Annotated in this window: 51 protein-coding genes and 6 pseudogenes; 34 read left to right on the forward strand and 23 right to left on the reverse strand. The window is 73.2% G+C overall.

Annotated features, from left to right (window positions below; genetic code table 11):
• Positions 1-404 precede the first annotated feature (404 nt).
• Positions 405-1058, forward strand: a complete 654-nt coding sequence (locus ACFWTC_RS28870) for a hypothetical protein (protein WP_384074778.1) — start codon at positions 405-407, stop codon at positions 1056-1058.
• A 122-nt stretch (positions 1059-1180) separates the two neighbouring features.
• Here ACFWTC_RS28870 and ACFWTC_RS28875 read toward each other — a convergent pair whose 3' ends face one another.
• The gene (locus tag ACFWTC_RS28875; protein WP_383924100.1) at positions 1181-1978 is read right to left on the reverse strand and encodes a CAP domain-containing protein; all 798 of its coding nucleotides are present in this window, start codon (positions 1976-1978) and stop codon (positions 1181-1183) included.
• A gap of 886 nt (positions 1979-2864) precedes the next feature.
• On the opposite strand from ACFWTC_RS28875, the gene ACFWTC_RS28880 reads away from it, so the two are divergent.
• Together ACFWTC_RS28880 and ACFWTC_RS28885 are read left to right on the forward strand one after the other, a co-directional pair.
• A complete protein-coding gene (locus tag ACFWTC_RS28880) occupies positions 2865-3878 on the forward strand; it encodes an alpha/beta hydrolase (RefSeq protein ID WP_384029176.1) in 1014 nt (337 codons plus the stop codon).
• A gap of 472 nt (positions 3879-4350) precedes the next feature.
• Entirely contained in the window at positions 4351-4692 is a 342-nt protein-coding gene (locus tag ACFWTC_RS28885) for a DUF5713 family protein (protein ID WP_383924106.1), read from the forward strand.
• 148 nt (positions 4693-4840) lie between these two features.
• On the opposite strand, the gene ACFWTC_RS28890 is transcribed toward ACFWTC_RS28885, so the two are convergent.
• The 5 genes from ACFWTC_RS28890 to ACFWTC_RS28910 form a co-directional block, all read right to left on the reverse strand.
• Positions 4841-5725 (reverse strand): alpha/beta fold hydrolase, encoded by an 885-nt coding sequence (locus tag ACFWTC_RS28890; protein ID WP_384029174.1) that lies wholly within the window; start codon positions 5723-5725, stop codon positions 4841-4843.
• Positions 5726-6157: 432 nt separating this feature from the next.
• Entirely contained in the window at positions 6158-6334 is a 177-nt protein-coding gene (locus tag ACFWTC_RS28895) for a CsbD family protein (protein WP_383924111.1), read from the reverse strand.
• A gap of 215 nt (positions 6335-6549) precedes the next feature.
• Complete coding sequence (locus ACFWTC_RS28900) at positions 6550-7482, reverse strand: ABC transporter permease subunit (protein WP_383924113.1); 933 nt, start codon at positions 7480-7482, stop codon at positions 6550-6552.
• Positions 7479-8363, reverse strand: coding sequence for an ABC transporter ATP-binding protein (locus tag ACFWTC_RS28905; RefSeq protein WP_383924116.1), 885 nt, complete (start codon positions 8361-8363; stop codon positions 7479-7481). Before ACFWTC_RS28905 ends, ACFWTC_RS28900 begins: the two co-directional genes overlap by 4 nt.
• Positions 8360-8749 (reverse strand): GntR family transcriptional regulator, encoded by a 390-nt coding sequence (locus ACFWTC_RS28910; RefSeq protein ID WP_384029172.1) that lies wholly within the window; start codon positions 8747-8749, stop codon positions 8360-8362. Before ACFWTC_RS28910 ends, ACFWTC_RS28905 begins: the two co-directional genes overlap by 4 nt.
• A 179-nt stretch (positions 8750-8928) precedes the next feature.
• Between ACFWTC_RS28910 and ACFWTC_RS28915 the strand changes: the two genes are divergently transcribed.
• From ACFWTC_RS28915 to ACFWTC_RS28930, 4 genes and pseudogenes are all read left to right on the forward strand, one after another.
• The gene (locus tag ACFWTC_RS28915) at positions 8929-9624 is read left to right on the forward strand and encodes a FadR/GntR family transcriptional regulator (RefSeq protein ID WP_383924122.1); all 696 of its coding nucleotides are present in this window, start codon (positions 8929-8931) and stop codon (positions 9622-9624) included.
• Positions 9621-11009, forward strand: coding sequence for a hypothetical protein (locus tag ACFWTC_RS28920; protein WP_383924124.1), 1389 nt, complete (start codon positions 9621-9623; stop codon positions 11007-11009). Before ACFWTC_RS28915 ends, ACFWTC_RS28920 begins: the two co-directional genes overlap by 4 nt.
• A gap of 515 nt (positions 11010-11524) precedes the next feature.
• Positions 11525-13027 (forward strand): annotated as a pseudogene (locus tag ACFWTC_RS28925) (FAD-dependent oxidoreductase); the annotation flags it as partial.
• 133 nt (positions 13028-13160) lie between these two features.
• Positions 13161-13406, forward strand: a pseudogene (locus ACFWTC_RS28930) (DUF664 domain-containing protein); the annotation flags it as partial.
• Between the two features lie 102 nt (positions 13407-13508).
• Here ACFWTC_RS28930 and ACFWTC_RS28935 read toward each other — a convergent pair.
• Positions 13509-15518: an ABC transporter ATP-binding protein gene (locus tag ACFWTC_RS28935; protein WP_383924127.1), complete on the reverse strand. Its 2010-nt coding sequence runs from the start codon at positions 15516-15518 to the stop codon at positions 13509-13511.
• A gap of 703 nt (positions 15519-16221) precedes the next feature.
• Between ACFWTC_RS28935 and ACFWTC_RS28940 the strand changes: the two genes are divergently transcribed.
• From ACFWTC_RS28940 to ACFWTC_RS28950, 3 genes and pseudogenes are all read left to right on the forward strand, one after another.
• Positions 16222-16764 carry a GNAT family N-acetyltransferase gene (locus tag ACFWTC_RS28940; RefSeq protein WP_383924130.1) on the forward strand — a complete coding sequence of 181 codons (543 nt, stop codon included), beginning with the start codon at positions 16222-16224 and terminating at the stop codon, positions 16762-16764.
• 345 nt (positions 16765-17109) lie between these two features.
• A complete protein-coding gene (locus ACFWTC_RS28945) occupies positions 17110-17484 on the forward strand; it encodes a hypothetical protein (RefSeq protein ID WP_384029170.1) in 375 nt (124 codons plus the stop codon).
• A gap of 190 nt (positions 17485-17674) precedes the next feature.
• Positions 17675-18013: pseudogene (locus ACFWTC_RS28950) on the forward strand (ArsR/SmtB family transcription factor); the annotation flags it as partial.
• Between the two features lie 378 nt (positions 18014-18391).
• Here the strand turns inward: ACFWTC_RS28950 and ACFWTC_RS28955 are convergent.
• From ACFWTC_RS28955 to ACFWTC_RS28970, 4 genes and pseudogenes are all read right to left on the reverse strand, one after another.
• Entirely contained in the window at positions 18392-18535 is a 144-nt protein-coding gene (locus ACFWTC_RS28955; RefSeq protein WP_383924136.1) for a hypothetical protein, read from the reverse strand.
• 51 nt (positions 18536-18586) lie between these two features.
• A pseudogene (locus ACFWTC_RS28960) lies at positions 18587-18773 on the reverse strand (transposase); the annotation flags it as partial.
• Entirely contained in the window at positions 18774-19316 is a 543-nt protein-coding gene (locus ACFWTC_RS28965; protein ID WP_383924138.1) for a GNAT family N-acetyltransferase, read from the reverse strand.
• 133 nt (positions 19317-19449) lie between these two features.
• Complete coding sequence (locus tag ACFWTC_RS28970) at positions 19450-19617, reverse strand: hypothetical protein (RefSeq protein WP_384029168.1); 168 nt, start codon at positions 19615-19617, stop codon at positions 19450-19452.
• A 683-nt stretch (positions 19618-20300) separates the two neighbouring features.
• Here ACFWTC_RS28970 and ACFWTC_RS28975 point away from each other — a divergent pair.
• Positions 20301-21497 carry a hypothetical protein gene (locus ACFWTC_RS28975; RefSeq protein ID WP_384029166.1) on the forward strand — a complete coding sequence of 399 codons (1197 nt, stop codon included), beginning with the start codon at positions 20301-20303 and terminating at the stop codon, positions 21495-21497.
• A 24-nt stretch (positions 21498-21521) separates the two neighbouring features.
• Here ACFWTC_RS28975 and ACFWTC_RS28980 read toward each other — a convergent pair whose 3' ends face one another.
• A complete protein-coding gene (locus ACFWTC_RS28980; RefSeq protein WP_383924146.1) occupies positions 21522-21713 on the reverse strand; it encodes a hypothetical protein in 192 nt (63 codons plus the stop codon).
• A 355-nt stretch (positions 21714-22068) separates the two neighbouring features.
• Here ACFWTC_RS28980 and ACFWTC_RS28985 point away from each other — a divergent pair, with 355 nt between their 5' ends.
• From ACFWTC_RS28985 to ACFWTC_RS29010, 6 genes are all read left to right on the forward strand, one after another.
• Positions 22069-22302, forward strand: a complete 234-nt coding sequence (locus ACFWTC_RS28985; RefSeq protein ID WP_384029164.1) for a hypothetical protein — start codon at positions 22069-22071, stop codon at positions 22300-22302.
• Positions 22303-22558: 256 nt separating this feature from the next.
• A complete protein-coding gene (locus tag ACFWTC_RS28990) occupies positions 22559-23074 on the forward strand; it encodes a hypothetical protein (RefSeq protein ID WP_383924152.1) in 516 nt (171 codons plus the stop codon).
• An 86-nt stretch (positions 23075-23160) separates the two neighbouring features.
• Entirely contained in the window at positions 23161-24006 is an 846-nt protein-coding gene (locus ACFWTC_RS28995; RefSeq protein WP_383924154.1) for a DUF4097 domain-containing protein, read from the forward strand.
• A 121-nt stretch (positions 24007-24127) separates the two neighbouring features.
• Positions 24128-25105, forward strand: a complete 978-nt coding sequence (locus ACFWTC_RS29000; RefSeq protein ID WP_384029162.1) for an ATP-binding cassette domain-containing protein — start codon at positions 24128-24130, stop codon at positions 25103-25105.
• Positions 25102-25893: an ABC transporter permease gene (locus ACFWTC_RS29005; RefSeq protein ID WP_383924158.1), complete on the forward strand. Its 792-nt coding sequence runs from the start codon at positions 25102-25104 to the stop codon at positions 25891-25893. The genes ACFWTC_RS29000 and ACFWTC_RS29005 overlap by 4 nt, the downstream gene beginning before the upstream one ends.
• 173 nt (positions 25894-26066) lie before the next feature.
• Positions 26067-26423 (forward strand): hypothetical protein, encoded by a 357-nt coding sequence (locus ACFWTC_RS29010; protein WP_383924163.1) that lies wholly within the window; start codon positions 26067-26069, stop codon positions 26421-26423.
• On the opposite strand, the gene ACFWTC_RS29015 is transcribed toward ACFWTC_RS29010, so the two are convergent.
• Positions 26417-27466: an aldo/keto reductase gene (locus ACFWTC_RS29015; RefSeq protein ID WP_384029161.1), complete on the reverse strand. Its 1050-nt coding sequence runs from the start codon at positions 27464-27466 to the stop codon at positions 26417-26419. The genes ACFWTC_RS29010 and ACFWTC_RS29015 overlap by 7 nt on opposite strands.
• A gap of 104 nt (positions 27467-27570) precedes the next feature.
• Here ACFWTC_RS29015 and ACFWTC_RS29020 point away from each other — a divergent pair, with 104 nt between their 5' ends.
• Positions 27571-28194 carry a TetR/AcrR family transcriptional regulator gene (locus ACFWTC_RS29020; protein WP_384029158.1) on the forward strand — a complete coding sequence of 208 codons (624 nt, stop codon included), beginning with the start codon at positions 27571-27573 and terminating at the stop codon, positions 28192-28194.
• 206 nt (positions 28195-28400) lie between these two features.
• Here ACFWTC_RS29020 and ACFWTC_RS29025 read toward each other — a convergent pair.
• Positions 28401-29132 (reverse strand): annotated as a pseudogene (locus ACFWTC_RS29025) (alpha/beta fold hydrolase); the annotation flags it as partial.
• Between the two features lie 484 nt (positions 29133-29616).
• Here ACFWTC_RS29025 and ACFWTC_RS29030 point away from each other — a divergent pair.
• Positions 29617-31302, forward strand: coding sequence for a ribonuclease J (locus ACFWTC_RS29030; protein ID WP_383924171.1), 1686 nt, complete (start codon positions 29617-29619; stop codon positions 31300-31302).
• Between the two features lie 129 nt (positions 31303-31431).
• Positions 31432-32214, forward strand: coding sequence for a TetR/AcrR family transcriptional regulator (locus tag ACFWTC_RS29035; protein WP_384029155.1), 783 nt, complete (start codon positions 31432-31434; stop codon positions 32212-32214).
• A gap of 112 nt (positions 32215-32326) precedes the next feature.
• On the opposite strand, the gene ACFWTC_RS29040 is transcribed toward ACFWTC_RS29035, so the two are convergent.
• Entirely contained in the window at positions 32327-32719 is a 393-nt protein-coding gene (locus ACFWTC_RS29040; protein ID WP_384029153.1) for a hypothetical protein, read from the reverse strand.
• 303 nt (positions 32720-33022) lie between these two features.
• On the opposite strand from ACFWTC_RS29040, the gene ACFWTC_RS29045 reads away from it, so the two are divergent.
• From ACFWTC_RS29045 to ACFWTC_RS29080, 8 genes and pseudogenes are all read left to right on the forward strand, one after another.
• Positions 33023-34480 carry a hypothetical protein gene (locus ACFWTC_RS29045; RefSeq protein ID WP_384029151.1) on the forward strand — a complete coding sequence of 486 codons (1458 nt, stop codon included), beginning with the start codon at positions 33023-33025 and terminating at the stop codon, positions 34478-34480.
• 56 nt (positions 34481-34536) lie between these two features.
• Complete coding sequence (locus tag ACFWTC_RS29050; RefSeq protein WP_384029149.1) at positions 34537-35808, forward strand: AAA family ATPase; 1272 nt, start codon at positions 34537-34539, stop codon at positions 35806-35808.
• Positions 35805-37100 carry a VWA-like domain-containing protein gene (locus ACFWTC_RS29055; protein WP_384029147.1) on the forward strand — a complete coding sequence of 432 codons (1296 nt, stop codon included), beginning with the start codon at positions 35805-35807 and terminating at the stop codon, positions 37098-37100. Before ACFWTC_RS29050 ends, ACFWTC_RS29055 begins: the two co-directional genes overlap by 4 nt.
• Before the next feature lie 447 nt (positions 37101-37547).
• Positions 37548-37994, forward strand: a pseudogene (locus tag ACFWTC_RS29060) (SDR family NAD(P)-dependent oxidoreductase); the annotation flags it as partial.
• A 74-nt stretch (positions 37995-38068) separates the two neighbouring features.
• Positions 38069-38380 (forward strand): hypothetical protein, encoded by a 312-nt coding sequence (locus ACFWTC_RS29065; protein WP_384029182.1) that lies wholly within the window; start codon positions 38069-38071, stop codon positions 38378-38380.
• A gap of 73 nt (positions 38381-38453) precedes the next feature.
• A complete protein-coding gene (locus ACFWTC_RS29070) occupies positions 38454-38720 on the forward strand; it encodes a hypothetical protein (protein WP_384029180.1) in 267 nt (88 codons plus the stop codon).
• A gap of 3 nt (positions 38721-38723) precedes the next feature.
• Positions 38724-39095, forward strand: coding sequence for a toxin Doc (locus tag ACFWTC_RS29075; RefSeq protein ID WP_383924193.1), 372 nt, complete (start codon positions 38724-38726; stop codon positions 39093-39095).
• Between the two features lie 120 nt (positions 39096-39215).
• Entirely contained in the window at positions 39216-39716 is a 501-nt protein-coding gene (locus ACFWTC_RS29080) for a hypothetical protein (RefSeq protein ID WP_383924194.1), read from the forward strand.
• A 71-nt stretch (positions 39717-39787) separates the two neighbouring features.
• Here ACFWTC_RS29080 and ACFWTC_RS29085 read toward each other — a convergent pair whose 3' ends face one another.
• Both ACFWTC_RS29085 and ACFWTC_RS29090 read right to left on the reverse strand, forming a co-directional pair.
• Positions 39788-41065, reverse strand: a complete 1278-nt coding sequence (locus ACFWTC_RS29085; RefSeq protein WP_383924197.1) for a pyroglutamyl peptidase — start codon at positions 41063-41065, stop codon at positions 39788-39790.
• Between the two features lie 171 nt (positions 41066-41236).
• On the reverse strand, positions 41237-42205 hold the full coding sequence (locus ACFWTC_RS29090; RefSeq protein ID WP_384029143.1) for a hypothetical protein: 969 nt from the start codon (positions 42203-42205) through the stop codon (positions 41237-41239).
• A 429-nt stretch (positions 42206-42634) separates the two neighbouring features.
• Between ACFWTC_RS29090 and ACFWTC_RS29095 the strand changes: the two genes are divergently transcribed.
• Positions 42635-42871 carry a hypothetical protein gene (locus tag ACFWTC_RS29095; RefSeq protein WP_384029141.1) on the forward strand — a complete coding sequence of 79 codons (237 nt, stop codon included), beginning with the start codon at positions 42635-42637 and terminating at the stop codon, positions 42869-42871.
• Positions 42872-43003: 132 nt separating this feature from the next.
• Here ACFWTC_RS29095 and ACFWTC_RS29100 read toward each other — a convergent pair whose 3' ends face one another.
• The 4 genes from ACFWTC_RS29100 to ACFWTC_RS29115 all read right to left on the reverse strand — a co-directional run bounded on the left by ACFWTC_RS29100 (position 43004) and on the right by ACFWTC_RS29115 (position 48703).
• Positions 43004-43999 carry an FG-GAP repeat domain-containing protein gene (locus ACFWTC_RS29100; RefSeq protein ID WP_384029139.1) on the reverse strand — a complete coding sequence of 332 codons (996 nt, stop codon included), beginning with the start codon at positions 43997-43999 and terminating at the stop codon, positions 43004-43006.
• A gap of 442 nt (positions 44000-44441) precedes the next feature.
• Positions 44442-46154: a glycerol-3-phosphate dehydrogenase/oxidase gene (locus ACFWTC_RS29105; protein ID WP_383924207.1), complete on the reverse strand. Its 1713-nt coding sequence runs from the start codon at positions 46152-46154 to the stop codon at positions 44442-44444.
• Positions 46155-46267: 113 nt separating this feature from the next.
• Positions 46268-47785 (reverse strand): glycerol kinase GlpK, encoded by a 1518-nt coding sequence (gene glpK, locus ACFWTC_RS29110; protein ID WP_384029137.1) that lies wholly within the window; start codon positions 47783-47785, stop codon positions 46268-46270.
• Positions 47786-47854: 69 nt separating this feature from the next.
• On the reverse strand, positions 47855-48703 hold the full coding sequence (locus ACFWTC_RS29115; protein ID WP_383924211.1) for an MIP/aquaporin family protein: 849 nt from the start codon (positions 48701-48703) through the stop codon (positions 47855-47857).
• A 327-nt stretch (positions 48704-49030) separates the two neighbouring features.
• Here ACFWTC_RS29115 and dhaK point away from each other — a divergent pair, with 327 nt between their 5' ends.
• From dhaK to ACFWTC_RS29135, 4 genes are all read left to right on the forward strand, one after another.
• Positions 49031-50035 carry a dihydroxyacetone kinase subunit DhaK gene (gene dhaK, locus ACFWTC_RS29120; RefSeq protein WP_383924214.1) on the forward strand — a complete coding sequence of 335 codons (1005 nt, stop codon included), beginning with the start codon at positions 49031-49033 and terminating at the stop codon, positions 50033-50035.
• Between the two features lie 70 nt (positions 50036-50105).
• Entirely contained in the window at positions 50106-50711 is a 606-nt protein-coding gene (dhaL, locus tag ACFWTC_RS29125; protein ID WP_383924217.1) for a dihydroxyacetone kinase subunit DhaL, read from the forward strand.
• A complete protein-coding gene (locus ACFWTC_RS29130; protein WP_383924220.1) occupies positions 50708-51145 on the forward strand; it encodes a PTS-dependent dihydroxyacetone kinase phosphotransferase subunit DhaM in 438 nt (145 codons plus the stop codon). Before dhaL ends, ACFWTC_RS29130 begins: the two co-directional genes overlap by 4 nt.
• A gap of 100 nt (positions 51146-51245) precedes the next feature.
• Positions 51246-52118, forward strand: coding sequence for a DUF817 domain-containing protein (locus tag ACFWTC_RS29135; protein ID WP_383924223.1), 873 nt, complete (start codon positions 51246-51248; stop codon positions 52116-52118).
• 78 nt (positions 52119-52196) lie between these two features.
• On the opposite strand, the gene ACFWTC_RS29140 is transcribed toward ACFWTC_RS29135, so the two are convergent.
• Both ACFWTC_RS29140 and ACFWTC_RS29145 read right to left on the reverse strand, forming a co-directional pair.
• Positions 52197-52559 carry a DUF4180 domain-containing protein gene (locus tag ACFWTC_RS29140; protein WP_383924226.1) on the reverse strand — a complete coding sequence of 121 codons (363 nt, stop codon included), beginning with the start codon at positions 52557-52559 and terminating at the stop codon, positions 52197-52199.
• Positions 52560-52612: 53 nt separating this feature from the next.
• Positions 52613-53389 (reverse strand): SDR family NAD(P)-dependent oxidoreductase, encoded by a 777-nt coding sequence (locus tag ACFWTC_RS29145; RefSeq protein ID WP_383924229.1) that lies wholly within the window; start codon positions 53387-53389, stop codon positions 52613-52615.
• 22 nt (positions 53390-53411) lie between these two features.
• On the opposite strand from ACFWTC_RS29145, the gene ACFWTC_RS29150 reads away from it, so the two are divergent.
• On the forward strand, positions 53412-54365 hold the full coding sequence (locus tag ACFWTC_RS29150) for an NAD-dependent epimerase/dehydratase family protein (RefSeq protein WP_384029135.1): 954 nt from the start codon (positions 53412-53414) through the stop codon (positions 54363-54365).
• Positions 54366-54733 lie beyond the last annotated feature (368 nt).

A 54733-nucleotide genomic window follows, 5' to 3' on the forward strand; every position in this document is an offset into this window, starting at 1 on the left:
CCAGCAGAAGAACGAGAAGCAGGGGAACCATAGTTATCAACCTCCGAGGCACCGTGTGCCCGGCCCCGCCCCGACCATGCACTCGATCTTATTTGTTTCTTATCCGTGCAGGCGGGCATGTGAGCCGGTCGGCCATCGCGACGCCGGTGGGGCCGACGGACCGGGTGGCCGACGGGTCCCGGACGCGGCGGACGGCCCCGGACGGAGCTGGCCGCCCCGCGCTCCACAGAGCCGTGCGCACCCTGCGCGCGAGGTACCCCGCCAGCCCCTCGCTGTGGGCCGCCCACGTGCACCTCGGCGCGTGAGACCGCCCTGAAGTCTCCGAACGCCGAATGCGATCATGGGGGCCGGAAGCGCCGCCGTGCGGCGGCGCGGGGGAGGGACAGGGCGTGGCGCAGGGGCGGATGACGTACAACGTGCGGTACGGGGCGGCCTCGCCGGTCGTCGTCCGCCGCGACGACGGCACGGGACCCGAGGGGCACCTCGCCGTCGGCACGCTCTGCCGCGTGCCCGACGGCCCCGGAGGCGCCGCGCACCCCTGCGCCCGTACCTTCGACGTCGTCGGTGAGGGCCGGACGGCGATCGCCCGGGTGTCGACGGAGGACACGGGCTCGCGGGCGGGCGGACGTCCCGCCGTGTACCGCGTCGACGACCCGTACGGCGCCCCGCTGGGCCGGATCACCTACCGGGGCGGACGCGCCCTGCGCGGAGCCCGGGCGCGCTGGACCGTCGAGTCGGTGACCGGCCACTCCGTGCGCGGCTTCCGCGGGCGGCTGTTCTGGTGGGCGGTGTGGTGGCCCGTCGGCCTGCCCGTGAGCCTGGTGTGGCTGGTCCTGTCCCTGCTCGGCGAGGGCGACGACGCCTTCGGCAAGCCGCGCCGGGTGATCTGGCGCGACGCCTCACGCCGGGCGCACCTCGTCTTCCGGGGCGTCGCGGACGATTACCGGGTCCTCGACGGGAGCTGGGACCCCCGCCTGGTGGCCGCGCTGCTCGGACTGCACCAGTCGTACGACCCGTCGGAAGGCGGCGGCGAGAACGGCTGGTACGCCGGTCGCTGAGCCGGGGCGCAGCAGGAAGCCCCGCCAGAGCGGCTCTGGCGGGGCCGGGGGAGTTGCCAGGGGCCGCGATTTGCGGCCGGCCCGGTGGCCGGTGCTGCGGGCCGTCCCGGTCTCCGCCAGGGTCAGCGCGCGGCGCCGAAGTCCTGCGTCCAGTAATGGCCCGGCTGCGCGAGGCCGATGCCGATCTCCTTGTAGGAGCAGTCGAGGATGTTCCGCTTGTGGCCCGGGCTGTTCATCCAGCCCTGCATGACCTTCTCGGGGGTGCTGTAGCCGTATGCCACGTTCTCGCCGTAGGTCCGCCACTGGTACCCCGCGCGGGTGATGCGCTGGCCCGGGTCGGAACCGTCGGATCCGGTGTGGGACATGTTGCTGTTCGCGGCCATGTCCGCGCTGTGGTCCTGTGCGGCCTTCGTGAGCTTCGCGTTGAGCGTGAGGACCGGACACCCGACGGCGGTGCGCTCCTTGTTGACGAGCGCGAGGACCTCGGCTTGGGCGCCGGAGGGCGCCGCAGTGTCCTTCGGAGCCGCGGGCTCGGTCGCCTGGCGCGTGGGCTTCACGGGCTTCGCCGGCTTGACGGGCGCCGCCGGCGCGGCGGGCCGCGGCGCGGGCGGGGTGGCCTCGGCGACGGGCTCCGCGGGCGGCTCGGCGGGCGGCTGCCCCGCGGGCTCGGCCGGGGCTGCGCCGGGGCCCGCCGGGGCGCTGTCCGGGACGGGGGTTTGCGCGGGCTGCTGCGCGGCCGGTGCGCCGAAGGGGGCGTCCTGCCAGGGGCGGCTGTCCTGCCGGGCCGCGGTGTTGCGTATCGGGCCGGTGTCCTGGGTGTCCAGGCAGGCCATGGCGGCGCCGGGCACGCCCACAACGGCCAGGGCCCCGACGGCGATGACCATCTTCCGGTGGTGCGTCTTCTTACGGTGCTTCTTCATGCGTGACCTCACTCGGTGATCCCGAAGCTTCCGGCGCCGGACCGCGAGGGCGCCGGAGGAGCCGCCATTCTTAAAAGCGCGGCAGCGGCCTGGCAAGCTCGGCCGGCCGGGCCGCACCGGGCGTCCCGGGCCGGGCTTGAAACGGCCGGAAGGTCGTGCATGCCCTCGTGGCGGAGGTTCGGACGGGACCTGACAGGGCGCTAGAACCGTCTCTCAACAGTCGCGTTGCAAGCGGCACAGCCGGAGCCGCTGATTCCGTTCCTGGCGGAATGAGGCATGTCAGTGTCAAAAAGGTGCAAATAGCGATATGTCGAGTGCGTCGGAGTCCTGTGGGACCCGTCAGGGCGGCGGGGTGCGCCGTGACGCATGTCACGGGTTCCGCGGAGCGGGGAGCGTCCGGTCGAACCTCTGGAGTTCCTCAAGACGCGCTTGGGGTGCGGACCGGCAGGGGCATCTCCCCTGCACACGACAGCAAGGGGGGTGGGACACGTGGAGTTCTTGGTGATCATGGGGATCGGGCTCACCGTGGTGTTCGTCTTGGTGATGTTCGGCGGCGGTAGCGGCGGCGGGTCGTCGCGGGGCCGGTCTCGCGGAGGCGACGGCGGCGGTCACGGCTGTGGCGGCGGGTCGTCCTGCGGTGGGGGCGGATCGTCCTGCGGGGGTGGCGGCGGAGGCGACTGACCCGTGGGTGCCCGCCGCTCCACGGCTGGGGCGGCGGGTGGCGGGTGGCCCTCGGGCCGGGGCGGCGGGCGGCGGGCGGCGGCGGTCCTCGGGCCGGAAGCCGTGGGCGCGGGCCGGATGCTCTTTGCCTTCCGATAAGGAACTGCTTGGCCCTTTTCTGACTCCTATAGGAGGTATACGGCCTTTAAGTGTGTGGAGTTGTTGAATGAAGCGTCAGGGAGTCCTTCTGGTTACGGCCCTCGCTCTGGCCTCGGCCCTGTCCCTGGCCGGATGTTCCGGCGGCTCCGAGGAGGCGACGTTCGACCAGCGCACGCCCGCGGGCTCGGGGAAGAACGGGCAGGGCGCGGAGCCGACGGCCTCCGGTACGCCGGTGCAGATGCCGACGAACGTCCGGAAGTGGAAGCTGCAGCGTGAGCTGAGCGACGGCACGCAGGTGATGTGGACGACGTTGAAGGGGCCGAAGTCGGGGTTCGAGGGCCGGGTGTGGGCCTGGGTGCCGAAGCAGTACACCGAGAAGAAGTACGAGAACAGCGCGTTTCCCGTCCTCACCGCCCTGCCGGGGGCGTCCGGGTACCCGACGAACTACTGGTTCGGCTCCGACTTCAAGCTGCAGGAGCGCATCGCCGAGCAGGTCGACCAGGGCAAGTCGCTGCCGTTCATCGTCATGATGCCGGTTCTGAACGCGAAGCTGGACCAGTACTGGGACGGCAGCGACATCCCGGGCCAGCCCAAGATGGGGACCTGGATGTCGGACGACGTGCCGGACCTGGCGCGCGAGAACTTCCGCACCTACAAGGACCCCAGGGGCTGGGGCTTCTTCGGCTCCTCCGCAGGCGGTTACGTCGGGATGAAGATGGTCCTCCAGTACCCCGACCGCTTCAGCACCGCCATCGCGGGCGGTCCCGACACGGCCCCCGACGCACCCTTCTGGAAGGGCCACGACCAGGAGAAGCGGGCCAACGACCCGAGCTACCTCGCCGAACAGCTCGGCAAGAAGAACGGCCCCGAGGTGCACCTCTCGTTCCTGCTCGGCGACAGGGAACCGGCCGACACGGTCAAGGCCTTCAAAGACAAGATCACCAAGGGCCCGATCGAAACCGACCTCCACGTCATCCCGAACGCCGGCCACGACGGCCACAAGTACGCGGACGGACTCTTCCAGGGCCCCCTCGAATGGATCAGCCAGCGCATGCTCGGCCCCGTTCCGGCCGCTCACTGACCCTGAGCCCGTCACCGCCCCGCAACCGCCGCCCCCCGGCGGGCCGGCCGGACCAGGGGATGGCCGTACTCTTCCCGTCCACCTATCCGCCTCGAAGAAGAACGCGATGCGTTCGTGGCCTCCGTAGACGGAGACGCGGTGCATGACGTGAACGTAGCGCAGGTCGTTCGGGTCGGCGGTGATGCCGACCGCCTCCAGCAGCTCCCGGCAGGTCTCCCGCCGTGCCGGAGCTCCCCTCTCCATGAGCCCTGCGGGCAGCTGAACACCTGGGGAAGGACGGGCTGGTGGCGCCGGCGGCCCATGAGCAGGTGCTCACCGTCGTGAAGCAAGCAGGTGCACGTCGGCGTCGTGCGAGGGGTGGATCCTGGCGGCCTGGGTCGTCCTGCGGACCATGGTTCTCCCCTCGGGCCGGGGTTGTCAGTCGCATGGTGCAGGATCAGCGCGTCAGTTCGCCGAAGGAATGGGAAAACCGATGTCGATCACGAACCAGCAGGTCAACGAGTACGCGTTCCTGCGCGCGCTGTACGCGGACGCGTACTACCCGGATCGCGTCCTCGACAAGGGCCGCGCCGTCCTGCTGGGCCTGTGCGAGCGGATCGAGGCCGAACGGCCGTCGGACCTGGCCGCGTTGTGCCGGCTCACCGAGGTGGCGACGGAGGCGTTCAACGACCTGGAGGCCGAGTTCGAAGCGGCGGGGAGCGAGATCGAGACCTTCGCCCGCGAAGAGATCGCGGAGGACTTCGGCTTCGTGGCGTCGGCCTACGGGTTCGGGGACGCGGACGTGGAGGAGCTGATCGCCGGCCGCGAATGGTGACGGGTGTCCGCGGGCGCCGACCCCGGAGCGGGGGCGAGGCCCCGACGACACGGCGCCGCGGCTGAGGTGGGGGACGCAGCGGGGAGCCGGGCTCCCCGCGTCCCCCACCTCTCGTGGCGCCCCCCCCACGGCGCCGAGGGCGGGCGGATCAGTGTCCGGGCGGCCGCAGTACCTCGCGGAGCGTCTGCGCGAAGGCGTCCGGATCTCCCTGCTGGCCGAACTCGCCGCCGAGGAAGCCGCCGTGGTGGCTGGGGAAGAGGGTCATCCCGGTGCCCAGCCCGTCGGCGATCGCCGACGCGGCGCGGGCCGGGAACTGGTCCCCCGATTCCTTGCCCGCCGCGACGACGATACGGGTCGTGGCCGCGCGCAGGGCGGCGAAGTCGGGCCGGTACCCCGTGCAGCCGCGCATGTTCTGACCCAGCAGCGGGTCGTTGCGCGACCCGTCGTCCTCAGTGGGCAGCCCGAACGCGGCGGGGTCGGGGGCGGGCTCGTCCGCCCAGTCGGCGGGGAACGGGCCCTGCCGTCCGGCCACGGCGATGAACTTCGCCATCGCGGGGCCCATGCCGTCGCGCCGGTACGTCGCGTGGATGTCCGCGCAGACCTCCAGTGCCGCCTCGCGGTCCGGCAGGACCTGCGCCGTCGGCGGCTCGTGCGCGACGAGGGTACGGACGAGTTCCGGATGCCGTGCCACCAGGTCGAGCGCGTTGACGGCGCCGCCGCTGCTGGCGAACACGTCCACGGGACCCGAACCGAGCGCTTCGATGACCCGCCGCAGGTCGTCGGCGTGCTCCTCGGGCATCGACTCGGCCGCGCCGTCCGTACGGATGCTGCGGCCGGTCCCGCGGGGGTCGTAGGTGACGACGGTCCGGTCGGTGAAGTGCGAAGCCAGGGTGAGGAAGCCGCTCGCGTCCATGGGCGAGCCGATCAGGAAGAGGGCGGGGCCGTCTGCGCCGCTGTCCGGGAGTCCGCCGCGGACGTCGTAGCGGACTGTGGCACCGGTGGTGTCCAGGGCGTGGGTCACGAGCTCGGTCATGGTGTCTCCTCGGCATGCGTACGGTCGGAAGGAGAGACTGGCGGTCCCGGCGGAAATCATCGCTCCGACCCGTTCCTCTTCATCACGGTCCGGTCTCGTTGCGGATTGGAGCGAGCGTTCGACCGTTCAGTGGATCAGGTCCTGGAGATCCGCAGCGACACCCACGCCCACCTCGACTCCTACCGCTGGGAGGCCGCCCCCCCCGCACCACCACCGGGCTGCCGCAGGTCGACACCCGCCGCGAAGCGCGCCGGCACTCCATCGGCATCTGGACCGCAGCCGCCCCGTACAGGCCATGCGCGACCTCTGCGCGGACCACGCCGACGGGTCAACGAGATCGCCTCGTACGGTACGGACCACGCACAGGGTGCGGTGGCCCTGATGCGACGGAAGGGCCCGCCTCGTGGAGGCGGGCCCGAGCCGAGAGCTGGTTCAGCGGTGGTCGCGCTTGTCCCGCAGGGACTCCTTGGTGTCGGAGACGGCTTCCTTCGCCTTGCCCTTCGCCTGGTCCATCTTTCCCTCGGCCTTCATCCGGTCGCTGCCCGTGGCCTTGCCGGTCGCTTCCTTAGCCTTGCCCTTGATCTTGTCCATGCCGCCCTTGTCAGCCATGTCCTGCTCCTTGCATCTGGGAATCGGTGACGATGACAAACTAGGACGTAAATGGATATCTCGCCTGTCGAGTGCTCCACGATCCAGCCCCCTCGGCTCCCGGAGCCGTGCGGGTGGCCTGGTCAGGCCCGCAAGCGGGCGCGGAGTGCGGCGAGGTGGGCCTGCTCCGCCGGGCGGAGCGTCGGGCGGCGGGCCCGGAGGCGGGGTGCGCGGCGTCAGCCGTGTCGGGTGCGCAGGAGGCGGAAGGCCGCGTAGAGGACGCCGGCCGACAGGGCCAGGAGGATGCCGGATTCCAGGAGCTGCGTCGGCCAGTAGTGGGAGGCCGGGTGGAAGTCGGCGTACCACGCGGTGACGTTCAGGTCCGCCGGGCAGTCACCCAGGTCGCGGGTCCGCTCGAAGCAGGCGTACTCGGGCAGGCGCTCGCCCGTGGCCGTGAGCAGCCCCATGTCCGTCATGAGGGCGGACGGCGGGTGCAGCAGGGTGATGTTCCCGCCGGGCGGCACGGTGCCGGTCTCCACGGGCAGGAACGACCACCGCACGGCGCCGAGGCCCAGGAGCGCGAGGCCCGTGGCGAGCCCGGCGACGGCCATCGCGGCGAGGGTGCGCCGGATCAGCTGTCCCACGAGGGCGCCGACGGCCACGCCGAGCAGGCAGGAGGCGACGAGCACCGGGCCCGAGGCCTCGTACGGTCCCCGGTCGGCCCAGTGCAGCTGGTACGTGCCGGACACCCGCGCCCAGCCGAGGCGGTAGACCCCGACCAGGGCGGCCGAGCCGAGCACCGCGACCGCCGCGGCCACCAGGACCTTCGAACCGAGCCAGGCCCTCGGGGTGGTCGACTGGGTCAGGGCGAGCCGCCAGGTGCCGCTCTCCAGTTCGCGCGCCAGCATCGGCCCGGCCACGAAGGCCCCGACCAGCGGGGCCAGGAACAACAGGCCGGTGCCCGCGTACTGCATGCACAGCCGCAGCAGGTGGTACCCGTGGTTCGGGTCGGTGAAGTACCGGCCGGAGTCGTCCGGGTTGTTGGCCCACAGGCGCAGGGCGACCACCGCGACGAGGCCGGCCGCCAGGGCGGCGGCCACCGTGCGCAGCACCCACCGGTGCTGCCGCACCGCGACCCAGTACGGGCCCTTCAGGGCGAGCGCGCTCATGCCCGTACCTCCTCGGCCGTGCGGGAGTCGGCGGCGAACGCCGGGGCGGCGGGGGAGCGCAGGTGGGCGAGCAGGAGTTCCTCCAGGGACGGTTCGGTCGTCTGCCAGGTCCGGGTGTCGACGGGACCCCGCGGCCGCACGAGCGCGATGAGTTGGCGGCCCGTGGTCCGGGTCTCGACGACGGTGTGCGGCACGAGTTCGGCGCAGGCGGCGGCGGGACCGGTGAGCAGGCGGTGCGCCGCGACGACCTCCTCGACGGGGCCGGAGATGCGGACCCGGCCGCCGTCGACGAGGAGCAGGTGGTCGCAGGCGCCCTCCAGCTCGGTGAGGATGTGCGAGGACATCACCACGGAGGTGCCGTTCTCGGCGGCGTCGGCCATCAGCACGCCCATAAGCTGGTGTCGGGCGAGCGGGTCGAGGTCGGCCATCGGCTCGTCCAGCAGGAGCACTCCGGGGCGTTTGCCGAGGGCCAGCGCCAGTGCGAGGCGCGTGCGCTGGCCGCCGGAGAGCGTACGGACCCGGGAGTCCGGGTCGAGCGCCCCGCCTCCGGCGATCCGCTCCGCCGTCCCCGCGTTCCACCGGCCCGGATTGAGCTCGCGGCCCATGCGCAGGGTCTCGCCCACGGTGAGCTGCGGGTAGAGGGGCTTGTCCTGGGCCACGTACGCGAGCGTCTCGCGCGACGTGGCGCGGATGACGCCCTCGGTCGGGCGGACCAGCCCCGCCGCGAGGGACAACAGGCTGGACTTCCCGGCCCCGTTGGGCCCGACGAGCGCGCAGACCCGGCCCGCGGGCAGCCGCAGGGAGACGTCCCGCAACGCCCAGGCGCCCCGGCGCCCGTAACGCAGTCCGAGGCCTTCCGCCTCGATCACGGTTTCCGTCATGCGTCGCCGTCTCCCTTGAAGTGCTGTTCCAGTACGGATGTGAAGAGTGCGGCGGCGTCGTCCCGTTCCATCCCCGCGCTCCGGGCGCGCCGCGCCCAGTCGGCGAGTTCGTCGCGCAGCGGGGAGTCGGCGGGCGAGCCGCCCAGGGACCTCCGGATGAAGGTGCCCATGCCGCGCTTCGCCTCGACGAGCCCCTCGCGCTCCAGTTCGCGGTAGGCCTTGAGGACGGTGTTCGGATTGATGGCCGTGGCCTCCACGACCTCGCGTGCGGTCGGCAGTTTGTCGCCGGGTTCCAACAGACCTAGGCGCAGGGCCTGTTTGGTCTGCTGGACGATCTGGAGGTACGTGGCGATGCCGCTGCGCCGGTCGATCCGGTATTCCAGCACGACAACACCACCCTTTCACTAGGTAAGTAGTGAAAGGGTCGGGCAGGGCGGGGCTGATGTCAACTGCCGTCGAAGAAAAGGGGGATGGGTCGGGCCGCGCGGTCGCGCGCCCCTTGACGCCTTTCGCCGCGCGGTGGTTCAGTGGCTGAGCCACTGGATCACTGATGGGGAGGCCGGGCGTGGAAGCGCTGCCGCGAGAGACGATCGTCGACGTACTGGAGGGCAGGCTGCGCGAGGACATCCTCAACGGCCGCCATCAGGCCGGGAGTTACCTGCCGCCCGAGCGGGAGCTCTCGGACGGCTACGGAGTCACCCGCACCACCCTCAAGCACGCCTTCGGGCGGCTGGTCCAAGCCGGGTTCCTGGAGACCAGGCACGGAGTCGGCACCAGGGTCCGCGACTACGCCCGCCTCGGCGGGGCCGACCTGCTGCCGTCCCTCATCCGGCACAGCCCCGACTGGGTGAGGGAGGTCTTCGAAGTGCGCCGGAGCATCGGCGCCCTGATCGCCTCGCGCGCCGCGGCGAAGGCGACCGACGCCCAGGTGGCCGAACTGCGCGGGCTCCTCGCCGCCGTACGGCAGGCCGAGGGCGGGGAGGACACCCAGCTCGCCGACGTCGAGGTGCACCGCGGCCTCGCGCGGGCCACCGGCAACCGCGTCTACGTACTCCTCACCAACACCCTCTTTAACGCCTACCTGCCGTTGCGCGGCGCCCTGGTGGCGCCGTTCGCCGACGCGGACGCCGCCCACGAGCGGCTGCGGCCCGTCGTGGAGGCGGTGGCCGCCCACGACGAGCGGGCGGCGCACGCGGCGGCGGACGCCTACCTGGCCGCGACCGAACGGATCATGCTCGACGAGCTCGGGGGGACCCGGTGAGCGGCCGCGGCACCGTCTTCACGGAAACGATGCTCGGCTCCGTCCGGCTCGCCGGCGAGGAGTACGACCGGGCCGTCCGCCTCGACCTGCGGGCCGAGATCGGACGCGTACTCGATCCCCGGCGCACCACTCCGGCCCGGCTGACCGGCCGGGTCCGGATCGCCGGACGCGCCGACGACCCTGCTGCGGAGGGGGAGATGGAGATCTCGCCGCTGGCCCGCCGCCGGATCCGCTACCGGCTCGCGTTCACCCTGGACGGCCGCCGCCTGGAACTCGACGGATGGAAATCGGTCGGACTCCGGCATCCGGTGACGTCGATGACGGTCCTGCCGTACGTGCTCCGCGCCGACGGGCAGCAGATCGGCGAGGGCGTGCTGCGGTTTCCCCTGACGACGGGACTCACGCCGTTCCTGAGCAGTTTCCGCTTCCCCCGACAGGACGACGGCGCCCGGCACACGGCCCCCCGCTGGAAGGGCGAGCCGGGACGGACCGAGGTCTGGTACACCACGCTCACCGACCCGGCGACCGGCACCGGCGTCTGGGTGCACCACGAACTGACGGCCCCCGCCGACGGATCCCCGGCCTTCGCCCACGGCTGGGCAGCGGTGTTCCCCCCGGACGGCCCCGTGGAGTACGCCCGCTTCGGACCGGAGCCGTGGGACCGTCCGGCCGGGGGGTACGCCGCCGCCGGAGTCGTCGCGGGCCCCGGCAGGATCGCCGGATCGGCGGGCGCCCTCGCGTGGGACCTCGCCGAACGCTCCGGCGACACGCCCCTCTACACCTTCCCGCGCTGGTCCTGGCACCGCCCGCTGCTGCCCGCCGCCCAGATGCTGCCCGCGGCCCGCGCCTCGTACGACGGCCACGTCACCCACGGCGACCGGAAGCTGGTCCTGCGGGACGCCCCCGGAGCCTCCGCCCGGATCTACGGACACGGCAACGCGGAGCGCTGGGCCTGGCTCCACGCGGACCTCGGCCGGGGGGACGTGCTGGAGGTCGTCGCCGCGGTCTCCACGCGGCCCGGACTGCGGCGCCTGCCCCCGCTGGTGTTCCTGCGGCTGCGCCGCTCGGGCCGCACCTGGCCCCGACGCGCCGAGCGCTCCGCCGTCGGCTGGGCGGGCGCGGGCCGCTTCCGGGCCCGCCTGGGTCTCCCCGTATGGACCGTGTCGGGCCGCGCCGGCCTGCGCCGCATCCACGTCGAGGTCACCCAGCCCGCCGAACGCACCCTCACCCTGGACTACGCCGACCCGGACGGCACGCCCGCCGTCTGCCGCAACAGCGAGCGGGCGGACGCGGTGGTACGCCTGGAGCGCTGGTGGGGTCACTGGCGCCCGGAAGCCACGTGGCGCCTCCGGGGGACGGCCCACGCCGAGGTGGGCGAGCACTGACACCCGTACTGCCGTACTGCCGTACCCGCGTACCGCCGTACCCGCGTGTGGCCGTGCCCGCGCACCGGCGCACCGGCCGGGATCCCGGCCCGCTCCGCCCCGGCCCCGCTCTGCCCCCCGGCCCCGCTCCGCCCCCGGCCCCCTCCGCCCCTCCCGCCGTCACCGAAAGGCGCGCGATGACCCGACCGACCGATCCCGCCCCCACCGCACACGGCCCTTTCGCCGGGCTCGTCGCCGCCCTGCTCGCCGACGACCGGTCGACGGCCTGGACCGCCCGCGTCCCGGGCCGGCTCGAAGCCGTCCTGGCCGCCATGCCCGCCCCGGCCCGAGCCGGTCTGCGCGCGGCCGCCGCCGCGGTCGACGGCTACGCTCTGGCGCGCACCGGCCGCCGACTCGCCGCCCTCGACGCCGACGCGCGGGAGTCGGTGATGGCCGCACTGGCCGCCCGGCCCGCTCTGCTGCCCCTGCTGGACGTGCTCAAGGTGCCGGTACTGCTCGCGGCCGGGACCGAACGCATGCTCCACCACGGCGCACGGGGACGGGGACTGCCCTTCGCGCCGCCGGACGATCCGCCGCTGGACTGCACCCCCGCCCGGCACTGGCCCGCGCGGGCCACGGCCGACGCCGTCGTGATCGGCTCCGGGGCCGGCGGGGCCATGGCCGCGCGGACCCTCGCCCGCGCCGGGATGAGCGTGATCGTCCTCGAAGAGGGCCGCCACCACTCCACGGCGTCGTTCGGCCACCGGACCCCGCTGGACCGCTTCGGCGAGCTGTACCGCGACGGCGGCGCGACGGTGGCCGTCGGCAGTCCGCCCCTGGTCGTGCCGGTCGGGCGGGCCGTGGGCGGCACCACCGTCGTCAACTCCGGCACCTGCTACCGCACTCCCCGGCACGTCCTCGACCGCTGGAGCTCGGCGTTCGGATTCCACCTCGCCGACGGCTTCGGCCCGTACCTCGACGACGTCGAGCGAACGCTGCGGGTGGCCACCCAGCCGATGGACGTACTGGGACGCAACGGCCGCCTCGCCCTCGCGGGCGCCGAGCGGCTCGGCTGGACCGCGTCCCCGCTACGGCGCAACGCACCGGGCTGCAAGGGGTCCTGCCAGTGCGTGGTCGGCTGTCCCACCGGGGCGAAGCAGAGCGTCCAGCTGTCGGTGCTGCCCGACGCGTGCGCGGCCGGAGCCCGCATCGTCACCGGGGCCCGCGTCCTGCGGATCCTCACCGAGCCGGACCCGCCCGGCGGCGGAACACCCCGGGCCGCCGGCGTCCTCGTCCGGCGCGAGGGCGGCACCGAGTTCGAGATCCTCAGCCCGTGCGTCGTCGTCGCCGCGGGCGCCCTGCAGGCACCGCAGCTGCTGCGCCGCTCGGGACTGGGGCGACACCCCCGCACCGGACGGAATTTGAGCGTGCACCCCGCCACCAGTGTGGCCGGCCGTTTCGCCGAGGAGGTGACCGCCTGGGAGGGCGTACTGCAGAGCGTCGGAGTGGAGCAGTGGCACAACCAGGGCATCCTCGTCGAAGCGACCGCCACACCCCCGGGCATGGGCAGCTTCGTGCTCCCCGGAGTCGGACGGGAGCTGCGCGCGGAACTGGAGGACGCCGGGCACCTGGCCACCCTCGGCGCCATGATCGCCGACCGCCCCTCGGGCCGCGTCCTGGGCCGCGGTCGCACCCTGCTCCGCTACGACCTGGACCGCCGCGACGCGGGCCGGCTCATGGCGGCGGTACGGGCGATGGGCCGGCTCCTCTTCGCGGCCGGAGCCGTCGAGGTGCTCACGGGGATTCCCTCGGCTCCCCGGGCCCGGTCCGTCGCCGAACTCGACGCCCTGCTCCATAGGGTGACTGCTCGTCAAATGCACCTCTCGGCCTTCCATCCCACCGGCACCGTCGCGGCCGGAGGCGACCCGCAGACCGCGCCGGCCGACGCCCGGGGGCGCCTGCGCGGCGTACGGGGCGTACTGGTCGCCGACGGGTCCGTGCTCCCGAGCTGCCCCGAGGTCAACCCGCAGCTGTCCGTCATGGCCGCCGCGCTGGCGGTCACCGAGGCGTACGTGGACGACCCCGGCCGCGGGAGCGCCGGACGCGGAGCCCACGACCGGCTGACGCCCGACCGCCTGACGCCCGACCGCGGGACCCCGGATCAGCTGCAAGCGTGGCGCGGACTTCGACGGCGCCGTCGGCGAACAGGCGGAGGTCGACGCGGCGTTCGCCGCACTGGCGCGGGAGCAGGCCGCGACCGACGCCGCGCTCGCCGACCACCCGGATCCGGGCGAGCGGGTGGGGAAGGACGGCATCGCCTTCCGGGAGCTGACGGTGCACAGGATCGAGGAGTACGCCCGTCACTGCGGGCACGCCGACCTGCTGCGCGAGTGCGTGGACGGAAGGGTGGGGCAGTGAGCCCCGCCCCGGGGCTTCCGGCCCCCGCAGGCGGGGAGGGCCCGCCGCGCTGAGCGGGCAGGCAACCGGGACCGGCGCCGGAGAGGGCCCGGAGCGTCGGGTTCACGTACGGTCCTGCGCCCGCGTGTCCGCGGCGCGGCCGCGCTGCCCGGGGAGGCTGTCGGCGAACGCGGAGGCCTGCACCGTGTACGCGGCACGGAAGTCGCCGGTGCCGCCGCCCTCGTCCATCAGCTCGGCGAAGGTGCCGGACTCGGCGACCCGCCCGTCCTTCAGCACGTGGATGACGTCGGCATGGCGTACGGAGTGCAGCCGGTGCGTGATCAGCACGATCGTCTGGCCGGTCGCGGCGAGGGCCCGGATCTGGTCGAAGACCTTCTGCTCCGCGACCGCGTCGAGGGCGCTCGTCGGCTCGTCGACCACCAGGATCTCGGCGTCCTTGTACTTCGCCCGGCTGATCCCGATCTTCTGCCACTGTCCGCCGGAGATCTGGTGCCCGCCCCGGTAGCCGCGCGCCAGCAGGGTGCCGAGCCCGCGGGGCAGCTCGGCGAGGACGCCGTCGGCGCCGGAGTAGGCGGCCGCGGTCTCCACCGCCCCGTCGTCGATCGGACGGGTGGGCCGGCCGATGCCGATGTTGACGCGGAACGTGAACGGCCAGTGGTAGAACGACTGGCTCATCAGAGCGACCCGCGCGAAGATCTGCCCCCGGTCGGCGGTGGCCGCGTCGACGTCGTCCCACCAGATCGTGCCGCCGCCCTCGTCCGGGAGGTACAGGCCGGACAGGAGTTTGATCAGGGTGGACTTGCCGGAGCCGTTCTCGCCGACGAGTGCGACGACCTTGCCCATGGGGAACGCCAGGGACACCTCGCGAAGGGTCGGTTCCACCGGTTCACCGGTGCTGCCCGGGTAGGTGAACGTGACCTTCTCGAAGCGGACCTCCCGGAGGCGCTCCGGCAGCGGTACGCCTCCGGCCGGGATGGCCCGGGCCCCGGCCTCGGCGCACAGGCGCTCGTAGTCGGCGACGAACAGCGACTCCTGGTGCAGGTCGGTGATCTGCAGCACGAGGCTGTCGAGGCTGGACACTCCGGTGCGGATCGCGAGGACCGCGGTCCCGGCGACGGCGAAGTCCATCCTCCCGCTCCACAGCAGCAGCCCGAGCGCCCCGTACGTGAGGAGCGTCGCGATCCCGCCGGCGCCGTCGGCCCTCAGGCCGATGCGGGCGGCGTTGCGGGCCAGACGGGTCTGCTCGCGCTCGCTCGTCTCGGCCATGCTCCGGAAGTGACCGAGGAGGAACGGGCCGACCTCGTGCACGCGGACCTCGGCGGCCGCCTCCTGCTGCGTCAGGAGCTGGCCCAGCAGATGACCGGCGCGTGCGTGCTGGACGAAGGTGTGGAACGAGATGTAGCGCTGCTTGGAGATCGTCAGGGAACTCCACGCGCTCGGCAGGGTCATCAGCACGAGGAGCGGCAAGAGCCCCGGATGGAGCACGGTGAGGACACCGGCCGCGGCGACCAGGGAGATCGCCGAGTTCAGGGTGTTGGTGCAGTACCGGATCATCCGGCGCGCGGAATCGGCTCCGTACCGGGCGGCGTCCAGCAGGCGGTGGAACTCGTCGTCCTCGATCGCCGCCAGCTCCACCCGGTGCACCAGCCCCAGGTACCGCTCGGTCGCCACCCGCTGCACCTTCGGCTCCAGCGCACCGGTCGCCGCCGTCGACGCGGACCGCAGCAGCGAGCCCGTCAACGCCGTCACCGCGACGACGATGAGCGCGGGAACCGCACGGGCAAGCCGCTCGTGGGTCGTGCCGCCGGACAGGATGTGGCCCAGCACGCCGTTGACCGCGACCAGCCCGACGGCCTGGCCGATGCCTCGGCCGAACTCCGCGCAGACGACCACGCGAAGGGAGCGGGCGTCGGCGCGGTGCGCGAGCCGCACGCCGGTACCGACCATGCGCGGCATGCCCTTCGCCATGTCCCACAGGCCGAGCCTCAGCCAGGCGCCCTCGTGGCGCTCCCAGCCGATGTCGTAGGCCAGTTCCCCACCGAAGAGCAGCCGCTCGGAATCCGACACGCCTTGTGCGTCGGGCTGCTCCGGGCGTTCGGCGTCGTGGCTCATTCCCCCCACCCCGCATCGGGCCGGGACGATCCGTTGTCGTGGGCGACGGGGACGGGGACGGCGACGCCGACGAGGGCGTCGGTGCGGGGGTGCGCGGGGGCGGGTGTGGGATGCACGGGAGGTCCTCCGGCTGGGGGCGGCAGGGAAACGGCACTCGGGCGACCGGTAGTGCAACGCGCTTGTACGTCACGGCACTTGGCTTCGGCCGCGTGGAGCGGAGGAAGTGAGTACAGCGCAGGCCGGGAGGTGGAGCAGCCGGATCTGGACGACCTGTGTGCCGGGCGCGGCCCAGACGCCGGATGGCCCGCGTCGGGGCGCGCGGTCCCACGATCGGGACCTGCGGGGTGCGGAGGTTGGCCGGAAGTGGTCGGTAGGAGCCGCCCGTCGCGGAAACCACTTGCGCCGGCGGCAGCGGGACCCGGGCTGCTCCGAGGGCCGGGGACGGCCCGGACCGGCTCCAGGAAGCCACCCGCCCGCACCGGCGCCCGCACGGATGCGGGCGTACGCGTACGGGAAGGGGTCGCCCCCCGCGACGGTGGTGGCGGTCGTCGGAGCGCGGCGGATCGTGGAGGCACCCCCTCGGGGAGACCGCCCTGTGCGTCAAGCCGGGGAGTGACGGCCGTCGCCCGTGCGACCTGCCCGATCCGGCACCCGGGCCCTCGGATATCCTGCCTGGTCCTGACCAGGCCAGGGAGGCCCCGCCATGAGCAGCACCACGCCGTCCTTCCCCGAGCGGATCGAACTCGCGGGGGAGGGGCTCGTCCTCCGTGACTGGACGGAGGCCGACCTGGCCGCGATGCCGGAGCTGTTCGACCACCCCGACATCGCGCACTGGACGCCGATCGTCTCGCCCTTCGACGGCGCGGCCGCCCGTGCGCGGCTGGAGCGGGCCCGGCAGCTGCGCACGGAGGGCACGGCCGTGCTGCTCGCCATCACCGTCGACGGCGGCGCACCGCTCGGCGAGGTCATGCTGCGCCGCGCCCCCGAGGGTACGGAGCTCGGCTACGCGGTCGGCCCGGCGCACCGCGGCCAGGCGCTGGCGGCACGGGCGGTCCGGGTGATGGCCGCGTACGCCTTCGAGGAGCTGGACGCGGAGCAGGTGATCCTCGAACTGGAGGCCGAGAACGCGGCCAGCGTCTCCGTGGCCACCAAGGCGGGCTTCGGACTGCTCGACGTCCCGCTGATCACGGGCGAGGAGAAGGGCCGCCCCTACGCCCTCCAGACGTGGGGCCTGAACCGCCCCTGACCGGTTCCGCGGTCCGGTACGCGCTCGGGACACCGGGTGCCGTCGAGCTCGACGCTCGACGCTCGGCGCCGGCGCGCGCCGGTCGGACCTGTCCCGGGTGGCAGCGCTCTTTTTCGGACGCCCGCGGGAGGCGTCCCCGCCCAGGTTTGGGACGCCGCAGCGGGCCGGGTCAGCGGCGGGGTGCCCGGCGGCGTCCCGGACCAGGGGGATATCACGCCAAAGGCTCGGTTTCCCTCCCGGCGGCGGACGCGATCACTAGCGTGGTGGGAGCAAACGGTCCGGTGCCGGAGCGGGCAGGCGACGCGGGCGCCGGGCGTTGACGGATAAGTGAGGGAGTGGGCGTCGATGGCGAATGTGGAAGTTTCCCTGAAGGAGACGATGACCTCGATCGAGGGCGCGCTGGGGGTCGCGCTGGTGGACTACAGCAGCGGCATGGCGCTGGGCACGCTCGGCGGGGGTAAGGATCTCGACCTGTCGGTCGCCGCGGCCGGCAACACCGACGTGATCCGGGCGAAGGTCCGGACCATGGAGATGCTGGGCATGCAGGACGACATCGAGGACCTGCTCATCACCCTCGGCACCCAGTACCACCTGATCCGGCTGCTGAAGGGGCGTGGCAGCAACGGCCTGTTCCTGTACGTGGTCCTCGACAAGTCCAACTCCAACCTGGCCATGGCGCGTCACCAGCTCAAGCGCATCGAGGCCAACCTGGAGGTCTGACCGCAGTGTTCCCGGGCCCACGCATGCCCACGAGTTGAAGAAGTCTTCAACTCGGCATATCCGAAACGGCGCATACGCGGCGCGCGTGGGCCCGCCGGGCGGAAGGCTGGAGAACGGCAGCCGTGCCGCCACCCGGCCGTCCCGCCGCCTCCACCCCTTCGACCCCTCAACAGCAGGAGCATGCGTGGGTATGCAGGTCCCCCTGTACCAGGCGAAGGCCGAGTTCTTCCGGATGCTCGGGCACCCCGTCCGCATCCGCGTCCTGGAGCTCCTGCAGAGCGGACCCATGCCCGTGCGCGACCTCCTCGCCGAGATCGACATAGAGCCGTCCAACCTCTCCCAGCAGCTGGGAGTCCTGCGCCGCTCCGGGATCGTCGTCTCGATCCGCGACGGGTCGACCGTCAGCTACGCCCTGGCGGGCGGTGACGTCGCCGAACTGCTGCGCGCGGCCCGCCGCATCCTGACCGAGCTGCTGGTCGGCCAGAGCGAACTCCTAGCGGAACTACGGGAGGTGGCACCCGAACCGAGCCGTACGTTAACGGCCGCGGACTCCAGCCGCCGGCCTGACGCCGAAGCGACGGCTGCGCGCCCCGACCGGACCGGTCGCCCGGCCCCCGCACCGCCGTCGCGTGCCCCCGCACCGTCACGGCACTAGCCGATCCCGGCCACGGCCTCCCGCGCCGGCCGGCACAGTTCCTCGTCCCGCGGAATGTCCCTGCCGTAGCGGCGCGGTGAGGTAGTGACCGCGTGCGGTACGGGGAGCGCCGCCGCCGCGGGGCGGCCGGGGTGTCGGCCTGCCAGCCGAGCCTGGCCTCCAACGGCCGTCATGCGAAGCGGCGTTGCCGCGGGACCACCAGACTGCGCGGCAGGCCCGGAATCGACGTACGGCACGCCGTCCCGTCCCCGTTCACCCATGCCGCGCAGCTTGGCCAGCGCCCGCGCGGAGCGAAGTCATGTCCGCACCGATGTCCTCGGTGACCGACACGCCCAGGCCGTACTCGGCGGCGATCGCGCGCACGGCGGTGACGGCGGCTTCGGAGGCGTGGTGCACGGCTCTTCGTGACCAGCCCCTCGGGCAATGGCTCGGCGGCCGCGACCACCCTGAACGCCTTGACCATCGCCGGGAAGTACTCCCTCAACAGCGACCGCAGCTGATTGGCGACCTGCTGCCGGTTCCAGACCGCGTCCTGCTGTGCGCGAGCGAGGACAGAGACGGCTTGGGCCAGATCGGTGTCGGTGGGCAGCGGGCGGTACATCGGCGCATCGGTGCGGATGATGTTCGCCAGGACTTACCCGCGGGGCCGGTGATAGCGGACTTCGCGCACGGGTGAGCCGCCCACGTCGTCGGTGGAGACGCCGCCGTCGGGGGCGAAACCGGCACGCTCGTAGAAGCGCCGGGCGAGGGCGTTGCCCTCCACGACCCACAGGCGCAGCGCCGGCCAGGAGGCGGTGCGCAGGAGCACCTCGGCCATCAGGGCCCGGCCGACGCCGGTGCCGATCAGGTCGGGGCGGGCGTACAGCGCGAACAACTCGCCTTCTCCCGCGACCAGTCCATCGACCCGCGCCGGTCCGAAGCAGGCCCAGCCGACGACGCGGCCGGCATCGTCCTCGGCGACCAGGTCGGTGGCTGTCGAGGCCGGGTCGGTGAAGCGGGTGCGCTGCCACGCGGCGACTTCCGGAACGCTGAGGCCGTCGAGGTACTCCTGCGGCATCAGCCCGGCGTACGCGTGCCGCCAACCGCTGACGCGCACGGCGGACACGGAGTCGATGTCCGGCTCCGCCATCGGGCGGACGGTGATCCGGAGCTCGTGGGAGGAAGCGGGAGCGGTCATGCCGAGCAGTCTGGCACGGGACTTCCCGCCCCACGCGTCCGCGTCCCGCATCCCCGGCTCGGTCAGGCGAGGACGTTGACGGCGCGGGCGATGACGAGGCCCAGGATGACCAGGGAGACGATGGACTGCAGCGTCATGACGATCTTGGCCCAGGGGCGAGCGGCATGACGTCGGTGGGACTCAGCGCGGTGGAGTTGGTGAAGCCGAGGTAGAGGTAGTCGATGTAGCGGGGGCGCCAGTTCGGGGCGTTCAGCTCGGGGGTGGGCTGCTGGGGAAAGGCGAGTGCGGGGGTGGGCGGCATGTGATGGGCCCGGGCGGCCGGCACACCTGGCTTGCGCCTGCGGCCGCGAGCGGCTGCAACCGTCCGGAGCGGAAGAGCCTACTCAGAGGTTGTCCCTCAGCCTGCGCCAGAAATTGGCGCGTACGTCTCGGATCCAGTGGTGTTGCAGTGGAGCTTGCGCACCACGGGGAAGGGCTGTGGTACGGGGCGGCCGCACCACTGGCACGGCTTCGTGCGCCGTGCGGGAGAGTCCGGCGTCCGGGCGCGGGTCGTCTCGTTCACGGGGCCCAGTGAACCGGCCGCCCGCCCGCGGCACCTCGGTCGCCCTACTCAGCCGCGCGTGCGCTTCGTACTCAGCCGCGCCGACCGACGCGGACACGGACGGACCGCGCGTACCCCGCGTACAGGACGAGGCCCCGGGACGTTCGTCCCGGGGCCCGGTGGTCCACTTCGCTGACCACCCCGTTCAACGACCGGACGCGCGACGTGTCACGGCCAGTTCGCGACGGGCTGGTACGCCGGGCCCGACGAGCGGGATGCTCGTACTGCTCCGCGTACCGGAGGGATACCGGGACATCCTCGTGTCGCGGTATCCACCTGCCGGACGCTGTTCGCCGGCCTTCCGCGGACGAAGCCGGCGGTGGGAGGATCGTCCCGCCGTTCGGACCGGGCCGGGCGCCGGGGCCGGTTCGTGGACACGACGCGTGGGGGACAGCATGGGCGCGTTCCTCACGCCCGGCTCCGACTTCACCCCGCACACTCCGACCCGGCTCCTCGACACCCGCAACGGCACCGGCGCGCCCGCGGCGAAGGTCGCCGGTCAGGGTTCCGCCCGCGTGAAGGTGGCGGGCAACGCCGCCGTCCCGGCGGGCGTCACCGCGGTCGCCCTCAACGTCACGGTCACGGAGACCGTCGACAGCGGGTACGTGACCGCTTGGCCCGGCGCGGGCTACGACCGCCCGGGGACCTCGAACCTGAACTACACGGCCAACCGGTCCGTCCCGAACCTGGTGATCGTGCCGGTCGGCGAGGACGGGTACGTGGAGCTCTACAACGGCGGCTCGCAGCCGGTCGACCTGATCGCCGACGTCACCGGCTACTTCACCCGCGCCTCGGCCGGCGGCTACACCTCGATGACGCCCGCCCGGTTCGTCGACACCCGCGAGGGGCTCGGCGCTTCCCGGGGCCGGCTCGCCGCGCGCACGGCGTTCGAGACCCGGATCGGCGGCCTGCGCGGGGTGCCCCAGGGCATCACGGCCGTGGCGCTGAACGTCACGGTGACCGAACCCGAGGGTCCGGGCCACCTGACCGCCTTCTCCGGCTCCGGGCCGGTCCCGACCTCGTCGAACCTGAACTTCGTGCCCGGTCAGACGGTGGCCAACGCGGTGATCGTCCCGGTGGCCGCCGACGGGACGATCAAGGTCTTCAACGGGGCGTGGATGCCGGCCCACGTGGTCGTCGACGTCGTCGGCTACTACAGCAAGGACAGCAGGGCCGCCTTCCTGCCCTTCACCCCGTTCAGGACGCTCGACACCCGCGAGGAGGCCTACGGCTGGGGCGGCGGCCGGTTCGCGGCGCGGGAGTACATCACGCAGGGGTTCACGCCCGAGGCCGCGTCGGGCGTCGAGGCCTACGTGCTGAACACCACCGTCACCGAGACCGCCGGCACCGGACACCTCTCGGTCGCGCCGAGCCCCTACCCGCTGCCGGCGGAGGGCGGGCCCGCCGCGCCGTCCGGGCCGCGCCCCGGCTCCTCCACGTCGAACTGGACGACCGGCGCGACCGTGCCGAACCTGGTGCAGGCGAGCGACGGGGAGCACGGTGTCGTCACCTTCTGGAACCAGAGCTACCAGGACGCGGACCTGGTGCTCGACGTCTTCGGCGTCTACCAGTCGAAGTGATTCCCGGCGGCGCCGGACGAGGCGTCAGGCGAGGCGGGAGGCGAGGCGGAACCGCAGGTCGCCCGCGGCCCGGCGGACCTCCTCGGGCTGTCCGGCGTCGTCGAGCAGCCCGAGGAGCACCATCAGGGCCCGTGCCTCGTCCGCGCTGATCAGCTTCAGGCGCGGCTCCGTCACGCCGTCGAGGAATACGTCGAGCAGGTCAAGGGTCTCGTCCATACGGGAAACAACGTCCGGCGCCCCGCGCGCGTTACAGGCGCGGGGCGGCGGACGGACCGCCGCGGGCGCACCGCCTCCGACGCCACACGGTCCGCCCGTCGGGAGCGGGCCGCCCTCCCCGGCCGTGCCCGGGTACGGCGCACCCGGGCAGCGGAGGCGGTCGTGGCCGCGCTGCGCCATGCCACCGGGCTCGACCCGCACTACCCGCGCCTGCACGACCTCGTCTCTTCCCCTCCGAACGGAGCCAGGAGTTCCGCGCGATCTGGTCCTCGCACACCGTCCGGGGGAAGACGTTCGACGCCAAGGAGATCGTCCAGCCTCCGGCGGCGGACGGCGCCGGAGGCGGGGTGACGGGGTGTGCGTACGGGCTCAGGCCGAGGGGGAGGGCGCTCCTCCGCGGCGGTGGATGCTCACCGCCGCCGCCGACGTCAGGCCGAGCGCGACGCACCTCGCGGAGAGCGGCGACGTCCGGCCCGTGGTGGACCCCGTGGTGGACACCGTCCACCCCCTCGCCGGCATCGCGGCGGCCACCGCGCCCTGGAGGAGGGCGGCGGCGTCCGTGAGGAGGCCGGTTGTCGCGGTCGTCTGACGACCCGCCGCCATCGCTGCAGGGGCAGGGCGCCGTCCGTGAGCGGCTCTGGTGCCGGGGTGGCGTCAGGCGACGCCGGGTGGCGCCACGTGGTGCCAACATTGGCGCCAGTCGGCGCGTGGGTGTGCGCGACGGCGCTCCCGTGTATGTCGCCCACTTTGTGTTTTCGCAGGTCAGGTCGGTCTCTGTTAGGTCCCTATATGACGCGGCCTGTGAAAGCTTGCGCGTGGCGCCATTGTGGTGCCATGATGGCGCCATGGACCTGACCCCGTATGTCGACACCCTCCGCCGTGAACTCGCGGTGGCCGCCGAGGCCGGTGGGGAGGAGGCCCGCGCCCTGGCCGATCGCCTCACCGCTCCGCTGGAGTCGGCCGCCCGGCTGACGATGCTCAACGTGCTCTCCGACGCTATGAACGAGATCACCCGCGAGCTCGCCCCCGGCTCGGTCGACGTACGGCTGCGCGGGCTCGACCCCGACTTCGTCGTGACGCTGCCGCCCTCGGGCGGCGGCCCCGCGGAGCCGGCGGCACCCGCCGAGCCGCTCAAGGCCCCGGCCTCCGGCGACGGTGACGAGGGCGCCACCGCGCGCGTCAATCTGCGTCTGCCCGCCCACCTCAAGGCGCGCGCCGAGGAGGCGGCGAGCCGCGAGGGCCTGTCGGTCAACGCGTGGCTGGTCAGGGCCGTGTCGGCCGCGGTCGACGGCGGTGGTGCACCGCGCGCGCCGGAGCGGACCCGCAGCATCGGACAGAGCTTCACGGGCTGGGTGCGCTAGCCGCGCGGCCGCCCGCCCGATCCACTTCACCCCGACCACGTCCCACCGGCGGGGACACCCCAAGGACTCACGAGGACGGTACAGCCATGCCTTCTTTCGACACTCCCGAACCGATTTCGGCCATCACCCACGTGGACGCCGGCTCGATCCGGTTCGCTGCCGGCGACCGCCTCGACACGGTCGTCGAGGTACGGCCCCGTGACCCGAAGCGGGACCAGGACGTCCGGTCGGCCGGTCAGACCGAAGTCACGTACGCCAACGGCGTCCTGACCGTCAGGACGCCCAAGCAGCGCTACTTCCTCGGGCGCACCGGCACCGTCGACGTGACGGTCGAACTGCCGACGGGCTCGCGCGTCGACATGACCGGCGCCTGGGCCCAGGTGCTCGGCGAGGGCCGGCTAGGCGAGGTCCGCGTGAAGACCTCGTCCGGTGACGTCCGCCTCGACACGACCGGGCCGCTGCACCTGACCGCCTCCCACGGCTCGATCACGGTCGACCGGATCGAGGGCGCGGCCGAGATCGGCACCAGCTCCGGCAGCCTGCGCATCGGCACCGTCGACGGTTCCGCCGTCCTGAAGAACTCGCACGGCACCACGACCGTCGGCGCCGCGACCGGCGACCTGCGGGTCAGCGGAGCCAACGGCGACATCGACATCACCCGCGCCGAGGGCTCGGTCGCCGCCACCACCGCCCACGGCACCCTACGCGTCGCCGAAGTCGCGCGCGGCACGGTGCAGTTGGAGACCTCGTACGGAGCCATCGAGGTCGGTATCCGTGAGGGCACCGCCGCCTGGCTCGACGTCACCTCCGCCCACGGGCAGGTGCGCAACACGCTCACCGCCTCCGACAGTCCGGAGCAGACCGAGGACACCGTCGAGGTCCGCGCCCGGACCCGCTACGGCAACATCGACGTCCGCCGCGCCCGGGTCTGAGCACCCGGCGCGAGCCCTCGCCCGCCCCTCGTCCGCTCCCCGCTCGTCCCTCACCCGTCCTCGCAGTCCCTTCCACCTCCGAACGGAGGGCTCCGTGCCTTCGTCTGTCATGCCCATGCCCATGCCCACCCCCAGGAATGCCGGCGATGCGCCGTCGTCCGCGGCCGTCTCCGCCGTCGGGTTGCGCAAGTCGTACGGCGACAAGACCGTGCTCGACGGCATCGACCTGCAGATCCCGACAGGGTCCGTCTTCGCGCTGCTCGGGCCGAACGGCGCAGGCAAGACCACCGTCGTGAAGATCCTGTCCACGCTCGTCTCCGCCGACGGCGGACAGGCCCGGGTCGCGGGCCACGACGTCGCCGCCGATGCGCAGGCAGTGCGCAGCGCCATCGGCGTGACCGGGCAGTTCTCCGCCGTCGACGGCCTGATCACCGGCGAGGAGAACATGCTCCTCATGGCCGACCTGCACCACCTGTCGAAGAGCGAGGGGCGGCGTACCGCCGCCGAGTTGCTGGAGCGGTTCGATCTGGTCGAGGCGGCGAAGAAGTCGGCCTCCACCTACTCCGGCGGCATGAAGCGCCGCCTGGACATCGCGATGACCCTGGTCGGCGACCCGCGCATCATCTTCCTCGACGAGCCGACCACCGGACTCGACCCGCGCTCCCGCCACACCATGTGGCAGATCATCCGCGAGCTGGTCACCGGCGGCGTCACCGTCTTCCTCACCACCCAGTACCTGGAGGAGGCGGACGAGCTCGCCGACCGCATCGCCGTCCTCCACGACGGCAGGATCGCCGCCCAGGGCACCGCGGACGAGCTGAAGCGACTCGTCCCCGGCGGGCACGTACGGCTGCGCTTCGCCGACCCGGCCGCCTACCGCTCCGCCGCCCACGCCGTCGACGACGCCACCCGGGACGACGAGGCGCTGGCGCTCCAGATCCCCAGCGACGGCAGCCAGCGCGCGCTGCGCGCCGTCCTCGACCGGCTGGACGCCGCCGGCATCGAGGCCGACGAACTGACCGTCCACACCCCCGACCTCGACGACGTGTTCTTCGCCCTCACCACCGCCACCGACCAGCGCAAGGAGGACCTCCGATGAGCTCCCTGTCCCTCGCCGTCCGCGACTCGTCCACGATGCTGCGCCGCAACCTCCTGCACGCGCGGCGCTACCCCTCCCTCACCCTGAACCTCCTGCTCACCCCGATCGTCCTGCTGCTGCTCTTCGTCTACGTCTTCGGCGACGTGATGAGCGCGGGCATCGACGGGGGAGGAGCCGACCGCTCCCGGTACATCGCGTACGTCGTCCCGGGCATCGTGCTGATGACCATCGGCGGCACCGTCGTCGGGACCGCGGTGTCCGTCTCCAACGACATGACCGAGGGCATCATCGCCCGCTTCCGCACGATGGCGATCCACCGCGGGTCCGTGCTCATCGGGCACGTCATCGGCAGCGTGCTCCAGTCGATCATGAGCGTGGTCCTCGTCGGCCTCGTCGCGGTCGCCATCGGCTTCCGGTCCACGGACGCCACGCCCCTGGAGTGGCTGGCGGCGTTCGGGCTGCTCGCACTCGTCGCCATGGCGCTCACCTGGATCGCGGTCGGGATGGGCATGGTCAGCCCGAACGCCGAGGCGGCCAGCAACAACGCGCTGCCGCTGATCGTCCTGCCGCTCATCTCCAGCGCCTTCGTGCCGATCGACGCGATGCCGGGCTGGTTCCAGCCGGTCGCCGAGTACCAGCCCTTCACCCCCGCCATCGAAACCCTCCGGGGCCTGCTCCTCGGCAGCGAGATCGGCCACAACGGGTGGCTCGCGGTCGCCTGGTGCCTGGCCCTCTCCGCGCTCGGCTACTTCTGGTCCAGGGCGGTCTTCAACCGCGACCCCAAGTAGGCGGCGACGAGGCGACGACGGCGACGACCGCGACGACCGCGCGGGCCGCCTCCCGCGGCGCGCCCCGCCCGAAGGCGGCGTACCCCGACACCGCGTCGGGGTGCGCCGCCCGTCGGCGTGGGCCGCCTCCGCCCCGGGGCCCGGGCCGGGGGCCGGTTCAGGGGGCGGCGGGCTTGTGGACGAACCCGGTCAGCGGTGCGAGGACCTGCCAGCCGAGCGTTTCGCAGCGGCTGCATGACCTGCCGTTCCAGGAAGGCCTTGATGCAGGTGGCCGGCTCGGTGATCGTGCCGACGAGCCCGCGGGCGGTCTCGGCATCGGCGTCGGCGTCGAGCAGGACGTGTCGGACCGGCTGGGTCGGCACCCCGACCCGGATGCTCAGCCCCACGGCGCGTCCACCGGCTTCGGCGCCCGCCGCGACACGGTCCATCCGTCGACCCGCGAGCGCGCGAGCTCCCACATCCGGACACCTCTCCGAGTCATGATCGAGATCCGAATTCGGATGGTGCACACGCGTGGTGACGGTCACTGACGGATCGTCGGGACCGCTGGCGGGTTGAGCCGGGCGAAGCCCTCCTGGCGGTAGTACGGGAAGTAGGGGTAGGGGGCGGTCCGGCTGCTGGCCGCGTCGAGCTTCGCCATCTGCTCGGGGGTGAGCGTCCAGCCCACCGCGCCGAGGTTCTGGCGCAACTGCTCCTCGTTGCGGGCGCCGATGATGACGGAGGACACGGTCGGGCGCTGCAACAGCCACCGGAGGGCGATCTGCGGGATTGCCCTGCCGGTCTCCTGCGCGATCTCGTCGAGGGCGTCGACCACGCGGTAAAGGTACTCGTCCTCGACCGGCGGACCGTAGTCCGCGGTGTCGTGCAGCCTGCTGCCCGCGGGCAGCGGACGGCCCCGGCGGATCCTGCCCGTGAGGCGGCCCCAGCCGAGCGGGCTCCAGACGATCGCGCCCAGCCCCTGGTCGAGGCCCAGGGGCATCAGCTCCCACTCGTAGTCGCGCCCGACGAGGGAGTAGTGGACCTGGTGCGCGACGTAGCGCCGGCGACCGTGCAGGTCGGCGGCCGCGAGGGACTTCATCGCCTGCCATCCGGAGAAGTTGGAGACCCCGAGGTAGCGGATCTTTCCGGCCCGGACGAGGTCGTCCAGGGTGGAGAGGACCTCCTCGACGGGCGTGCCGGCATCGAAGGCGTGCAGTTGGAAGAGGTCGATGTGATCGGTGTCGAGGCGGCGCAGGGCGGCGTCGACGGACGAGATGAGGCGGGACCGGGACGACCCCGCGTCACCGGGGCCGTCGCCCACGGGCAGGCCGGCCTTGGTGGAGATGAGCACCTGGTCCCGGCGCCCTTTGAGCGCGGCGCCCAGTACCTCCTCCGACGCGCCGTCTGAGTAGACGTCGGCGGTGTCGAACATGGTGATCCCGGCGTCGACGCAGATGTCCACGAGGCGCCGTGCCTCCTGTACTCCCGTGGTGCCCCAGGCGCCGAAGAGCGGACCCTGCCCGCCGAAGGTCCCCGCGCCGAAACTCAAGGCCGGGACCTGTAGCCCCGACGCACCCAGCCGCCTGTACTCCATGACTCATCCCCTCTCACACACAGCCCGGTTTAACGGGGCTGTGGTTCCGTTAAGATGGAGTCACCGTAGCAAGGCCTGGCGCTTAAAGGAACTGGAGTCCCGTTATGGAGTGCGTAGAAGTCGAGTCCGAACCGGGCACCGCGCGGCCCGGAGGGCGCACGGCGCGGGTCCGGGAGGCCGTGCTCCGGGCCGCCGGAGACGTCCTGGCCGAGCAGGGGTTCGCCCACCTCGACCTCGCCGACATCGCGCGCCGCGCCGCCGTCGGGAAGACGACGGTCTACCGCCGCTGGGGGACGGTCGCCGGGCTCGTCACCGACCTGCTGCAGGACATGGCCCAGCAGTCCGTACCGCGTACGGAGACGGGCTCGCTGCTCGGCGACCTGACCGCCAACGCCCGGCTGGTGCAGCGCACTTTGGCCGACCCCCGGCAGGGCCCCCTGTTCAAGGCGGTGATCGCGGCCGCCACCGGCGACCCGGGGACGGCGGAGGCGCTGCACGGGTTCTACGCCGTCCGCGTCGAGGAGTGGGCGCCGTGCGTCGAAGGGGCCGTCGCCCGCGGCGAGGCCCCCGAGGGCACCGACCCGCACGAGGTGGTCCGCGCGGCGTCCGCCCCGCTCTACTACCGCCTCCTGACCACTGCCCTCCCGCTCGACGAGGCGTCCGCCGACCGCGCGGCGGCGGCCGCGACCGCGGCCGCGCGTGCGGGAGCGTACGTACGGGACATGTAGGTACGGCACGTGGGTACGCGGCACGTCGGTACGGGACGCGCCGGTTCGGCCTCCGGGGCCTGCCCTCCCCGGCGGCGCGGCGGATCCTCGGGACGTTCGCATCGGGTTCGAGGGCTTTCGGCGGGCGGGCGGGCCGACCCTCGACGCCCGAAGCCGTCCGGGGAGGCCCGGCCCGGACCGCCGACCGGAGGGCCCGGGGGAGTGCCTCAGCCGAGCCCGGCGGCGACGCCGCTCACGTCCCGTACGTCGTCCACGAGCTCCCGCACCAGGGCGGCGACCTGCTCCGTCTCGATGAGGAACCCGTCGTGCCCCCACGGCGAACCGAGCACCCGGAACCCGTCGGCCGACGGGATCCCCGCGGCCAGCTCCTGCCGCGACAGCGGGTAGAGCCGGTCGGAGTCGACGCCCGCCACCAGGGTCCGCGCGGTGACCCGCCCGAGGGCGGCACGGGTCCCGCCCCGCCCGCGGCCGACGTCGTGGGCGTTCGTCGCCTCGGCCAGTACCACGCAGCTCGCCGCGTCGAAGCGCCGCACCAACCTGGCGGCCTGGTGGTCGAGATAGGACTCGACCTGGTAGCGGCCGCCGAGCCGGGGGTCCTCGCCGTCCTGCGGGCGGTTGCCGAAGCGGGCCTCCAGCTCGCGGGCACCCCGGTAGGTGACGTGGGCGAGGCGCCGGGCGACGCCGAGCCCCGCGTGCGGCCCCCGGCCCGGAGCGGCGTGGTGGTAGTCGCCTCCCCGCCAGTGGGGGTCGGTACGGATCGCGTGGATCTGGGCGCTCGCCCACGCGATCTGGTCGGCGCTCGCCACCGCCGGGCAGGCCAGCAGCAGCAGCGCCGCCACGCGCCGCGGACGCGACACGGCCCACTCCAGCGCCCGCATCCCGCCCATGGAGCCTCCCACGCGGACCGGCCTGCCGGTGCCACTGCCGGCGGCCCGGCGGGTCCCCCTCCCGCCACGCACCGGTGGCGGGAGGGGGGCCCGCGGCCGGGGCGGTCGCCCCGGCGGGGTTCAGGACGCCTGCGGCGCGGGAGGACACCGCGGTGCCGTGCGCCGTGCCCGCGGACGGGCGGTACGGAGCTACGGAAGCGGAGGGGGAACGACCCGGGGGCTGCGGCGCCGTATCAGCAGGCGGCCGGACAGCCCGTGGTCGTGACACGCACGTAGTCAACGTGGCGGCGGGTCACGAGTACGGTCATGGGCCCCAGGAAACCACAGCCGGACAGCGCGCACCAGCGCCTTCCGTAACCCGCCGAAGATTCCCGGCGGCCGAACCGCGCTTCCCGTCGTCCGGGCGCGCGCCGGGGTCCGAGCGCCCCGTCGCGCGCCCCGCCGGGCGGCCCCGGCGGGCTCCGGGCGCACCACACACCGGCCGGTGGAGCGGTCAAAGGATCGCCTCACCAGCCACCTCCTATAACGTCAGGGCATGAGTCATCCGCATCCCGAACTGAAAACCGCCCCGCCGCTGCCGGCAAACGGGCTGAGAGTCATCGCCCTGGGCGGCCTGGGCGAAATCGGCCGTAACATGACGGTCTTCGAGTACGCCGGCAAGCTGCTCATCGTCGACTGCGGCGTGCTGTTCCCCGAGGAGCACCAGCCGGGGGTCGACGTCATCCTCCCGGACTTCACATCGATCCGGGACCGGCTGGACGACATCGTTGCCGTGGTGCTGACCCACGGCCACGAGGACCACATCGGGGGAGTGCCGTACCTGCTGCGCGAGCGGGCGGACATCCCGGTGGTCGGCTCGAAGCTGACGCTGGCCTTCCTGGAGGCGAAGCTCAAGGAGCACGGCATCCGGCCCCGCACCGTACGGGTCCGCGAGGGCGACCGACGTGGCTTCGGCCCCTTCAACTGCGAGTTCGTGGCGGTCAACCACTCGATCCCGGACGGCCTCGCGGTCGCCATCCGCACCGGCGCCGGAATGGTGCTGCACACCGGTGACTTCAAGATGGACCAGTTCCCCCTGGACGAGCGCATCACCGACCTCCGCGCCTTCGCCCGGCTCGGCGAGGAGGGCGTCGACCTCTTCCTCACTGACTCCACCAACGCCGAGGTCCCGGGTTTCACCACCTCGGAGCGCGAGCTCAACCCGGCGATCGAGCAGGTCCTGCGGACCGCTCCGCGGCGGGTGATCGTCTCCAGCTTCGCCAGCCACGTGCACCGCATCCAGCAGGTCCTGGACGCCGCCCACCAGCACGGCCGCAAGGTCGCCTTCGTCGGGCGGTCGATGGTCCGCAACATGGGCATCGCCCGTGAACTGGGCTACCTCAAGGTCCCGTCCGGCCTGGTCGTGAACATGAAGGAGCTGGAGAAGCTCCCCGACCACAAGATTGCCCTGGTGTGTACCGGCTCCCAGGGCGAGCCGATGGCGGCGCTGTCGCGCATGGCCAACCGCGACCACGTGATCCGCATCGGCAAGGGCGACACCGTCCTCCTCGCCAGCTCCCTGATCCCCGGCAACGAGAACGCGATCTACCGGGTGATCAACGGACTCACCCGGTGGGGCGCCAACGTCGTCCACAAGGGCAACGCCAAGGTGCACGTCTCCGGACACGCCAGCGCCGGTGAGCTCGTCTACTGCTACAACATCGTCAAGCCCCGCAACGTGATGCCGGTGCACGGCGAATGGCGCCACCTGCGCGCCAACGGCGACCTGGCCATCCGTACCGGCGTCGACCCCGACCGGGTCGTCATCGCCGAGGACGGTGTCGTCGTCGACCTCGTCGACGGACGCGCCTCCATCACCGGCAAGGTTCCCGCCGGCTACGTCTACGTCGACGGTATGACGGTCGGCGGCGCCACCGAGGCGTCCCTCAAGGACCGCGTCACGCTGGCGCAGGAGGGCGTGGTCACCGTGGTGGCCATCGTCGACGCCAACACCGGAGCCCTTGCCGAGGCCCCCGACTTCCTGGCCCGCGGGTTCGAGCACGACGACACCACCTTCGCGCCCGTGATCCCGGTGATCGAGAAGGTCCTGGCCACCGCGGCGTCGGAGGGTGTCGGGGACGCGGTCCAGCTGGAACAGCTCATCGCCCGCGCGGTGGCGAACTGGGCGTTCCGCACGCACCGCCGCAAGCCCCTCATCATTCCGGTGATCATCGACGCGTGATGGTCCACGCGTGATCGTCCACGCGTGATCGGTGCTTCCGGACACCCGCTGTGTACACCGTACCCATTTGAGGGTACGGTGTACACAGTTGTCGGCAGGGCCCCGGCCCGTGATCCGAGGAGCACATCCATGACCATGTCCGAAAGCTCCGGAGGCGGCGACGTCTCGCGCAGTCTCGAACTGCTGTGGGGGACCGGCGAGCGCCCGTCCCGCGGTCCGAAGCCGGGCCTGACGCTGGAGCGGATCGTCGAGACCGCCGTGGCCGTCGCCGACGCCGAGGGGCTCGAAGCGGTGTCGATGCGGCGGGTGTCCAACGAACTCGGCACCGGTGCCATGTCCCTGTACCGCTACCTCCCGGGGAAGGCCGAGCTCCTGGACCTGATGCTCGACCAGGTCCAGGCCGAGGACGAAGGCGCGCTGAAGGAGGCCCGGACCTGGCGCGAGGCACTGCACGCCGCCGCCCACACCTCCCTCGCCCTCTACCACCGCCATCCCTGGCTCCTCCACGTCAACCAGGCCCGCCCGGTGATGGGGCCCCACGCGGTCCGCGCACTGGAGCAGACCCTGGCCCACATCCAGGACATGGAGGGCCTGAGCGACCAGGAACTGATGTCGGTGATCATGACCCTGGAGGGGTACGTCACCGGCGTCGCCCGCACCCACGTCCACGCCGTCGAGGCCCAGGACGGCGGCGCCATGAGCCCGGAGGAGTTCTGGCAGGCCCAGACCCCGGTGCTCGCCCGGGCCATGGCCAGCGGCGCCTACCCGCGGATGGCGGCCCTCGACGAGAACGCCTTCGCGGGCGACGTCGACCACTTCGGCTTCGGCCTGCGGTGCCTGCTGGACGGGCTCGAGGCGCTCGTGGCTTCCCGGGCGGGACGCCACGGCGGCGGACCGGACGCCCGGGGCTGACGCTCCCGGAGCCGAGCACGGCCGCGCTCGGTGCGAGCGGCTTTGGAATCCCGGCCCGCCCGTGGGGCGTCCGGCCGTCCGCCCGGCCGGGCGGAACGGTCGTGAGGCGGGGTCAGCAGGCCGTGAAGAGGGTCTGGTCCACGTCGTCGAGGATGAACCCGTTGTCGAAGCGGACGCGGACCGTGACGCGGGGACCCTGCTTCTGATGGGTGGTCCACGCCGGCTCCAGGGCGCCGACCTTCTCCTCCAACTGCTGCCTGCTTCCCGCGGGCATCTCGGGGCCGAAGGCGTCGAGGAGCGACTTGAGGCGCTGGTACTCGCGCACCTCCTCGCTCTGGTGCCGGTGCTCGACCTCCCCCTCGACGGTGCCCTCCGTGCCCGCTGCGAGCGACAGGGACCCGGCGAAACCGGTCGGCGGCGCCGACGGGTCGTCCATCACCGCCGGCGCTTCGATCAGCCTGGTCTCCGTCACGAGCCGCACCCGCCGGCCTTCCCTCAGGGTCATCGCTCTTCATTCCTCTTCATTGCTCGGATCGGTACGCGCCGGCCGCCGGGACCGGCCGCCCGCCACACCCGCCAGTATCGGTGCCGGGCCGTCCCGCCCGGCATCCGGTACGCGCGGTGCGCACCCGGGCGCGCGATCTCCGCCGTCCCGCCCCTCCGGAGGGGAGCGCGGCCAGGTCGAGGGCGCCGCGAGAACCCCCGAACAATTGCCTGGCGGACCGGCTGCGCGGCTGGATACGATCCCGGTGATGATCACTTCCGCTGCCCACAGATCGGGGGTCCCGTCCGCGCAAGGTGAGTGCTGATGCTCACTCCGACCGCGAACGGGGATTCCCGCCTTTCCCACTGGCTGCGCGTGCGCGAGTTCGCCGTGCCGCCGTCCATGATCGAGACTGCGACCGCCCGCCGCCGTGCCGGGGACTGGGCAGGCGCGTGCGCCGCTGCACGCATCGACGTCGACCTCGACCTGCGCCGCCTGGCGCGCCACCACGGCCACGACCTCGCGGCACTGATCCGGGCCGATCTGCGCCACCTGGCACCCGACCTGCTGCGCTGGCACATGCCGAGGATCGCCCCCGACGGACTGCTGCGCCCCGGGCTGACCCTCTCCCTGGCCCGTTACGACGTACCCGGGCGCGGCGGCGAGCGCCCGCTGCACCTGGTGGTCCGGACTCCGCCGGCCTGGGCGGACGGCGGCCAGCGGATCAGCCTCGCGCTGTGGGACGGAACCCGCCCCGAGACCGGACCCGGCGGGCATCCGCATCCCCGCCCCAACCGCCGCTACCGCCTCGACCTGCACCGGCACCTCTGGGACGCGCGCAGGACCGACGAGCTCCGCATCCGGGCCGGCGCCGGCGCCGGCGGGCCGGATTCCGTACGCATCCCTCCGTACCCGGATCCGCCGGTGACGCCGCCGGGACGCCACTGCGCCGTCGACCGGTGGGCGGCCGAGGCCGGCCTCCTGCTCCGCGCCGAGGGGCGCAGGACCGGCACCGGTACCGTCACCGTGCGGCTCGGGGCCGGGCACCTGCTGGTCCTGGACCTCGACCTGGACCCCGACCCGGTTCGCCACCCGGGTCCGGGGCCCGGTCCGGCTCCGGTTCCGGACGTTCCGAGACCGCCGGCCCTCCGGATCGCTGCGGCTCCCGCGGACGGCAGCGCCTCCGCGCTGCCCGTCCTGCCCGACGCGGCGACCTGGGTGCTGCCCGATCTGGAACTGCTCCGGGCCGGCGCGATCGACCCCGACCGGCTGCACCCCCTGGTCGCCTCGGCGCTGGCGCCGGACCGCGCGCCGGCAGCCGCCGCGCGGCGTACCGAAGGCGCGGGGGAGCCGCGCACCGTGGAGTGCCGGGGAGCCCGGCACCGCATCGGCCTGGTCGACGGCGCGCTGGCCGCCCTCGACCACGACCCGGCCGAGATCCGCCGCGAGGAACTGCTGGTCGCCCTGACCGGCACCCCGCTTCCCTGCCTCCGGGCCATCGACGAGGCGCACCGCCGCCCCGACTGCCTCACCGGTGTCCGCGAACGCCTGCACCACGGCGATACCGCCGGCGCGCTGGCCGTCGTCGAGGGGCTGCTGGGCCCCGCCGCGGTGCTGCGTACCGGAGCCCTGCGCGACGCGCTCGCGGCGGCCGCTGAACGGCGCATCACCTACGGCCTGTTCAGGGCGGGCCTGACGGGCCCCGGCCCGCGCGCCATCGGCCCGGTCCCGGCCCGCCCGCGCGGGCTCGGCTCCCGCCCGCGCGGCACGACCTCCCGCTGACCGGGGACCGCCGTCCCCGTCCGTCCGACCCTCCACGAACCCCAAGGTGACCACACATGTCCACACGCACCCCGTCCACCGCGAGCGGCACCCCGACCGACCCGGCCCGTACCTCCCCGCCCGGCCAACTCGACGTCGCCGGCGCCCTGCTGGCCCTGCTGCGCGACACCACGACCGAACCGCGCCCCGATGCGCAACTGGAGGCCCTGACCCTCGCGGTCGCGGCCGACCTGCCCGTACTCCTGTGGGGCGAGCCGGGCATCGGCAAGACCGCGGCCCTGACCCAGCTCGCTGCGTCCCTCGAACTCCCGCTGACCACGGTGATCGCCAGCGTGCACGAACCGTCCGACTTCTCCGGACTGCCCGTCATCGGAGACGATCCGGCGGAGCAGGGCGTCCCCATGGCCCCGCCGGACTGGGCGGTACGACTCGTCCGGGCCGGCCGGGGGCTGCTCTTCCTGGACGAGCTGTCCACCGCGCCGCCTGCCGTACAGGCCGCCCTGCTCCGCCTGGTCCTGGAGCGGCGCATCGGTACCCTCCAACTGCCGCCCGGCGTAAGGATCGTGGCCGCCGCCAACCCGCGCTCCTCGGCGGCCGACGGCTGGGAGCTGAGCCCGCCCCTCGCCAACCGGTTCGTGCACCTCCAGTGGGTCCACGACCACGACGTCGTCGTCCGCGGACTCGGCGGGACCTGGCCCCGGGCGACGCTGCCGCGCCTCGACCCGGACAAGCTGCCCGAAGCCGTCGACTACGCCCGCCGCGCGGTGTGCGGGCTCCTCACCGCCCGCCCCACCCTCGTCCACCGGCTCCCCGGCAGCGAGACCCGCCGGGGCGGCGCCTGGCCCTCGCCCCGCAGCTGGGAGACGACCCTGCGCCTCGTCGCCTTCGCGACCGCGGCCGGAGCCTCCCGAGAGGTGCTGTCCCTGCTGGTCAGGGGCTCTGTGGGGGACGGGCCCGGGCTGGAGCTGCTGGCGAGCCTGGACCGGCTCGACCTCCCGGACCCCGAGACGCTCCTCGCCGACCCGGAGCGTGCCGTCCTGCCCGAGCGGGGAGACCTGCGCCAGGCCGTGCTCGACGGTGTGGTGGACGCGGTCCGCAAACGACCGGAGAAGGCCCGCTGGGACGCGGCCTGGGCGCTGCTGGTCCGCGCGGTGGAGACCGGTGCGCCGGACCTGGTGGTCGTCCCCGCGAGCACGCTCGCCGCGCTGCGCCGCGAGGACTGGGACGTTCCGGACGCGATCGACGGGCTCGCCGGCGCCGTGTCCGTGTCCCGCAGGGCGGACCGCGCGGCGGCCCGGGTGTCCGCCGCCGCGACGGCCGGCCGATGAGCCCCCGCGGACCGGTGGCGCCGGTGGCGCGTACGGCGTCCGAGGCCGCGTCGGCGCGGGAGGTGTCGGCGCCTCCGGTGGCGCTGGATTTCGGCACACTCTACGCGGCACGGCTGCAGGCCGCCCGGGCCCGGCCGTACCTGGCCACGGCCCTGTTCGCCCTGCACGTCGTGGAGGCGCGCGGGGTGCCGACGATGGCGGTCGACCGGCACTGGCGGTGCTACGTCTCACCGGCGTTCGTCGCCCGCACACCCGTGGAGGAACTGGCCGGGGTGTGGGTGCACGAGGTGTCGCACCTCCTGCGCGACCACCACGGGCGCAGCGACCGGGTCGCGCGGGCGCGCGGACTGACCGGCCCGGGGGAGCGGCTGCGGATGAACATCGCCGCGGACTGCGAGATCAACGACGACGCGTTCGGCGACGGCCTGGTCCGGCCCGAGGGCGCGATCGGGCCGGAGTTCCTGGGGCTGCCGGCGGGGCAGCTCATGGAGGACTACCTGCTCCGGTTCAGCCTCGGCGCGGCCACGGAGCGCCTGGCCTGGCTGGACTGCGGCAGCGGCGCCGACGGGCTGGAACGGGAATGGGACCTCGGACCGGACGGTGCGGACGGCCTCGGCGAGCAGGAGCGGGACGCCGTCCGCTTCCGGGTCGCCCAGGGCATCAGAGCCCGCCCCGGTGACGCCCCGAAGGCGTGGAAGCGGTGGGCGCAGGACGCGTTCCACCCGGCGCAGCCGTGGCGCGACCTGCTGGGCGCGGCCGTCCGATCGGCGGCCTCCGGTTCCGGCGAGGACTACACGTACGGGCGCCCGTCGAGGCGCTCGGCCGGGGTGCCCGGCGTCGTCCTGCCGAGCCTGCGGCGCCGGCCGCCCCGGGTCTGCGTGCTCATCGACACGTCCGCGTCGGTCAGCGACGCCGAGCTGGGCAGCGCGCTCCTGGAGGTCGCGGCGATCTCCCGTGCCGTGGGCGGGCGCCGGGACCTCGTCACCGTCGTGTCGTGCGACGCGGCGGCGCACGTCGCGCACCCGCTGTGCCGCGCCGAGGGCATCGTGCTGCTGGGCGGCGGGGGCACGGACCTGCGCACGGGCTTCGACGCGGCGCTGCGGGCCCGGCCCCGCCCGGACGTGATCGTGGTCCTGACCGACGGCCAGACCCCCTGGCCGGCCGAGCGTCCGCCGTGCCGGACGGTGGTGGGCCTGTTTCCCCGGTCTCACGAGAATCAGTGGGACGAGGACGATCCGGACTACGTACCGGACGCGCCCCCGGACTGGGCGCGCGTGGTGGAGATCGGCTAGGGACGGCCGCTTCGCGTAGCCGTCGGCCTCCCAGGCGCGGGCGGTGGTGAGCCGGGTGAAGGGGGCGGGACCGGTGAGCACCCGGCACGTGTCCGCCCCCCCGGGGCCGGATCCGCGTCCGCGCGCAGCAAGCCCGGCTCGGCGAAGTGCCCGACGAGCGCCATGACGCCGGTGATGCTCCCCGGGACGGGGCACGCCGTACGTCCTCCCGGCCACGGCGAGCCCTTCACCCGGGGCGCCGCCGAGGCTGTGGGCAGGCGCGCCGCCGGGGTGCCTTCTGACCCGGGGTTTCCGGAGCCGGGCGTCGGGGCGGTCGCGCGCCCGTGGGCGCGCCGGTCGCGCTTTCGCACGCCCCCTGCACGAGGGCTGACCAGGAGCCGGACGGCCGAGGACCATGGGGCGCCGGGACCGACACCGGCTCGGCATTACCGACGTACGGGGGGATCCATGGGGCGACGCTGGCTGGTGACGGGGTGTTCCTCGGGACTGGGGCAGGCGCTGGCCGCCGCGGCGGCCGGGGCCGGGCACCGGGTGGCGGTCACCGCGCGCAAGACAGCCGCCCTGGACGACCTCGCCGCCGCCTGGCCCGGCCGGATCACCCCGATCGCGCTGGAACTGCGCGACGCGGCCCAGTGCGAGGAGGCGGTGCGTACCGCCGCCGACCGGCTCGGTGGCATCGACGTCCTCGTCAACAACGCCGGAGGCGGTCTCTTCGGCGCGGTCGAGGAGGTGTCCGACGCGGAGCTGCGCGACCAGCTGGAGACCCTGGTCGTCGGCCCGTGGCGGCTGGCCCGGCTGGTCCTGCCGCTCATGCGGGCCCAGGGGCACGGCCACATCGTCAACGTCTCCTCGCTCGCCGGCCGCATGGCCTTCCCCGGCCTGGGCGCGTACGTCGCCGGCAAGTACGCCCTGGAGGGCATGAGCCAGGCGCTGGCCGCCGAGGCCGCCCGCAGGGCGTCCGGGTCACCGTGGTCGAACCGGGGGTCTTCGCCACCCGCTACGGGACCTCCCTCGCCGAGGCGGGCCGCCGGATGCCCGAGTACGCCGAGTCGACCGGGGCGATGCTCGACGCGTTCCGCGTCATGGCGGACGACGCCGCGACGGGCAGGCCCGAGGACTTCGCCGCCCGGGTCCTCGACATCGTCGCCAGCGACGCGTCCACCCCGCTGCGGGTCCCGATCGGCGACGACGCGTACGCCTACGTGGACATGGCGGAACAGGCGGCCCGAGAGGAACTCGCCGCGGCGCGCGCCCTCGTGGACGGCCCGCCCCCGCTCTGACCCGGCAGGCGCCTCGCGGACCGTTCGGCTGTTCCCCTGTCGCTGCTTTACGCGCTGCTGTACGGTCGTCACCATGTCGAAGACGGTGACGATCAGGGTCGAGGAACAGCTGCACGCGCTACTCAGGGAACGGGCGGACGCGGAGGGCACCACGGTGACCGCGCTGATCACGCAAGCAGCGCAGGACGCGGTCCGCGACCCGCGCCTGGAGGAGGCGGGCGAGGTCTTCCGGGCGTTCCTCGCCGACCAGGGCGACGCCTTCGACCAGGCGTTCCCCGGCGACGCGCCGTCCCGCCCCGACGCGCCGTCCCGCCGTGACGCCTCGGGCAGGGCCGCCTGAGCCGTGGAGCTCTACGTCGACATCCGCTGGCTCCTCGAGCGCCAGGCCGAGGTCCTGCCCAAGCAGCCCTCCGTCCACGACTTCTCCGCCCTCGTCGCCGCCGTCGGCCGTCACCGCGTCAACACCCCCCAGATCGGCGCCACCGTCGACAACGCCTGGCGGGCGGCCGCCCTCATGCACGCCGTGATCCGGCTGCGCCCGCTCCCGGCGCGCAACGCCCTGTTCGGCGCGGGCCTGGTGGCGGCGTACATGCACGCCGCCAACGAGGGGATCGACGCCCCCTACGGGGCGCTCGTCGACCTGGCGCAGGACATCGACGCCGGCCGTGCGGACGCGTACGACGCCGCCGACCGGATCCGGTCCTGGCGCGTCTGAACGGCGGCCAGTCACGACCGGAACGCCCGCCGCCTCTGACGACTCGTCCCGCCCACCGGCCCCGCGGGGAGGGGGAGGGCCGATCCGGGGGCGGTGGCTGCGCCGGGCATACTGCTGGTCATGACGTCCCCGCTCGCCACGCGCGTCCAGTTGATGATCACCTTCGTGCTCGTGACGTGCGGGGCGGTCGGCGGAGCGTGCCTCGGGTTCCTGCTGTCCGGCCGGCTGGCGGCCCTGGTCCTCGCGGGAACGGCCGGCCTCGGGGCGGGGATCGGGGCCCACCTCTCCCGTCGGCAGGTCGTCGCCCTCCTCCGCCCCGCCCCCGTGCTCCCTCCGGTCGACGGCTACGCGGAGGGTCTCGCCGACGCGGCGCTGCTGTGCATCGCGACGTACCAGGCGGCCGTGTTCCCGCTCACGCCCGACGGCGTGACGGAGGAGGAGCGCAGGGCCCGCCGCCACATCGCCTACCGGATCTCCGCCTACGAGGGCCTGCCGCACCCGGTCCAGACCTCGGCGGCCGCCGCGCTCGAAGCCATCGACCACGGACGGGACGCGCAACGGGCCGAGGCCGCGATGAAGGCCCTCGGCATCACGGTCTACGACCATCGCGGCGGCCGGTGACCCGGTGCCCCGGACGCGGTGATCCGGCCGCCGGCCGCCCGCGTCCGGGTCCCGGGCCGCACGGGGTCGTGTCAGCGGCCTCCGCCGGAGCTGCGCAGTACCGCCAGCACCTCGGAGGTGATGGCACTCTCGTTGCGTTCGAAGTCGGGCCCGGTCAACTGGGCCGGATCCGACGGCAGTCCGGTCAGTACCGGAGTGTGCAGATGACCGCCGGGCAGGCCGGGGCGCAGCTCCGTCCGGAGCCGGTTCGAGCGGTAGGCGACCTCGTTGGAGAGGTAGCCGCCGCCACCGCCCGCCACCGCGCGTGAGCCGGGGGTCGGCCCGTCCGCCCGGTCCACCGGCGTCTGCTGTCCGGCCGGGATCTCGGTGACGGCCGTGTTCAGACGCACGGGGTACGGCGTCTGGACGGAGGTCATGGCCTCCGTGGGCAGGCTGGTCCGCAGGAACTCGGGCCCCGGGCCCAGCCCCGGCGCCGTGACGGGGCGATCGTACGTACCGCCCGACAGAGCGCCCGTGTTGTCCGGGTACGGGTCGGCCGAGCGGGCGCGTCCCGCCCAGGCCTCCAGGGTGAAGATCCCGGGGTAGCCCTGGCTGATACTGGTGATCATGTCGGCGGAGCGCGGGCCGTCAGCGAGCCGCGGGCCGTAGGCGCGCTCGACGATGCCGGCGTTGAAATCGGCGTAGCGGACGGGCAGGACCACGGCCCGGAACTCGGCGACCGTACCGTCGGTCAGGGTGATCCGGCGGCCGTTGAGCTGGAGCGCCGCCGACCCCGAGGGGTTGGCCCGGCGCAGCTCCGCGTCCAGCCCGAACGGGTCGAATCCGCTGACGAAGATCCGCCGCACGCCCGGGGTGCCCCGGAACCCGTTGTCCGTCAGGCCGCGCGAGGCGTCCTCGAATCCGGACTTCAGGGCGGCCCGGTCGACCGGGAACTGCGGCTGCCACCGGGCCAGTTGCACCGTCATGGCGAGCCGGGCCCAGTACAGGGGACGGTCGTCCCCGGTGGCGAGGTCCCCGCCGGGGCGCCGTCCCTGCGCCCGGTCCACGGAGGCCTGCCACAGGGCTTCGCCCCACGCCTCCAGCAGCCGCCCGGCCTCGGCGGCGCTGTGCACGCCGCACAGTGCGGCCGGGAAACGGCGTACGAACCCGTCGAGCCCCGCCCGCTGCGGGAAGGCCGCGGACCGGGGGTCCGTCAGGCGGTTCTGCTCGGGATCCGCGGAGGGGACCGCGGTCGCGGTGACACCGCCGGGGCAGTCGGGTGCGGTGTCCGCGTGTGCGGCGGTGGGCGGGAGGACGGCGGTCATGCCCAACAGGGCGGCGGCGAGGGCCGCTCGACGTAAGAACATCATGCGATGTGACATTACACAGACCGCCGTCCATGCAACCCCACCACCGTCGAACTCGCGCCACCCGCGGGCGGGCGGAGCGCGTGCCCCGGCCACCGTGAGGGAGCGGGCACGGACACGGCGGCGACAAGACCACGAACCGGGCGCCGGACCGCCGGGGTTCGGGGGCCCGCGTCACACGGCGAAGGTCCTTGATCGGAGGCGGTCCGCCGCCAGGTCCGCCGCTGCGCGGCGGGCGGCCTCCACGTGGTGGGGGGCGTTCCAGGTACGGGCGACGCGCTCGGCCAGGGCGTAGGCGCCGGCCACCTCCCGGTGCGCGCCGAGGAGCCGGTAGAGGTCCGCCAAGGGGTGCGCGAGGGGGCGGGTGGCGTACGCCGCGCCCGCAGCGCCCGCGAACTGGTCGCGGATCGGCAACAGGTGCTCGACCAGCGTCGCCGCGGTCCCGGTGTCGGCGTGCAGGACCGCGAGTTCGCTGCGGTAGTCGAGCTCCACGCCGTAGAGGTGGTCCGTCACCGGCCGCGCGGGGACGGGCACCTCCCGTGCCTCGTCCAGCCGTCCCTGGCGGGCCAGGACCAGCGCGTGCGCCACGGCGACCGGTGCGCCGACCGCCTCGAACACCTCGCGGACACTGCGCGCGATGTCACCCGTCCGCCCCTGCGTGAACCGGATGGTCCACAGGCCGAGCGTGCGCGGGCCCGTCGCATGGTGCGCTCCGACCCGCTGGAACAGCTCGTCCGCCTGGGCGTACCGCGCCTCCGCCTCCGTGAACCGGCCCTCGACGGCGGCGAGCATGGCCCGGGAAGTGGCGTTGATGCCCCGCGCCCAGAGCATCCCGTACCGGTGCGCGAGGTCCAGGCCTTCGGCGGTGTGCCGGTGGACGGCACCCGGGTCGTTGCGCGCGGCCGCCGTCATGGCGTCGAGGTGCTCGCACACCCAGCGGTAGGCGGGCAGGTCGTGTTCCCCCGCCAGCCCGCGCAGTTCGGCGACGAGCCGCGGCCGGGCGTCGCCCTGCCGTTCGTGCGGCAGCAGCTTCGCCGAGGTCATCAGGGCGGAGGCGAGCAACCGGGGTTCCCCGGTGGACCGCGCCAGGGCCAGCTGCGCGTCCGCCGCCTCACGGGCGCGCGAGGCGTCCTCGCCGGCCACGGCGTCCGCGAGGACCTACCGCCCTGGCCGTCCGGCACGCGGGCTGGGCCAGCGACGACACCGCGCTCCTCGCCCTGCGCGTACCCGACCACCACTGATCCCGAGGCCTGCGCCATGGACGGAACGGACCCTCCCGACCGGCTCACCCTGATCGAAGCGCCCATCCCCGCCCCACCCGCCCGCGTCCTCGTCCTGCACGGCGCCGTGAACCGCGGGGACGCGCCGGAACTCCGCGGCGCGTTCGCCCGTGCCCTCGCCGGCAACCTGCCGCTCATCGTCGACCTGGGCTCCCCGAGGAAGCGAGCGTCCGTGAGGCTCAGGATCGTGCAGGCTCGACTCTGGGCGCCACGGGGGCGCGGCTTGGCTACGGTTGGGTATCGGGGCGCCGGCGAGGGGTGACGTGCCACCGGCGCGGGCGTTGTTCCTGCCGTGGAAGACGACAGGAAGCTGTTCGCGCGGGCACCGCTCGACGGCGAGATGTGGCGGGACGCACTCGTTCACGGTGCGGAGTGCCCGTGGTGCCGGGACCTCGGCAGCCCCCGCTCCGAGGGTCTCGTCGTCGGCGGGGACCCGGAGGGTACGAAGGCGGGGAACAGCAGGGGCTGGATGGTCGCGCTGTCGGCGGTCACCGTCTTCGCCGCCGTGCTCAGCGCGGCCTTGAACTGACACCACGGCAGACGGGCCCCGCCGGCTCGCTGTTGGCGACGAGCCCGCGTGCTTCCCACCCGTTACCGGAAACACGCCCGCGCTCCCGGCGGCGCGGAGCCGTCGGGAGCGCGGGGAATCGGGAGCGCCGGATCAGCCGGCGGTGACCGGTGCCGCGTCGATGCCGGTCGCCGTGCCCCGGAACCAGACCGCAGTGCCGTCGGCGCGGGTGGCTGCCAGGTCGGTACGGCCGTCGCGGTCGAAGGCGCCGGCCGAGACGAGGGCCGGGTAGGCGGACCGGGCGAGGCCCGAGCCGATCATGACCCGGATGCCCGTGGCCCAGCTCTCGAGAGCGAGCCGTCCGTCGCCACCCTTGGCCCCCCGCACGGCGAACAGGTCGCCCGTCGCGTCGTCGCGCACCCACAGGTCGGCCGCGCCGTCGCCGTCGGTGTCGCCGGGGACCAGGACGGAAACCGCGTCCCAGCCGCCGTCGCCGACCAGGACCGGCGCGCCGTCGATGTCCAGGTAGCCGGAACGGCTGCCGAAGTACGCCCAGAGCTTGGTGCCCTGCTTGACCAGCAGGTCGGGCTGTCCGTCGCCGTTGAGGTCACCGGCGTCGGCGATGTCCTGGGCGTCGGCCCAGTGGTTGTTGCCGGCCCACGCCGGATCGTCGTTGACGCACCCCTGATCCGGGTCGGCGACCGGGCAGAACAGGTCCAGCAGCACGGCGTCGTGCGAACGGACGGCGCCGAGGCCCGTGTTCGGCACGACCTTGAGCTGGTTCCCCTTCACGACCTCGTTGTACTCCAGTACCAGCAGGTCGTTGTAGCCGTCCTCGCCCCAGTCCCCGCCGATGGCGATCCGGGTGCCCGGCGCGAACGACGCCCCGCCGTCGGCCGGGGCGGCGAAGGTGCCGTCGGCCCGGCCGACGGAGAAGCGCAGCCGTCCGTCCGCGTCCAGGCTCCACAGGTCGCGCAGGCCGTCGCCGTCCAGGTCGCCGGCGGTGTCGCGGACGCCTCCGTTGCCGAGTGCCCAGATGCGGTAGAGAGCCTGGTCGGAGCGGTTGCCCGCCTTGTCGACGCTGTAGGCGTAGACGGTGTGCGGGCCGGAGGAGGCCGGAGTGAGGACCACGGCGGTGCCGGGAGCCACGGTCGCCTCGCGGAAGTCCCAGTCCGACCAGTAGACGAGCTTCTCGATGTTGGTCGCGGCGCCCGCGCCGAAGGTGAACGTACCCGGGGTGCGGGCCTTGGGGACAGGCCCCCGGAGGCACCCTCGTTGCCGACGCGCAGATCCTCGGCGGCGTTCCAGTACGAGCGGTTCAGGAGCTTTTGTGACACCTGTGTCCAGGCCTGCGCGCCGACGGAGCTCTCCCCCGGCTCCACGGCGGCCGATGCCGTCGCCGCTCCGGCCGTCACGCCGGTCACGGCGAGCCCGCCGACCAGGGCTGGAGGAATGATGTGGCGAGCCATCAGCAGGGCTGTCAAAAGGGCGGTGGCCAGCGAAGATTCCCCGGTTGGGCCGAGCCGACGTCCCGCTCCGCCGAGCCGACGTCCAGCTCCGCCGAGGAACGGAGCGGAGCCCGGGGCAGCGGTCAGCCCGCGGGGATGATGTCGGGTGCGCCGAGGCGTACCGCGTCGGCGGTCCGGTCGTCCGGCTGCTGCTGCGCCTCGCGTTCGGCGGCCACCCGCTTGAGGTAGTGGTCGACCTCGCGGTCCTGGTGCGCCCGGTCCCACCCCAGGTGCGGCGCCATCAGCTCGGCGACGGTCCGGGCGGCGTCCACGCCCCGGTCCCACGACTCGATGGAGATCCGGGTGCGCCGGGCCAGGACGTCCTCCACGTGCCGGGCGCCCTCGTGGGTCACCGCGTAGACCGCCTCGACCCGCAGGTAGTCGTCGGAACTCGGCAACGGCTCCCCGAGCGAGGGGTCCTCCGCGACCATGGCGAGCAACTCGTGCACCAGTGAGCCGTAGCGGTTCAGGAGGTGCTCGATGCGGGCGACGTGGAGCCCGGAGCGGACGGCCAGGCTCTGCCGCGAGTTCCACAGCGCCGGATAGCCGTCGGCGCCGAGCAGGGGGACGCGCTGGGTGGTGCAGTCGGGAACCTTCTCGTCCAGGCCGCGGACCGCCTCGTCGACCGCGTCCTTGGCCATGATCCTGTACGTCGTGTACTTGCCGCCCGCCACCACGACCAGCCCGGGCACCGGGTGCGCCACCAGGTGTTCCCGCGACAGCTTGCTGGTCTCCGCGGCCTCGCCGGACAGCAGGGGGCGCAGCCCCGCGTAGACGCCCTCCACGTCCTCGGGGACGAGGGGGGTCGTCAGGACCGCGTTGACGTGATCCAGCAGGTACGTGACGTCCCGGGAGCTGAGGGCGGGATGGGCCTTGTCGAGCGTCCAGTCGGTGTCGGTCGTCCCGATGATCCAGTGCCGTCCCCACGGGATGACGAACAGCACGCTCTTCTCGGTACGCAGGATCAGCCCGGTGCGCGAGTTGATCCGGTCGCGCGGGACCAACAGGTGCACGCCCTTGGACGCACGGACGTGGAACTGGCCGCGGGTGCCGGCCATCGCCTGGGTGTCGTCGGTCCACACACCGGTGGCGTTGATGACCTGCTTGGCCCGTACCTCGGTCTCGTCGCCGGTCTCCAGATCAGTGACGACGGCGCCCACCACCCGCTCGCCCTGCCGCAGGAAGCGGCTGACACGGGTGCGGTTCGCGGCCAGCGCCCCGTACGCGACGGCCGTGCGGGTGAGGAACATGGTGTGCCGGGCGTCGTCGACCTGGGCGTCCCAGTACTGGATCGCACCGACCAGGGCGTCGGAGCGCAGGGCGGGAGCCTCGTGCAGGGCCTGGCGCTTGAGCAGGTGCCGGTGGTGGGGCAGGCCCCTGGACGTGCCGGAGGCGGTGGCCATGGTGTCGTACAGGAGCACGCCGGCGCCCACGTACGGGCGCTCCCAGACCCGGTGTTGCAGGGGGTAGAGGAAGGGCACCGGGCGCACCAGGTGAGGGGCCAGCAACTGGAGCAGGAGCCCGCGCTCCTTGAGGGCTTCGGCGACGAGCCGGAAGTCCAGCATCTCCAGGTAGCGCAGTCCGCCGTGGATCAGCTTGCTGGAGCGGCTGGACGTGCCCGACGCCCAGTCCCGGGCCTCGACGAGGCCGACCCGCAGGCCCCGGGTGACGGCGTCCAGGGCCGCCCCGGCGCCGACGACGCCGCCGCCGACGACCAGGACGTCGAGCTCCCCCTCGCCCATCCGGGCGAGGGCTTCCGAGCGAGCCCCGGGCGAGAGAGCCACCGGATTCACCATGGTCTCCTCCTGGTCGTACGGGTACGGGTGCGGGCGTAGGCGTAGGCGTAGGCGTGGGCGTGGGCGTGGGCGTGGGCGTCGTTACGGGTACGGGTGCGGTGCGGGTCTGCGGCCTATTCGACCTTGGCCCAGTCGAGCGTGCGCTCCACCGCCTTCTTCCAGCCCGCGTACCCCTCAGCCCGCCGCTCCTCGGACCACGTGGGCTCCCAGCGCTTGGACTCCTGCCAGTGGGTGCGCAGTTCGTCCGTGTCCCGCCAGAATCCGGTGGCCAGCCCGGCGGCGTACGCGGCGCCGAGCGCGGTCGTCTCCGCCACGACGGGGCGGCTGACCGGGACGCCGAGGACATCGGCCTGGATCTGCATGCACAGGTCGTTGGCGGTCACGCCGCCGTCGACCTTGAGCACGTCGAGGTGCACGCCGGAGTCCTGCTCCATCGCCTCCACGACGTCGCGGCTCTGGTAGCAGATGGCCTCCAGCGCGGCGCGCGCCAGGTGACCGTTGTCGTGGTACCGGGCGAGGCCGACGATCGCGCCGCGGGCGTCGGAGCGCCAGTACGGGGCGAACAGGCCGGAGAACGCGGGGACGAAGTAGATGCCGCCGCTGTCCTCGACGGTACGGGCGAGGCGTTCGCTCTCGGCGGCGTCACCGATGATCTTCAGCTGGTCGCGCAGCCACTGGATCGCGGAGCCGGTGACGGCGATGGACCCCTCCAGCGCGTAGACCGCCGGGCTTCCGTCGAACTGGTAGGCCACGGTGGTGAGGAGGCCGTGTTGCGACCGGACCAGCTCGGTGCCCGTGTTGAGCACCAGGAAGTTGCCGGTGCCGTACGTGTTCTTGGCCTCGCCGGGGGCGTAGCAGACCTGCCCGACGGTGGCCGCCTGCTGGTCGCCGAGCACACCGGTGATGGGGATGGCCTCCCGCAGCGGCCGGGAGGTCCGGGTCCGGCCGAACGCCTCCGGGTGGGAGGACGGGTTGATGGTCGGCAGCATCGACCGGGGTACGCCGAAGAAGCCCAGCAGCTCGTCGTCCCAGTCGAGGGTCTCCAGGTCCATCAGCATGGTGCGGCTGGCGTTGGTCACGTCGGTGGCGTGGATGCCGCCGTCGGGTCCGCCGGTGAGGTTCCACAGCACCCAGCAGTCGGTGTTGCCGAAGAGGGCATGGCCCTGCTCGGCCGCTTCGCGGACTCCGTCGACGTTCTCCAGGATCCACTGGATCTTGCCGCCGGAGAAGTAGGTGGCCGGCGGCAGTCCCGCCTTGCGCCGGATGACGTCGCCCTGGCCCGAGCGCTCCAGCGCTGCCGCGATGGAGTCGGTACGGGTGTCCTGCCAGACGATGGCGTTGTAGTAGGGACGGCCGGTCCGGGGGTCCCAGACGACGGTGGTCTCGCGCTGGTTGGTGATGCCGATGGCCGCGAGGTCGGAGGCGGAGAGGTTCCCGTGCCGGAGGGCGTTCTGCATCACCGAGTTGGTGCGCTCCCATATCTCGACCGGGTCGTGCTCGACCCATCCCGAGCGCGGGAGGACCTGTGTGTGCTCCAGTTGGTGCTTGGCCACCTCGTTGCCTGCGTGGTCGAAGATCATGAATCGGGTGCTGGTGGTCCCCTGGTCCACTGCGCCGACGAAGTCAGCCATGGGATGCTGCCTCTCTTGGGGCTTCTCCTGCGGCGGGGCGGACCGGTACCGGTCCGCCCCGGGATCCGGTCAGCTCTCGTCCGGGGACGGGACCTGCCCAGGCGGTTCCGGCTCGGCGGTCGGCAGGAACCGGCCGATGAAGAACTTGTACAGACCCGCGCCCAGCAGACCGCCGATCAGCGGGCCGATGATGGGCACCCAGAAGTAGAACTGCCCGTACTGATCCCGCCAGGCTCCGCCGTACCCGGTGAGGAAGCTGGCCAGCCGGGGGCCGAAGTCGCGGGCCGGGTTGATCGCGTAACCGGCGTTGGTGCCCCAGGCCATGCCGATCGCCACGACGATCAGGCCGACGATGAACGGAGCCAGGTTAGCGCCGGGAGGCGTGCCCAGCAGGTCCGTGACCGCGAGGATCAGCAGGAGCAGGATCGCGGTGCCGATGATCTGGTCGCGCAGGGCGCCCCACTCGGTGACCGGCAGGTTCGTGTTCCCGTTGGCCGGCAGCGTGGAGAAGACGCCCTGCGTCTTGATCGTGTGCCCGGGGTCGGCCTTGGCCAGTGCCTCGGTGTAGTTCCACCGCACGATGAGGGCCGCGACGAACGCCCCTGCCGTCTGCGCGAGGGCGTACGGAGCCACCTTGCTCCACGGAAAGCCCTTGAACGCCGCCAGCGCCACGGTCACGGCGGGATTGAGGTGGGCGCCGCTCAGCCGTGCGGCCACGTACACGCCCAGGGTGACGCCGAGGCCCCAGGCCCAGGCGATGCTGTCGTGATTGCCCAGGCCGCCCGCGGGGTCCGTCAAGGCCCCTCCGGCGACCACCTGGGCCACCACTCCACAACCGAAGAGGATGAGGATCATGGTGCCGGCGAACTCAGCCGACAGCTCGCCCACCAGCCCCGACCTCTTGAACCGCTCCGTCATGGGTGCCCGCTTCCCGCCGGACCTAAGACCGGCCGTCGACAGCCCCGAGTCTCCGCAAGCATTTTAGTACCGGGTGTGTCGGCCGTGCGAGCGGACGCTGCACCGTGCGCCCGGACCGGCGGGGGCGGACGGATCGATGACGACGACGTGAGCGGGCGCGTGGGGGACGACGTGAGCGGAGGGAAGCCGGACGTCCGGCCTTCGTGGCGGACATCCGGCCGTCGTATCCGTCGCGGATGCCAGGGCCCCGGCGGCACACTGGGTGGGAGGGCGCGCGCGCCGCACCGGTCGCAGGCCCACCCGTCGGTTCCACCCGGGAGGTACCCGATGAAGATGCTGATCAACAGTGCGGACACGGTGGTCGCGGACGCCCTGCGCGGGATGGCGGCCGCCCACCCGGAGCTCGACGTCGACGTGGAGCGGCGGGTCGTCGTTCGGCGGGACGCCCGGGAAGGCGGCCGGGTCGGGCTGGTGTCCGGCGGCGGATCCGGGCACGAGCCCCTGCACGGGGGCTTCGTGGGGTACGGGATGCTGTCGGCCGCGTGTCCCGGCGAGGTGTTCACCTCACCGGTGCCCGACCAGATGGTGCATGCGGCCAAGGCCGTGGACGCCGGGCAGGGCGTGCTGTTCGTCGTCAAGAACTACACCGGGGACGTGCTCAACTTCGACATGGCCGCCGAGCTCGCCGAGGAGGACGGCATCCGGGTCGAGCGGATGCTGGTCGACGACGACGTCGCGGTGACCGACAGCCTGTACACGGCCGGGCGCCGCGGCACCGGGGCCACGCTCTTCGTGGAGAAGATCGCCGGTGCGGCGGCCGAGGCGGGCGCCCCGCTGGATCAGGTCGCGGCGGTGGCCCGGAGGGTCAACGGGGCCTCGCGCAGCTTCGGCGTGGCACTGAGCGCCTGCACCACCCCCGCGAAGGGCAGCCCGACCTTCGACCTGCCGGACGGCGAACTGGAACTCGGCGTCGGGATCCACGGCGAACCGGGCCGCGAGCGGCGCGCCATGATGTCGGCCCGGGAGATCGCGGAGTTCGCCGTCGGCGCCGTACTCGACGACCTGGCGGACGTCGCGCCGGCCGACGGACCGGTGCTGGCGCTGGTCAACGGGATGGGCGCGACCCCGCTGCTGGAGCTGTACGGGTTCCACGCCGAGGTGGCGGCGGTGCTGGCGGCCCGGGGCGTACCGGTGGCGCGCACCCTCGTGGGCAACTACGTGACCTCGCTGGACATGGCGGGCTGCTCCGTGACCCTGTGCCGGGCCGACGACGAACTGCTGCGGCTGTGGGACGCGCCCGTGCAGACGTCCGCGCTGCGCTGGGGCCGCTGACCGTAAGGTGGCGGAAGGACGATGGCGGCCGCCGGGCGGGTTGGGTTCCGGCGCGAGGCGAGGAGATCCGGTGCGAGACGCAGACTTCTTCCGGCGCTGGATGGTGGCGACCACGGCCACCGTGGAGCGCGAGTCGGACCGGCTGACCGAGCTCGACTCACCGATCGGGGACGCCGACCACGGCAGCAACCTCCTGCGCGGCTTCACCGCGGTCCGTGCCGCTTTGGGCAAGGACGCCCCGGCCACTCCGGGAGCGGTGCTCCAGCTCGCCGGGCGGACCCTGATCTCGACCGTCGGCGGCGCTTCGGGCCCCCTGTACGGGACACTGCTGCGTCGTACGGGCAAGGACCTCGGGGACGCCGTCGAGGTCTCCGACGAGGACCTCCGGCAGGCCCTGGACGCGGCGGTCGCTGCGGTGGCGTCCCTTGGCGGAGCCGCCCCGGGCGACAAGACGATGCTGGACGCCCTGCTGCCGGGGATCGCCGCGCTGGGCACCTCCTACCGGGCCGCCGCTGACGCGGCGGAGGGCGGCGCACTGGCGACGGTCCCGATGCAGGCGCACAAGGGCCGGGCCAGCTACCTGGGAGAGCGGAGCATCGGGCACCAGGATCCGGGCGCGACCTCGTCGGCGCTGCTGCTGGGGGCACTGGCGGACGTCGCGGACGGTGTGCTGTGAACGGGCCGGAGGCGGGTGCGGGTTCGGATGCGAGCCCCGGACCGGTCGGCATCGTGCTGGTCTCGCACAGCGCGGCGGTCGCCGCGTCGGTGGCCGACCTGGCACGGGGCCTGGCCGCGGGCGGACCCGTGGCGCCGGTCGCCGCTGCGGGCGGCACGCCCGACGGGGGGCTGGGCACGAGCGCCGAGCTGATTCTCGCCGCCGCGCACGAGGTGGACCGCGGCGCCGGGATCGCCCTGCTGGTCGACCTGGGCAGCGCCGTGCTGACCGTCAAGGCACTGCTGGAGGACGACGAACTCCCGCCGGGCTCGCGGCTGGTGGATGCGCCGTTCGTGGAGGGCGCGGCGGCGGCGGTCGTCGCCGCCTCTGCCGGAGCCCCCCTGGACGCGGTCGCCTCGGCCGCGGGGGAGGCGTACACGTACCGCAAGAGCTGAACGGGTCCGACCGGCTCGCAGCCCGCGCGCCGTCCCGGGCGGCACTGCCGCGGACGGGGCCGCGCGCAACCATCGGCGCCGGTCGGCCGTCTGCGAGGGCATGACGTTCCAGAAGGTCTCCCACGACTGCGCACAGTTCTGGCGCTTCGGATGCGACCAGGTGCGGGCCGTGGCCTTCGCCGTGGTGCTCGTCGGCGGCATCGGCGCCTCGCGGCTGCTGCCCGCCGATATGCCGATCGCGCGCTACGACCTGCTCCTGCTCTTCGGCGTGGCCCTGACCGTCCTGGCCCGCAAGGTCGGCTGGGACGGACCCCGGGACACCGCCGTGATCTTGGGCTGCCATGTCGTCGGGCTGCTCTTCGAGCTGGTGAAGGTACGGATGGGGTCGTGGAGCTACCCGGAGGAGGCGCTGACCAAGGTCGCGGGCGTTCCGCTCTACGGCGGCTTCCTCTACAGCGCAGTTGGAAGCTACTGCTGCCGCGCCTGGAAGATCATGGATCTGTCGCTGGTCCGGTACCGGCCGCGCACCATGGCCGTACTGGCGGCTGCCGTCTACCTGAACTTCTTTACGCACCACTGGCTGCCGGACGCCCGGCTCGTGCTCGCCGCGCTGCTGATCGCGGCGATGGCCGGTACCTGGGTCCACTTCACGGTGGGCGGGTCCCGCTACCGGATGCCGCTGGCCCTGGCCTTCGCGCTGATCGGCTTCTTCCTCTGGGTGGCGGAGAACGCGGCCACCTACGCCGGCGCCTGGAGCTATCCGCACCAACTCGACGGCTGGCAGCCGGTCCCGCTGAGCAAGTTCGGCGCCTGGGCGCTGCTGATCAGCGTGACGTTCGTGCTGGTCGCCCGTACGCGCCGTCGGGAGGCGCCGGATACGGGGATACGGCCGGGGTCGGGGTCCGCCGAGGCGGCGCGGTCCGGTACGACGGGCGGGGCGGCGAAGGACGTGCCCGCCCTGGCGACGTCGTAGGACCGCGCTCGGAACCTTCCCGGGGCCACGCGCTGGGCGCGGGCTCCGGGCGCGGGCTCCCAGAGTATGGCGGCGTGGTCAGCCCTGGAGTCGCGCTGCGAACTGCTCCTTGTCCTGCACGAACCAGAGCTGACGCCCGCTGTTGCACTCCCGTACGAAGTCCTCTAGCGCGGGGCTGCCTTCCGTGTGCCGGGTGATGTCGCCGAGTACGACCAGGCCGATGCGGTACTGCGCGAACTTCTGGCTGATGTGTCCGGCGACGCGGGTGCGCAGCCGGAAGAAGTCGTCACTGAGCCGCGTGGCGGGGACGACGACCCAACGGGCCTCCTGATAGCCGGCGTTGCCGATCAGGTCCAGTGCGTCCTGCTCGCTCTCGATGAAGGGTCCCTCGGCTGCGCAGACGAGGACGGGGACGTCGTGGATCTCTTCCAGGGTGGTCATACCGCCAGGTTATAGCGGGTTGGTGGGTGTGGGTGTGGGTGTGGGGTGTGGGGTTATCGGGTGGTCCATCCGCCGTCGATGGAGAGGGTGGTGCCGATGACGAAGGTGGCGCGGGGGCTGCAGAGCCAGGCGGCTGCTTCGGCGATTTCGGTGGGGGTGGCGAGGCGGGGGAGGGGGGTGGTGGTGAGGAGGGTTTGTTCGATGTGGGGGTTTTCGTTGAGCCAGTTGGTGATCATTTCGGTTTGGGTGGTGCCGGGGGCGATGGCGTTGATGCGGATGTTGTGGGGGGCGTATTCGTTGGCGGCTGCTTTGGTGAGGCCGATGACGGCGTGTTTGGAGGCGATGTAGGGGGCGGTGACGGGGGTGGCGACGAGGCCGGCGGTGCTGCTGTTGTTGACGATTTGGCCGTGGCCGTTTTTGAGCATGGCGCGTATTTCGTGGCGCATGCTGTTCCAGGTGCCGCGGGTGTTGGTGTCCATGATGGTGTCGTAGGTGGTTTCGTCGAGGAGGTGCATGGGTTGGGGGGTGGCGCCGGTGCCGGCGTTGTTGAAGGCGGAGTCGAGGCGTCCGTAGGTTTTGATGGCGGTGTTGACGGCGTGGGCGATTTGGTGGGTGTTGCGGACGTCGGCGATGACGTATTGGGCGTGGTGGCCTTGGTCGCGGAGTTCTTGGGTGAGGGCGGCGAGTTGGGGTTCGCGGCGGGCGACGAGGGTGACGGCGGCGCCTTCGCGGCAGAAGACGCGGGCGGCGGCGGCTCCGATGCCGCTGCTGGCGCCGGTGATGAGGGCGGATTGGTTGGCCATGAGGGGTGTGCTGGTGCCGCTGGTCATCGCGTGAACGTAGCATGCGGGGATGGGTGTTGTGGGGGTTGGCGGGCGGGTTTTGGTGGTGGGGGCGGCTGGTTTTGTGGGGTCGGCTGTGGTGAGGCGGTTGGTGGGGTTGGGGGTGGGGGTGAGGTTGTTGGTGCATCGGGTGGGGGTGCCGGTGGGGTTGGCGGGTGTGGAGGGGGTTGAGGTGGTGTGGGGGGATTTGGGTGTGGTGGGGTCTTTGCGGGGGGTGTGTGAGGGGGTGGGGACGGTGTTGCATTTGGCGTCGCGGGTGGGTGGGGGGTGGGAGGAGTGCCGGGTGGTGAATGTGGAGGGGACGCGGGCGTTGTTGGGGGAGGCGCGGCGGGCGGGGGTGGGTCGGGTGGTGCAGTTGGGGACGGCTGCGGTGTATCGGGACGGGGTGCATCGGGGTGCGGTGGAGGGGGAGTTGGAGGAGGGGCCTGTGTCTGCGGCGAGTGTGACGCGGTGGGAGGGGGAGCGGTTGGTGTTGGGGGCGGGGGGGACGGTGTTGCGGCCGCATCTGGTGTTCGGTCGGGGGGATCGGTGGGTGGTGCCGTCGTTGGTGGGGTTGTTGGGGCGGTTGCCGTTCTGGGTGGATGGGGGGCGGGCGCGGATGTCGATGGTGTCGGTGGATGTGTTGGCGGATGTGCTGGTGGAGTTGGCGGTGGGGCGTGGGGTTTCGGGGGGTGTGTTTCATGTGGGGCATCCGGAGCCGGTGAGTGCGCGGGAGTTGGTGGGGACGGTGGTGGGGGAGTTGGGGTTGGTGTTGCCGTCGGGGGAGGTGGATGTGGAGGGTGCGCTGGCGTGGTTGGGGGGTCCGGGGGGTCCGGATGCGGGGGTGCGGCGGCTGGTGTCGTTGTTTGCGGTGGATCACTGGTATGACAGTGGCCGGTTGTGGGGTTCGGTGGGTGTGTCGCCGGGGCCGAGGTTTTCGCAGGCGTTCGGCCGGTATGCGGATTGGTACCGGGGGCAGTTGTGAGGCCGCTCCGGCCTTGGCCGGTCTGCCCGGCCGGCCGGCTCTGAGGTCCCCCGGCTCGGGGCGGCATCTCCTGTTGCGCGGGCGGGTCCGGGGTGGTCGGGGCGGGGTTGGTTCCCGGGGGGCTTGCCGGGCCGGGCCGGGCCGGGTGGGGTTGGTGCCGGTGCCGGTGCCGGTGCCGGTGCCGGTGCCAGGTGCCAGGTGCCAGGTGTCGGGTGGCCGGTGTCGGGTGCCGTGCCGCGGGGCGTGTGCCCCGGGCGCTGGGGCGTGGGGGACTGAAGTTCCCCCTGCGGCCTGGACAGCCTGATACTGGGATGGACGGTCCCGGAGGAAGCAGTTCCAGGTAGTGAGCAAGAAGAGCAACACGAGTA

It is taken from the genome of Streptomyces sp. NPDC058619 (assembly GCF_042717785.1).
Lineage (GTDB): Bacteria > Actinomycetota > Actinomycetes > Streptomycetales > Streptomycetaceae > Streptomyces.

Coding starts and splice junctions, on each gene's coding strand:
- ACFWTC_RS28885 (WP_383924106.1), top strand. CDS start 4,351: ATGTCGATCACGAACCAGCAGGTCAACGAGTACGCGTTCCTGCGCGCG.
- ACFWTC_RS29135 (WP_383924223.1), top strand. CDS start 51,246: ATGACGTTCCAGAAGGTCTCCCACGACTGCGCACAGTTCTGGCGCTTC.
- ACFWTC_RS29030 (WP_383924171.1), top strand. CDS start 29,617: ATGAGTCATCCGCATCCCGAACTGAAAACCGCCCCGCCGCTGCCGGCA.
- ACFWTC_RS29150 (WP_384029135.1), top strand. CDS start 53,412: ATGGGTGTTGTGGGGGTTGGCGGGCGGGTTTTGGTGGTGGGGGCGGCT.
- ACFWTC_RS28890 (WP_384029174.1), bottom strand. CDS start 5,725: ATGACCGAGCTCGTGACCCACGCCCTGGACACCACCGGTGCCACAGTC.
- ACFWTC_RS29105 (WP_383924207.1), bottom strand. CDS start 46,154: ATGGTGAATCCGGTGGCTCTCTCGCCCGGGGCTCGCTCGGAAGCCCTC.
- glpK (WP_384029137.1), bottom strand. CDS start 47,785: ATGGCTGACTTCGTCGGCGCAGTGGACCAGGGGACCACCAGCACCCGA.
- ACFWTC_RS28995 (WP_383924154.1), top strand. CDS start 23,161: ATGCCTTCTTTCGACACTCCCGAACCGATTTCGGCCATCACCCACGTG.
- ACFWTC_RS28900 (WP_383924113.1), bottom strand. CDS start 7,482: ATGAGCGCGCTCGCCCTGAAGGGCCCGTACTGGGTCGCGGTGCGGCAG.
- dhaK (WP_383924214.1), top strand. CDS start 49,031: ATGAAGATGCTGATCAACAGTGCGGACACGGTGGTCGCGGACGCCCTG.
- ACFWTC_RS29145 (WP_383924229.1), bottom strand. CDS start 53,389: ATGACCAGCGGCACCAGCACACCCCTCATGGCCAACCAATCCGCCCTC.
- ACFWTC_RS28905 (WP_383924116.1), bottom strand. CDS start 8,363: ATGACGGAAACCGTGATCGAGGCGGAAGGCCTCGGACTGCGTTACGGG.
- ACFWTC_RS29050 (WP_384029149.1), top strand. CDS start 34,537: ATGTCCACACGCACCCCGTCCACCGCGAGCGGCACCCCGACCGACCCG.
- ACFWTC_RS29085 (WP_383924197.1), bottom strand. CDS start 41,065: ATGATGTTCTTACGTCGAGCGGCCCTCGCCGCCGCCCTGTTGGGCATG.
- ACFWTC_RS29005 (WP_383924158.1), top strand. CDS start 25,102: ATGAGCTCCCTGTCCCTCGCCGTCCGCGACTCGTCCACGATGCTGCGC.
- ACFWTC_RS29140 (WP_383924226.1), bottom strand. CDS start 52,559: ATGACCACCCTGGAAGAGATCCACGACGTCCCCGTCCTCGTCTGCGCA.
- ACFWTC_RS29015 (WP_384029161.1), bottom strand. CDS start 27,466: ATGGAGTACAGGCGGCTGGGTGCGTCGGGGCTACAGGTCCCGGCCTTG.
- ACFWTC_RS28965 (WP_383924138.1), bottom strand. CDS start 19,316: ATGACCGCTCCCGCTTCCTCCCACGAGCTCCGGATCACCGTCCGCCCG.
- ACFWTC_RS29045 (WP_384029151.1), top strand. CDS start 33,023: ATGCTCACTCCGACCGCGAACGGGGATTCCCGCCTTTCCCACTGGCTG.
- ACFWTC_RS29000 (WP_384029162.1), top strand. CDS start 24,128: ATGCCCACCCCCAGGAATGCCGGCGATGCGCCGTCGTCCGCGGCCGTC.
- ACFWTC_RS28945 (WP_384029170.1), top strand. CDS start 17,110: ATGGCGAATGTGGAAGTTTCCCTGAAGGAGACGATGACCTCGATCGAG.
- ACFWTC_RS29070 (WP_384029180.1), top strand. CDS start 38,454: ATGTCGAAGACGGTGACGATCAGGGTCGAGGAACAGCTGCACGCGCTA.
- ACFWTC_RS28875 (WP_383924100.1), bottom strand. CDS start 1,978: ATGAAGAAGCACCGTAAGAAGACGCACCACCGGAAGATGGTCATCGCC.
- ACFWTC_RS29020 (WP_384029158.1), top strand. CDS start 27,571: ATGGAGTGCGTAGAAGTCGAGTCCGAACCGGGCACCGCGCGGCCCGGA.
- ACFWTC_RS28895 (WP_383924111.1), bottom strand. CDS start 6,334: ATGGCTGACAAGGGCGGCATGGACAAGATCAAGGGCAAGGCTAAGGAA.
- ACFWTC_RS28970 (WP_384029168.1), bottom strand. CDS start 19,617: ATGCCGCCCACCCCCGCACTCGCCTTTCCCCAGCAGCCCACCCCCGAG.
- ACFWTC_RS28990 (WP_383924152.1), top strand. CDS start 22,559: ATGGACCTGACCCCGTATGTCGACACCCTCCGCCGTGAACTCGCGGTG.
- ACFWTC_RS28940 (WP_383924130.1), top strand. CDS start 16,222: ATGAGCAGCACCACGCCGTCCTTCCCCGAGCGGATCGAACTCGCGGGG.
- ACFWTC_RS29080 (WP_383924194.1), top strand. CDS start 39,216: ATGACGTCCCCGCTCGCCACGCGCGTCCAGTTGATGATCACCTTCGTG.
- ACFWTC_RS29035 (WP_384029155.1), top strand. CDS start 31,432: ATGACCATGTCCGAAAGCTCCGGAGGCGGCGACGTCTCGCGCAGTCTC.
- ACFWTC_RS28980 (WP_383924146.1), bottom strand. CDS start 21,713: ATGGACGAGACCCTTGACCTGCTCGACGTATTCCTCGACGGCGTGACG.
- ACFWTC_RS28880 (WP_384029176.1), top strand. CDS start 2,865: ATGAAGCGTCAGGGAGTCCTTCTGGTTACGGCCCTCGCTCTGGCCTCG.
- ACFWTC_RS29055 (WP_384029147.1), top strand. CDS start 35,805: ATGAGCCCCCGCGGACCGGTGGCGCCGGTGGCGCGTACGGCGTCCGAG.
- ACFWTC_RS28935 (WP_383924127.1), bottom strand. CDS start 15,518: ATGAGCCACGACGCCGAACGCCCGGAGCAGCCCGACGCACAAGGCGTG.
- ACFWTC_RS28870 (WP_384074778.1), top strand. CDS start 405: ATGACGTACAACGTGCGGTACGGGGCGGCCTCGCCGGTCGTCGTCCGC.
- ACFWTC_RS29040 (WP_384029153.1), bottom strand. CDS start 32,719: ATGACCCTGAGGGAAGGCCGGCGGGTGCGGCTCGTGACGGAGACCAGG.
- ACFWTC_RS29115 (WP_383924211.1), bottom strand. CDS start 48,703: ATGACGGAGCGGTTCAAGAGGTCGGGGCTGGTGGGCGAGCTGTCGGCT.